Genomic DNA, 57671 nt, shown 5'->3' with positions numbered 1-57671 from the left:
CTCGGCCATGCCATTGAGCCGGCCATCCGTCCGCTGGGATTTGACTGGAAAATCGGCATTGCACTGATCACCTCTTTTGCCGCCCGCGAAGTGTTTGTGGGTACCATGGCCACCCTTTACAGTGTGGGAGAAGATCCGGACAACAATAACGCTACCCTCCGGGAAAAACTGTCGTCGGCTACCTGGCCTGATGGAGCGCCGGTATACACGCTGGCCTCCGGGTTGTCCTTAATGATTTTTTATGCGTTTGCCATGCAGTGTATGAGTACGATGGCCATTGTAAAACGTGAAACCAAATCATGGAAATACCCGCTGATACAGCTTGTTTACATGACTGCGCTGGCCTATGTGTGCAGTTTGATCATCTTTAATATCTTCAAATAATATCTTGTACATTGCAGGTATAGTTAACCATAAATGCAATGTTTATGAAATGGCTTTGTTACAGCTTTTGCCTGCTTTTTGCGCTGCCTGTGATTGCGCAAACTTCCGTTGATTCCATGCAATTGATGAAAGATGTGAAAACGCTTTCCGCGGATAAGATGGAAGGCCGGAAAACGGGTACCCGCGGCAGCCGTATGGCGCAATTCTATATCCTCGACCGCTTCAAAAAAATTGGCTTATCCGCTTATCACGATACCTACGAATATCCTTTCTATTTCCAGGAAGGAGATAAGAAGATTATGGGCACTAACCTGTACGGCTATATCCCCGGTAAGCTGAATACGGTGATTGTTATTTCTGCGCATTATGATCATCTTGGTATTACCTCCAAAACAAATGGTGCGGATACCGTGTATAACGGCGCAGACGACAACGCTTCCGGCATAGGCGGATTATTGGCAATGGCTGCTTATTTTAAAACGCACCCGCCCCGCTATACCCTTATTTTCGCCGCTTTTGATGGAGAAGAGGAAGGACTTCAGGGAGCTAAAGCCTTTGTAGCACAGTCCCCGGTGCCGCTTACACAAATCCGGCAGAATATTAACATGGATATGATTGCCCATAACGACAAAAACGAATTGTATGTATGCGGCACATTCCAGTTTCCGGATCTGAAGAAGTATACCGATGATGTGGCTGCCCGCAGCAGCGTGAAACTAATAGCTGGTCATGATAAACCGGAAAGTGGTACAGACGACTGGACGAAACAGAGCGATCAGTATGAATTCTTTAAACAAAAGATCCCGTTCCTGTACTTCGGCGTGGAAGATCACCCGGATTACCATCATCTCTCTGATGAATATTCCCGCATTAATCATTCTTTTTATTACAGGGCAGTACAGGCGGTGCTGGAAGTGGTGAAGAAGCTTGACAGCGATATGCCGGAGAACAAATACAGTGGCGCTAAAACGATGTAAAAGAGAAGACCGGTAGTTCCGCAAAAAGGAACTACCGGCAGTAAATATTATTGCCGGATGGTTTGTATCATCCCTTTAAATTTAGTGGATTCCAGCCTGTTGGCCGGTGTTACAGCCAGCCTGTTACCGTTTAATTTTGCTGCACGGCCCAGTGAGCCGGCGTCAACTCCCATATCAATGAGTGCCGCGCGTAATAAGGGGTCGCTGAAGGCGCCCCAGTCGAGCGAGAAATCATCCTCTGCTTTTATATCTGCCGGAAGGCCACTGAAATAATCGCCTTCGTTAGCCGAGTTTTTTGTCTGGAAGTTAACCGCATACATATCATATTTACCAAAAGAGATATTAATGAAACCAACAGGTTTGCCATAAGTGTTGCTTCCTACCAGTTTGGTGGTCATCACAGGTTTCAGCACATTGTACAGCAGTTCGCTGGCAGATACGGTATTACGTGTACCCAGGAATGTAACTTTGTTTAAGGCAAGTGCGCCGCTTTTCTGGAACTTCGCTGTTTTATAGGTAGTAGCTTCGCTGTAGAAGATATCCGACCAGTTTACGCTGGGGTAATATGGTACGGCTTTCATGTATTTGAAGTAGGGGCCATAATTGTTAGTATTCACGTTGTTATTGAAATACTGGGAATACATGGTGGTATTGCTTTTGGCTGCAGGCACCAGGATGTTGGCCAGGTATTCTGCCGTTTCAATCAGCCCACCGCCGTTATATCGCAGATCAATAACCACCTGCTTTACTCCTGCCTTTGTATAAGCGTCAAAAATCGAGTCTATCTGCGCTTTTACGTCGGATAATGCTACGAAGTTATTAAAAACAAAGTAGCCGATTTTATTGCCGTTAAAGTCATATAAATGAGAATAAAGAATAGGATTCAACTTATAATCTACACGGCTTAAATTAAACTGCTGGGTAGTGTTGTCTGGTTTACGGAAACCCCAGGAGGCGCTGGCACTGCCGAAGGCGGTATTCAGCATATTATCCGTAGTACCATCATTTACCCGGAAGCGGGTAACCCCATTTACGTCAATTAACTGCCAGCCTCTTTTAATACCAGCTTTACCGGCCGGAGAGCCGGGGTATACATACACCACAAACAAGGTAGAATCCGTTTGATAGCCTACTTCAAAGCCCATGTCGCCCGCAATCCCTTCCTGTAAGGCCCTGGAGGTGCCGCCGTTGTCTACAAAGCTGTACCTGTCGAGATTATTGCCGGAAGCGTCTTTTTTATAGGTTCTCAATGCGTTAAACAGCACGATCGGATTTGCATATTGATTGGGTTTGAACGTTGCCGAGTCGGGCAAAACGTCGTTCCAGAGGTATATATCTTTTGCGATGAAAAAGACGCTGTCGTTGACGGAGCCGGTTACGCCATCACCTCCGCGGTTTCGCGGGGTATTACTATCTTTTTTATTACAGGCAGACATCAAAAAAATGAGCACTAAGCCAGTGAGCAATGAGTGGTAAAAATTATTTGGTTGCATAGATCCTTTTTTATGCTGCATAACCGCTATGAATAAACGTTAAAACGGGTTGTTATTGTATGGGTCTGAAGTTAATGCCTTCAATACCCAGTTCTTCCGGAAGCACGCCGTTATTTTTCAGACCCACATTTACTTTATCCCGCCAGCGGATTTGTTCTGCAGCGTTCAGTCCGTGGTGGGTTTCCTGGTCGAAACGGTACTGGAGGCGGTTCATTTCCCGGAAAGACTGAAGGTACTGATATTGTATGATACTATCATAGTCGTCGCGGTTCAATGCGGTTTGCCGGAGCTTCTGTTTAAACCGTTCCACCACCAGGCGGGTAATATCGAAATGAAGTTGTTCATGTGCCAGGGCATAGCTGTTCCGTGCTTCCGGCCTTACCCACGACGCGCTTTTTATGAAGAACACCTGAAGATTTAGCGTGATCCGGAGGGTATCATTTACCAGGTTGCTGTTGCCCTCATAGGCGAAGCTGGTGTAGGAAACTGCAGCGCTGGGGCCGTTGGGCGAAGGCTTTGCCTGAAAATCCTCCCATTGCAGTTTTCTTTCGAAATCATAATAAATAGTATCGGATCCGGGCGGTGCGGGTGCTTGCTTTTCTTCGAAATTCAGCTGTATGACAGTATAATGCCGGCTCTCCGGGCGTGGATTTTTATGCCCGGTGAACAATAGCAAAAAGCTCAGTATGGTAGCAGCAGACAGCATTATCGGTTAGAAGTTAATAAAATTAAGGGAATGGCCGGCTATCTGTTTCATGACGGAAAAATTTGGCGATTCTATAACATTTGAATCCCGCTGTTTTAACAATCAATTCCTGCTGAAACGGTCTTTTTTCCGTAATTTACTAGCGACCAAAACAATCGCACTATGTACGGCGGTGGATATATTTTCGACGAACCCAACAGAAATCAGTTGCGGGAAGAACAACAGCATGATGAGCCGGAAAAGCTCGCTGCTTTTGAGGAACGTATTGCCAGAGGGGAAAAGATAGAACCCGGCGACTGGATGCCGGTGGAATACCGGAGGCAGTTAATACGCCTTATTGAACAACACGCTCACTCAGAAATTATCGGGGCATTACCGGAAGGCACCTGGATTACCAGGGCGCCGGGCTTCAAGCGCAAACTGGCGCTGATTGCCAAAGTGCAGGATGAAATTGGCCACGGTCAGTTGCTGTACAATGCAGCCGAAACACTCGGTAAATCAAGGGAGGCGATGATTAACGACCTGCTCAGCGGTAAATCCAAGTACTCCAACGTATTTAATTATCCGGCGGAAACCTGGGCAGATGTGGCTGTTATCGGATTTTTGATTGATGCCGCAGCCATTGTAAACCAGGTTGCCAATGCGAAGGGTTCGTATGGTCCCTATTGCAGGGCATTGGAGCGTATTTGTTACGAAGAAAGCTTCCACCTCAAACAGGGCCATGACGCTTTTATTGAACTGGCAACGGGTACGCCGGCGCAGAAGGAAATGCTGCAGGATGCCCTCAACCGCTGGTGGCAGCCTATTATGCATTTCTTTGGTCCTCCGGACAAAAGTTCCAGTCATAGTGAAAAACTGATGCAATGGAAAGTGAAAATGGCGAGTAACGATGCTATGCGCAATCAATTCCTGGAGTCCTATGTGCCTAAGATCTGGGAGCTGGGCCTCACTCTGCCGGATCCTGCGCTGCGCAAAAACGGGGAGACCGGCCGTTGGGAATACACGGACCCCGACTGGGACGAGTTTTTCCGGGTGATTAACGGCGGCGGACCCTGTAATATGGAACGGCTGCAGGTGCGCAAGTGGGCAGAAGAAAAGGGACGTTGGGTACGCAAAGCGCTCATGAAACCAACAGAAAAACGGGTATTGCCGGTGGCCTAGGATGTGCCGGCAGAGAAAGCGGCATCAAACTTTATCATTAAAACTATTCAAATATTCATGTCTAACGATTCTTTAGATCCCCGTGTAAACAGGCTGAAACTGGGCCCGGCCGGGGAAGTAGTGAAAGTGGAGGAGGGAGAGAACTGGAACATATACGAGGTATTTCACCAGGAGAAGAGAGGCGCGCATCATGAGCACGTGGGCTGTGTACATGCGCCGGACCCGCAGCTGGCACTGGTTTTTGCGAAGGAGCAATTTGCCCGCCGGAAAAAATGTGTCAATCTCTGGGTCGTGAAAAGTGCAGACATCCTGGCTTTTGATGTGGAAGATGAAGATATGTTTGCAAACAATATGGAGAAAACCTACCGGGATGCCAGTGGCTTTAAAGTGATGGAGAAGATCAATAAATTCAAACAATCCAAATGAACAACGCAGCACTAACAGACCTGATTATAAAAATGGCAGACGATGAACTGATTCAGGGGCATCGTAATTCTGAGTGGACGGGATTAGGACCTGTGATGGAAGAAGATATTGCCTTTTCTTCCATGGCGCAGGACAAAATAGGCCATGCATGGGCGTTGTATCGCATGCTTCATGAGGAGCTGGGAGGAAAAGATCCGGATACATTTGCATTTCTCCGTCCGGAAAAAGAATTCAAGTCGTCGCACCTGGTAGAGATGCCCAATGGTGAATATGATTTCAGCCTGATGCGGCACTTTTTATTTGACCTGGCCGAGTCTGTCCGTTATGAAAGTTTGCAGGACAGCAGCTATGAGCCCTTCCGGCTATTGAGCAAAAAAGTAAAGGGGGAGCTGAAGTATCATACACTGCATGCAAATGCCTGGATTATGCAACTGAGCCGGGCAGGAGAAGAAAGCTACGACCGTATGCAGCAGGCGCTGGATAAGACGATTGCCCTGGCGGCGGGAATTTTTGAACCCTCGCAGCTATATGAAGAGGCTTTGATTGAAGACAAGGTATATCCTGGTGAAACGGCGTTGTACCATCGCTGGCTGGATCGTATTTACCCGGTGTTGGTAAAGGCTTCCCTGAACCTGCCGGAGATAAGTGCTATTGTTCCTGTGTATGGCGGCCGTCATGGAGTTCATACGCCGCATCTGCAGTCTTTATTGAGAGAAATGAGTGAAGTGTTTAACCTGGATACGGAGGCCAGCTGGTAAATGATGTCTTCCAAAACAATTACGATAGCCGATGTATATGCAGCACTGGAAACGGTGATGGATCCGGAGATCCCGGTATTGAGCGTAGTGGATCTGGGAATGATCACCGGTGTGGATCTGAATGACTCGGCGGTGCATATTAAAATGATTCCCACTTTTGCGGCCTGCCCGGCGGTGAGTTATATCCAACACAACATTAAAACGGTGCTGGAAAAAGAACTCGGTATAGCCGTTAGCGTTGAAGTGGACAAACAGGAGCACTGGCATAGCAACCGGATGACGCCTGCCGCCAAGGAAAAGCTGAAAGCCTTTGGCATAGCACCCCCAAAAGTATTGGCCGGAGAAGTAAGCGCAGAACTTATGATGGAGGTTCCCTGCCCGCATTGTGGCAGCGAGCAAACTTATTTACGTTCTCCTTTCGGCTCTACGTTGTGCCGTGCGATCCATTTTTGCAAGAACTGCGGCCAGGTGTTTGAGCAATTCAAACCACTGGAATAAGCCTTATTTCCATGTTCCCGCTATAAATACCTATTTTTACACGCATTATGAAGTAGCCATTGGCAATTTATACGATGAAAACATGAGAATAGGCTTGTATTTTGGGTCTTTTAATCCTATACACACGGGGCATTTGATCATTGCCAATTACGTAGCGCACAATACTGATCTTGATAAAGTATGGCTGGTGGTTTCGCCGCATAACCCGCTGAAACCACAGTCGGCCCTGCTGAATGAACATGATCGCTTTCACCTGGTGGAGCTGGCCATCAAAGACGAGGTGCGGCTGCGGGCCAGCAACATTGAGTTTTCGTTACCCCGGCCGTCCTATACAGTGGACACGCTCACGTATTTGCAGGAGAAATTTCCAACACAGGAATTTGCCATTATTATGGGAAGCGACAGCTTTCAGAATTTACCGCGCTGGAAAAATTACGAACAGATCGTGAAAAATTATCCGATCTATGTTTACCGCCGGCCGGGGCATGAAATAACAGACACCTTTGGCGCCCGGATTGAAATACTGGATGCGCCTATGCTGGACATCTCCGCTACAGATATCCGAAAATGGCTGAAAGAAGGAAAATCTGTACGTTTTATGGTACCTGATAATGTGATTAACTATATCTCCGAAAATAATTATTACCGCTGATTACCTTGTTCCGGGCGTATCGCGGACATCTGTGTCGGTGGCCGGTTTTTTCTGCGCGATATCCCTTCTTTTTATCACAAACTCATTTCCGTAGATATCCAGCAAAAGGATAAACATAGAGATGAGTAAGGGTCCGAAGATCAGGCCGATGAAGCCAAACAGGCTAACGCCAATGATTACACCGAATATGGTAATGAGGGGATGAACATCTGCAATTCTCTTTGCCAGCAACATCCGCGCGACGTTATCAGAGGTGCCAACCACGCCGAATCCATACACCAGCACCGCTATGCCCTGCCAGGTACTGCCGGAAGCCAGTAAATAAACTCCCAGTGGCACATACACAGCGGCGGCGCCTATCACCGGCAGCATTGCGGTAAAACAGGTGATCACAAACCAGAAAAAAGGCTGGGGGATTCCAAAAATTAAATAGCCGATCAGAGAAATAACACCCTGTACCACTGCAATGAGGGGGATACCTACGGCATTGGCAATTACCAAAGTGTTGAACTCTTTACCCAGTCTTTCCACATTTTTATCTTTCAGGGGAATATACTCATAGAGGTTCTCTTCCATTTTCCGGCCGTTTACCAGCATAAAATACAGCATGAAATACATCAGGGCAATAGTCGTAAGGGTATTGAAGGTAGCGCCGAGGAACCCGGGTAAAAAGGCGGTGATATTTTCCTGTATTTTTTGCAGCCTTTCTGCGGTGAGCAGGCCGAATCCCAGGCTGTTTTCCAGCCGGGCATTGGTTTGTTTGAGGCTGTTGATGAGTTCTGTGGAGTGGTTGGCGGCATAAGCGGCTTTGGCCCCGAGCATGTTTATCAGCATGCCTATGGGCAGCAGGATCACCAGGAACGAGAGGACCATCAGCAGTGCCGCGGCAAGATTTGTTCTCCACTTACGTTGTTCTACCAGTTTGAACATCCATTTCCTGCTGATTACATAGAGGGTAACAGCTCCCAGGAAGCCGGGAAAAAAGGTGAACATCTCCATAAACAGGAGCACAGCAAGAAAAAGGATCAGGAGTAAAAAGCCAATTTGTTTAAGGCGGTCGTTGTCAAGATAGCTCATAGTACATAATATCGTGTAATTATCCCGTATGTCAAAAAACAGACCGGCCGCGCCGTTATACTTTTATAAACCCTAAACAAAATTACGGAGAGCTTGTTCTTATTTGGCGGAGGTTTAACACAGCTTTTTATTCAATTGTCATTTATGGAATAATGTTTGTTGCACCTCTGTTACCAAAAAAGAAAACCTAATTTATAACATCTTAAAAACCTTTAGTTATGAGTAACAGTTCCAAAGCCGTGGTTTCATTTATTGTGGGTGCAGCCGTAGGCGTTGCAGTAGGATATTTCCTCAATTCAGATAAAAAAGATGAACTGGTAGAAAAATTAAGAGATCAGTCTGAAAAGCTGAAAGAAAAATGGAGAAAGAAAAAAGATCAGTTCCAGGATGAGTTAGAGAATGAGTTGGCATAACCCCATTTGAATAAATTGATTTGCATGGAAGATAATTTCAGCAACTATTTTTCCCAAACGGGAAAAGTAGCCAGGGAATACCTGGAAACCAGACTGGACCTGATTAAGCTCCAGGCAGCAGGAAAGCTGTCAAAAGCGTTGGGATTGTTTTTCTCTCTTTTGATGGCTTTCCTGCTGTTCTTTTTTGTGATTGTGTTCCTGGGCATGGTAGTAGGCTTCTGGATCGGGGAAATGACCAATAGTTTTACCATTGGTTTCAGCTGTGCTGCAGGATTATTTATATTGTTATTCCTGGTTATTTTATTGTTCCGTAAGCAGCTGATACAGCGGCCACTGGCTAAATTGCTGATTACGGAACTGGTAGATGAAATTACAGACCAGGATGAGCATTCCAATCATATTCACAACCAGCGGGCAAAGGAACATCCGGAGCAACCTGTAGATCCGGGGTATGTTCCTGATGAAGAGGCCACTGAAAACACCATGAAAGGATAAACAATGATAAATGTTTACACATGAGTAAGAAAATAGACAGCTTCGAATCACTGGAGCTGGAAATTACCCGGCTAAAAATGAAGTCCAGGCTGCTGGAAAATGAAATGGGAAACAGGGTGGATTTTTTCAGGGACAACTATAAAAAGATGGCCCTGAATGCTGTTATCCCCGGTAGCGCAAAACATAGCGGTGCCCTGAACGTAGCCATGAATGTGGCTAAGATGGCCTGGGGAAGTGGTAAATTTAAGAATTTTGCTACCGGGGCATTAATGACAGCACTTGAGTTTATAGGTGTTCAACTAGGTATCAACCTGTTTAACAAGGTGACGAAGGGTCGTCGAAAAAAGAAAGAGACAGTGGCTGAATAAAGGAAATCGGTTTCGGCAAGTATCCCACTACAATTATATCCGCGTTATCTGCGTCGGATCCTTTGATAAATCCACCTGCGCCATTATCCAGCATAAATGATATGCGCAGGGAAACGGTAACAGTTTTCCCGGAAGGATCTGCTGCAAAGGTAGGGAGCTGTTCTAAAACACGTTTTACCTCATCGCCCAGTGCTTTATCCGGTGTTTCCAGCAACTCTATATTATTGATGACACCGTTGGGCTGAATTTTATATTGCAGCCTGACCACACCGGCCGTTTTGCTTTGCTGGCTTGCCCTCGGATAGCGGACATTTTTTGCAAACACCTTGCGGTATGCGTGCTCTCCACCTGGGAAGCGATTCAAAAAGGTGGAGTCGGTCGTAATCCCTTTAGCGGCTCCATTACCTTCTGCCAATGCAAGGTCCTGCAGGTGCCGGGGGCAATTCTTCATTGGAAAAGGACCTATTCCGCCTTCCTTCTCAGCACAATAAAAGAAATACGGTGTAAATGGAACTTCCATTGTTTCCCGCATTGACCAGGTATCCGACACCAGTTTGAAGTCAATTTTTGTGATTTCCCCGTTCTTATTACGTTTCAGGGTCGGTATGTTCAGCGTTATTCCCTTTTTTTCCAATGCATCCTTCATTTCCGCGAAGTCCTTATCAGAAGTTAAGGGCGTAACCACTCCATAGAGCCGGTCGTTTTCTGTGGCCAGGTATTTAGTGCCCGCGTCGTTTTTTGGGGATGGAGAAGTGGCCGCCAGAAGGCCCGCTGCCAGTGCAAATACCGGCAGCAGCAGCAGGTACCGCCAGGTACGTAGCCGGGGTGATTGGGTTTTGTTGATCATGAGTATTCTGTTTTTAATGAATGATTTGCTGAAATGATTCACAATGGTTACGCGGCTGCCGGCCAGGCCTATCTTCAGTAAACTGTACTGGTAAGCATCCGGGGCATCGGTGGTTTGGATGACGGCTTCATCTGCCAGGAACTCCAGGTTCAGCTGCAGCGCTCTTTTACAACGCCATGCAAAGGGATTGATCCAGCAAATGCAGCAGTAGAGGGCTGATAGCAGCATATCGGCAGAGTGGTATTGCTGTACATGCGCTTCTTCATGTTTGAGAACATGCTGCAATTCCGTATGGGCATGTGCGTTAGGATCGAAGAAAATGGTTCTCAGAAAAGAGAAGGGCGCTGTTATTCCCGGAAGCTGTACATAACGTATATTATTGCGCATGTATACATTGCCTGCCCGTACCAGGCGGCGGATCTTTAAGAGCTGCAGTATATGCAGCAACAGCAGGAAAGCCGCTATTGTTATGTATGCTGCTACCAATATGGTACCGCCATGCTGCATCAGCGGGTCCCACCAGTGGTGTTCCTCTGCGACACCGGTTACCTGCGTAGATGCGTGCGCGTTATCACTAAAGTAAACGCTTACCGGTGTTGTGGCTTCTGTTGATTTTTGCGTCCATTGCCATGCAGGGAGGGGAAGCAGTGGCAATATCGCTGAGAATATGAAAGCGCTCAGCAGAACGATCCTGTTATACCGGTAAAATGTTTCTTTTTTAAAACAGCTGATATACAGGAGATAAAAAAGCGTCATTGCACAGGATGCTTGCAGAATATATATAAACAGGGTAGGCATACACGTTATTTTTTATCTTTTTCGATCATCTTTACCAGCGTCTTCATGTCTTCCGCACTTATTTTTTCTTCCTTAGCGAAATAAGCCAGCATATTGAGATAGGAGTTATCAAAGAAAGTGTTGAGTACCTTTTTCATAAAAGTATCTTTATAACTTTCCTTTGCAATGGTGGGGTAATACTCGAAGGAGCCACCATATTCATGATGGGCGAGATAGCCTTTATCTTCCAGTCGCTTCATGAGCGTGGCGATGGTGTTGTAATGCGGTTTCGGGTCGGGGAGCTGCTCGATGGCATCCTTTACAAATGCTTTTTCGAGATCCCACATTACCTGCATTAATTCTTCTTCTTTACGGGATAGCTTTTTCATAACACTAATCTATAACTATTTCTGTAGTTTAAAAACTATTTTTGTAGTATTAAACTATAAATGTAGTTAATGGATTGAATGTCAATGAGAAAAAAGTTCTGCAGCAGGCAATTACCCCCAAACTTTAGTGCCTTCACTGCAGTTGGCGCAGATATCTATGTTTTTGCGGGTTTCGAGGATTTCGCTACGGAAACGGATATACTCTTTATTATGCCACAGTGTTTTGAAGGATTCTTTTTTCAGATCGCCCAGCCGGTGTTGGGCGTCTTTGTCGAAGCAGCAGGGTACCACCAGGCCATCCCAGGTAACCACCGGGGAATGCCACAGACGCCAGCAATGATTGCTTAACTTGTTTTTTATGGCGTAGGTGCCGTCTTCGTTGCGATGGTAGCGGGAGTATTTATCGATGGTAGGAATTAAGCGGTTGCCTTCTTCATAATCATATACCTGCGCAGTTTTAAACCGCACCTGGTCTACACCTATTTCCTTGGCCAGCCGTTTAATATCTTCTATCTGGTGTTCATTGGGTTTTACTACAAGGAACTGGAAAAAGACAAAAGGCTTGGATGAATTCAGCTCTTTTTTCCATTTTACGATGTTTTTTGCACCCTGGATCACTTTATCCAGGTGGCCGCCTACCCGGTACTGCGTATATACGTCCTGGGTAGTACCATCAATAGAGATGATGAGCCTGTCCAGTCCACTTTCCACTGTTTTCTTCGCATTGGCATCTGTGAGGTAGTGGGCGTTGGTGGAGGTAGCGGTGTAAATTCCTTTATCGGCCGCATATCTCACCATGTCCAGGAAACCGGGGTTGAGATAAGGTTCTCCCTGGAAGTAAAAAATCAGGTATAGCAGTTCTTTGGAAATCTCATCGATCGTTTTCCTGAAAAAGTCCTGTTCCAGCATGCCGGTAGGGCGGGTGAAGGCCCTGAGCCCGCTGGGACATTCGGGGCAACGGAGGTTGCAGGACGTAGTAGGCTCAAAAGATATAGAAATAGGATAGCCCCACTGAACCGGTTTGTTGGTCCACTTGCTCATGAAATAGCTTCCAAGTACTTTGCCGGCATTTAAACCGCGGCGCAGTGTGAACTTTGAAAACAAATTAAGGGTATCCTTCAGGTTAAAATCGGGCATAAAAAATCACTTGACCGTTGTAAAAGTAGCTTCTTTAAACAAATTATAACCTATACTTGCTGTAAAAAATAGGACTGCCGGCATTTATTACAGCATCCTTACCCAATTACCCTGCAACTAACAGAAGCAAAAGTGAAAAGTATCCGGATCCGATTATTATTAATATTACTGGTAGTACTAGCCGCAGTGGCCTATTTATGGTGGCGCCAGCGGGAAAAGCAAGTGAAATTTGTACGGTATGAAGAGTTTGGAATTGACATGCCGGTGAATTATAAGATACATGGGATAGATGTTTCTAAATTCCAGAAAGACATCAACTGGGCGGCGGTAAAGCAAATGCAGGTAGATAAAATTCGTATATCCTTTGCCTTTATAAAAGCCACGGAAGGTATTACACGGCAGGACGCCGCCTTCAGGATAAATTGGGACAAGGCGGGTAAGGCCGGTTTAATCCGGGGCGCCTACCACTTCTTTTATGCCACCCGGGACCCGTTGAAACAAGCCATTAACTTCCATAATGTGGCCGACCTGCAATCCGGGGATCTTCCGCCGGTACTGGATATCGAAACCAGCAACAATCAGCCTGCGGCCGTGATCCGCAGCACGGCGAAAATCTGGCTGGAGGAAATGGAAAAGGTATACAAGGTAAAACCCATCATCTACACTAATATTCATTTTTACGAAACATATCTTGGCAGCGAATTTGACCGCTATCCACTGTGGATCGCGCATTACTATCAGAAGGAGCGGCCGCGTTCCGACAGGGCCTGGTTGTTTTGGCAGCACAGCGATATCGGCCGGGTAAACGGCATCCGGACCACCGTGGATTTTAATGTATTTAAGGGCGACAGTACAGACCTTGCCAAACTGTGCATACCTTAGTAGTGCTGATATAAAAGATTATGGAAGAAGAACAGGAAAAACCGGCGCCGGATCCCAATAAGATGGATTATGAGTTGTTTCATTTCCTCATAAAAATAATGCGGACCATCTTTATTGGCTTTTTCTGGTTGATGATCAATGTATTCCTCGGGTTGTACCTGGGATTTGCTGTGCCGGAGGAGTCTACTCCTGGCAGGATGATCTTTTTTTACAGCTGGTTTGGCGTTTCCATGGCGGCCTATCTTTACTTTGTATGGCGTATGTGGCGCAAAAAGATGAGCGCCCCCTGATTAGTTGGCAACGGACCTCCTGCCCAATTCCATTGTCCAGTCGTTGTTATAGCGACCAATACCGATCTCTTTAAAATTAGCATCCATCATATTGTGACAATGTTTCGGACTGTTTAGCCAGCCAAGTATCACTGCTTGTTCGTTCAGGCTGCCGGTAGCTATATTTTCCCCATAAAAGGTCCATTTGTATCCGGCTGCATCCAGGCGGGAACCAGGTGTGGAACCATTGAGCCCGGTATGGTCGAAATATTTATTCAGTACCATGTCTTTGCTGTGGTCATAGGCCGCTCTTTCCAACAGGCCATTCCAGGTAAGGGTGCCTACAGGAGGCATTGATTCTGTACCGCAGTTACAGCCACGGCTGCGTAATCCGTTTACCAGCAGTAAGAGGGCGTTGCGGTCCACTTTGTTTTCGGGCACCACCGACGTATCTGCAGGAGGTGTTTTTTCCGGCGCATCCAGCGCCAGGTCAGTCTTTTTAGTACAACTGCAATAAATAACAACAGCCATCAGAGCGGTGGCAACGCGCATAATTTTCCCGGGCATAACCAGTAATTAGTTATAGTAAATAGATACCGGGTTCTAAACAGGACTTGGATTAAAACTAAAAAATTGGCTTTAGGCAGGAACTTGATTAAAACTACTCGTGGCTGATCAGAGGTTACGGGTTAAAACTTGTTTGAGGCACCGAAGATAGTGTGTAGATATGAGATAATGATCATAGTTTTTGTAAATCTAATGTTAATCAGAACTGCAATATTTCCGCAGGCCGTGTGTTGTTATTCTTTCTCACTGTGCATCAGGGTTTTGTGGAACTGATGCCCCGGACACCCTTCGCCAGCTCGTCAAATGGCCTGTTTTGAGGGTGGAATAGTGTTTGTGATTCCCATGGTGTATCTCCCATATTTTCATCTTCAAAAAAAGAGATTATGAAAAAGAAGGAAACAGATCATACCGGTGAGTATCATGACAGGAAGAAGAAACCGGTAGACATATTAGACCAGGATAAAGGCACTACTAACCGTAATCCCTTACATGGCGATTTGTCTGATAAACCTGAAAAGGAGAACAAAGCGGTAAGGGATAGTGAAGCCAGTAAGAAATCAAAGCATTGAACATTTTACCATATCAGATGAAAACTTTTAAACTTTACTTCTAAAGAAAAAGAAGTCCAGAACTTCTTTAATGTTGTGGTGTATAGCGGCCATCCTATTCCTGGGATGGTTTTTTTTAGCTGCTGTGGTCAGCAATAATTTTCCATTGTCCTTTTATTTTTTGTAAGATGAGACTGAAGTGGCCCTGTAAGTCGCCTATAGTCCTTTCCAGGTGCCATTTCCCGATTAAGAGGTAAGTATCGGAAGCCAGGGGCTTGAATTCCAGCAATTTGAAATCCAGTTTGCCCATTGCCGCTGCGTCCGGATATGTTTTTTTATAGCGGTCAAGCGTAGCCTGCCAGCCATAGGTAACCCCGTTTTTACCGATGAACAGCAGGGAATCGGAATGCCAGTAAGTAGTCATGAAGCCGTCGATATCTCCTTTATTCCAGGCGGCCGTTTGCGTGGCCATGAGTGCAGCAATCTGTTGCTGATCGGCGGGGCGGGCTTTCTGCGCATGAGCGGGCATTCCGGCTAAAACCCCCAACAGGGTAAGGAACAGTATAAAACGCATGGTGAATTTTTAGCAAAAGATAAACAGTTTTTCCGATGTAACGCAATGCCTATTATAGTAACTTTGCAGCACTATTGAAAAAGCACTCATTCAAATTATATTTTAAAATCAACAGTTTATGCCCGGATATGAACTATTTGGAGCCGAGGAAAGGAAAGAAGTAAACGACGTACTGGAAACAGGAATAATGATGCGTTACGGATTCGACGGTCCGCGTAAAGGCATCTGGAAAGCAAAGGAGCTGGAACAGGCTATTTGCGATAAACTGAATGTACAGTATACCCAGCTTGCCTCCAGTGGTACGGCCGCGTTAACCACCGCTATGGCTGCCCTGGGATTGGGCGCCGGCGATGAAATCATTATGCCCACCTTTACTTTTGTGGCCAGCTTTGAATCGGTATTTTCCGTAGGCGCCACACCGGTACTGGTAGATGTGGACGATACCCTGACCCTGGACCCCAAAGCGGTGGAAGCAGCTATTACTCCCCGTACAAAGGCAGTAATGCCGGTGCATATGTGCGGCGCAATGGCCGATCTGGATGCGTTACAGGCCATTTGTAAAAAGCATAACCTGTTCCTGCTGGAAGATGCCTGCCAGAGCTTTGGTGCTTCCTATAAAGGAAAAGCGCTGGGCTCCATTGGCGACGCCGGCACATTTTCTTTTGATTTCGTAAAAACGATCACCTGTGCAGAAGGGGGCGCCATCATTACCAATAATAAAGACATTTATACTAAATGTGACGGGTATACGGACCATGGTCATGATCACCTCGGGGTAGACCGTGGCGCTGATCTTCATCCGTTTATCGGTTACAATTACCGTATTTCTGAACTGCATGCTGCAGTGGGACTGGCGCAGATCCGCAAGCTGGATACCTTCCTGGAAATACAGCGTAAGACCAAGAAAATATTCAAGGATGCACTGGCCACTGTGCCGGGTGTAACCTTCCGCCGGTTGCCGGATGAAGCCGGCGACAGCGCTACCTTCCTGTCGTTTTTCCTGCCGGAAACAGCCCAGGCAGCAAAAGCAGCTGCTGCAATGAAAGCCGCCGGACTGGCCGCTTTCCATTATTATGATAACAACTGGCATTACATCCGCCAGTGGCAGCATTTTAAAGAAGGGCATGTATTAACGCCCTTTGCAAAAGAACTGAAACAGGCAATGGAGGTTTACAAAACCAAAGAATTCCCTGCTTCAGATGATATCATCGGAAGAAACATTTCCACCCCGATTAACCTGGGCTGGAGCGAAGAAGAGATCCGGGAAAGAGCAGAGAAACTGGTGAAGGCAGTTAAAAGCGCATTATAATTGATCTGGTAAAGGCGCAGGGCAGCAATGTATATTTGTTGCCTGCGCCTTTGCAGTTAAAACCATACTACATGAGAAAAATAGCGTTGATACCTGCCCGTTATGGGGCGTCCCGCTTCCCAGGTAAGATGATGGCTAAGCTGGGTGATAAAACAGTGATACTCAGAACCTATGAATCTGCAGTAAACACTGGTGTTTTCGACGATGTAATGGTGGTGACAGACAGTGATCTTATCTATAATGAAATTGTAAGTAACGGCGGCAAGGCCGTTATGAGCAAAAAGGAGCATGAATGCGGTACCGATCGTATAGCCGAAGCCGTTGTAGATATGGAAGTGGATATTGTGGTGAATGTGCAGGGCGACGAGCCATTTACACAGAAAGAGCCGCTGGAAAAGCTGTTGAAGGTATTTGAAGGGGAAGAAGGAAAAAAAGTACAAGTAGCTTCGCTGATGCAGGAACTGAAAGACCCCGCATCCATAGAAGATCCCAATTACGTGAAAGTGGCGGTAGATAAGAACTTCAACGCCTTATTCTTCTCCCGTTCCGTTATTCCCTATCCCCGGAATAAAGAGATCAAAAGCATTTACTACGAGCATATCGGTATTTATGCCTTCCGTAAACAAACCCTGCTGGATTTCACCCAGCTGGCGATGACGCCACTGGAGGCGGCCGAAAAGATTGAATGTTTGCGTTACCTGGAGAATGGCATTCCTATGAAAATGGTAGTGACTTCTTATATGGGCGTGGAAATAGATACGCCGGAAGACCTGGAAAAGGCAGCAAAACTTTTATAATACCTAACTAACACGGATATATGAAATTCAGGAATTTTAAAATGGTGGACTATGTAGTTTACGGCAGCGGATGTTTTGATCAGCTGGGTGAAATACTGGCCCCCAGGCGCATAGGCGATGCTCCCATGATATTCTTTGTGGATGAGTACTTCCAGGATAAGAATGATTTTCTGGCCCGTCTTCCGTTGGAAGGCAAGGACAAAATTGTGGTGATTGATGTGACCGATGAGCCCAAAACAAAAACGGTTGATAAGATCCGTGATGAGCTCAAAGCGGAATTCGGTACGGTATCCGGTATCATTGGTATTGGTGGCGGCTCTGTAATGGACATGGCCAAAGCGGTATCCCTGATGATGACTAACCCGGGTTCTTCTGCGGATTACCAGGGATGGGATCTTGTGAAAGTAGCCGGTGTATATAAAGTGGGCATTCCTACTATTTCCGGTACCGGAGCAGAAGTAAGCCGTACCTGTGTGTTAACAGGACCAACCCGTAAGCTGGGTATGAATTCTGATTTCACGCCGTTTGACCAGATTGTACTGGACCCTGCGCTGACCAGCACCGTGGAGGCAAACCAGCGTTTTTATACTGCGATGGATTGTTTTATTCACTGTGTGGAATCGCTGGAAGGTACTTACCTGAATGCGTTCAGTAAATCATATGGTGAAAAGGCACAGGAGCTGTGTGAAGAAATTTTCCTGCAAAAGGATGAGTGGGATGACGATGCCGACGAGAAACTCATGATGGCCTCTTATGCCGGGGGGATGAGTATTGCTTATTCCCAGGTGGGTGTGGCGCATGCCGTGAGCTATGGTTTGGCCTACCTGTTGGGCACCAAGCACGGTATTGGTAACTGTATTGTGTTTGATAAGCTGGAAGAGTTTTATCCTGAGGGAGTGATAAAGTTCAAGCAGATGGTGAAAAAGCATAAGATTGATATCCCGCAGGGAATCACCAAAGGCTTGACAGATGAGCAGTTTGAAACCATGATCAATGTATCGCTGGGTATGGCGCCATTGTGGGAAAATGCGCTGGGTAAAGACTGGCAGCAGTTAATGACCCGCGAAAGACTGCGTAAGCTGTACGAACGTTTATAACAGGGTTTATTATATTGAAAGCAGGAACGGGCGGATTATTTCCGGTTGTTCCTGCTTTTTTAATGATGTTTGAAGAAGTTATCTGTTCACCGCAACGCAGATTCAGTGCGTAGTAATAAGTTATTTTGCTTTCAGAGGAAATTATCATGATCATATTAATAGTCATTTCGGGAATTGCGATACTGGTGCTTGGCTATCTTTTATTCGCGGCTAAACAGCAGCAGCGGGTGCAGGAAGCGGCACTGGCGCAGCAGCAGCAGGCCTGGCAAGCCAGCCAGGCGGCCTTGCAGGAAAAGTATAACCTGCTGGAGGCCCGGCAGGAGTACCTGCAGAATATGCTGGATGATAAAGGGATGTTAGTAAAAGAGAAGCAGGAACAACTGGAACGGTTAAACGAAGAGTTTTCGGTGCTGATGTCTGAGCAGGGCCGTATCATGGAGCAGAATAAATACCTCCAGCTGCAGTTGAGCGGGGAAAAGGAACGGCTGCAACAGGTACAGCAGGATTTTAAAATCCAGTTTGAGAATATAGCGCAGCAGTTGTTGCACCGTATTTCCGGTACGTTCATGGAGCAGAACAAAGTGAAAATGGACGACGTACTGAAGCCGCTGGCGGAGAAGATCGACAACTTCCGCAGTAGTGTGCAGCAATCGCTGGTAGCGGAAACGGCGCAGCGCACCGAATTGAAAAACGAGTTGCAGCGGCTGTTACTGCTCAATCAAACATTGTCTAAGGAGGCGAATAACTTAACGAACGCCCTGAAGGCAGACACGAAGAAACAGGGAAACTGGGGGGAAATGATCCTGGAAAGGGTATTGGAGGCTTCCGGATTGGAAAAGGGAGTGCATTACTTTACCCAGGATGCGCAACGTGATGAAACAGGGCAACTGAGAAAACCCGACCTGGTATTGCAGCTGCCGGAAAACAGGCAACTGGTGATCGATTCCAAAGTATCGCTGAAGGCATATGAACAATATTGCAGTGCCACCAACGAAGAAGAAAAAAAGCATGCCCTCAGGATGCACCTGCAATCGGTGAAGAACCATGTAACGGAACTTAGCGCTAAAGCGTATCATACGCTATACAAGAACACCACCGACTTTGTGATGTTGTTTATTCCTATTGAGCCGGCTTATGCCCTGGCCATTATGCAGGTGGAGGAAGACTTGTATGATTTCGCTTTCCGTAAAAGGATCATACTGGTGAGCGTACCGTCTTTACTGGCCACTTTACGCGTGATTGATAATATGTGGCGACTGGATAAACAAAATAAGAATGCGGAAGAAATAGTGAGGCAGGGAAGCGCCTTGTATGATAAGTTTGTAGGCTTTGCAGAAGATATGGGCCTGATCGGGGAACACCTGAAACGTAGCCAGAATGTTTATGAAAGCGCTATGAATAAGCTCTCCAGCGGGAATGGCAACCTGGTGGGCCGCGCCGAAAGAATGCGCAAACTGGGGCTTGATAATAAAAAGGTGCTACCAAAAGATTTGCTGGCAGATCCGGCGGCTGACTTGTCATTGCCTGAGGAAGAAGAGCAGATTACCGTAATCCCTGCAACCGGGATTGCTGATGCAGATGTTAGTGAATAGCGTCTGCGGCCTTCCGGGGCTTATAAATAAAACTGAGATATAAAGTGGCCATTAGTGTAATGCCGGCAAATATATAGAACGTAAGAGGGAAATTAGTCGCGTGATTATTATAGATGAAGGCTGAAAAGTAAGCCCCGAGGCCAATACCGGCTTCCATAGCAATATACATGCTGGCCAGCGCGCGCCCGCGGTGTTCCGGCCGGCCCAGATCTACCGTCCAGGCGGTAACGGCAGGGGAGTTCAGCCCCACGGAAATTCCATATACCACCGCTGAGGAAAGCAGTAATATGCTATTGTGCGCCAGCGCCATCATCAGCATGGAGCCAGCCATCATCAGCGCTGAGATCTTTAAAACAGGTACACGGCCAAACTGATCTGATACCCTGCCCGCCAATAGCCGGATCCCGATAGAGCTCACCGTAAAGAAAGTAAAGAAAAGACCTTTATTGCTTATCCCCAGGAAAGCGCTGAAATCCGGGATGATAGTAAGAATAGCGCCATAACTGAAATAAGTAAGGAAAGTGATGATCACCGGAGACCAAACCAATGGTTCAAAAATCTCACTACCGGAGATCTTTAGCAGGGAAAACCGGAACGGCTGCTTATTGGTAAGGGTTTCTTTCATGCCTATGAGAATAACTACAGACAACAACGCAAACACAGCAGACAACTGGAACATGATGTTAATATTCCATCGTACCGCCACGTATCCGCCAATAGCCGGCCCCATAGCCATACCGATAGTACTGAATAATCCTACCATACCCATTGCCTCACCACGCCGCGTAACCGGTACCATATCGGATACGTAGGCAGAAGTGCCCGTAGGCTTAAACCCCGTAGAAAACCCGTGGAAGAACCGCAGTAACAGGAATGCGCCTACAGTACTGATTAAAGGATAAATCAGGCTGCACACTACACATACCAGCGACCCGAAAATCATAACAGGCACACGTCCTATTGTATCCGTAAGCTTACCGCTGAATGGCCTCGACAGCCCCGCCATTAAGGTGAACAGGCCAATAATATATCCTTTATAATCCGCGCCGCCCATCCGGGTAAGATAGGCCGGCAGCTCAGGGATCATCATATTGAAGCTGGCAGAAAAGAGCGCATTGCTAAGACAAAGTAGTATAAAATGCAGCGTGTAGATGCTTTCCTTCGACTGATACATGTACACAAAATTAGGAACTATGGTACAATTTTAGCAAAGTAATTGCCACCCCGGCGATCTCATGAACAAAAATCAGCAGTAGCCTGTTTATATTAACCGGTTGTTAAATTATGATAATCATCATAGCCCGGTAACCAGGGAAATATTAAATTTATAGTAACCAAAAAAACGCAATGATATGAAAGCAAACATTGGTGTTTCAGCAGAAAACACAAAACAAATAGCATTAGAATTGAATAAAGTACTGGCCGATGAATTACTGATTTATGCTAAAACACGCAATTCTCACTGGAATATCGAAGGAAGTAATTTCATGGAAATGCATAAGTTCTATGAAGCACAATATGAAGAGCTGCAGGACTTTGGCGATGAAGTAGCAGAATACATCCGTTCATTGGGACATTATGCAGAAGGCCGCTATGCCGATGTATTGAAACTGACCAACCTGCTCGAGTCTGAGTATTCCAACGATCAGAAAAAACAACTAAAGGAATTACTGGATGATCATGAAACCATTATCCGTAACCTGCGCAGGCTTATCGATGAATTCGATGAGAAATATAAAGATAAAGGAGCTGCAGATTTTGCCACACAAATGCTGCAAAAGCACATGAAGCTGGCCTGGATGATCCGCGCATACCTCAGCTAAACAGATCACTTAAAGTAACTGACGTGCTGGTGGCAGTAAATAACTGCAGCCGGCACGTTTTTAGTTTTCAGTAATTGGCTACATTTGTTGGTGTTCCCCTTCAACCCAAAAATTAAAACAATGGATAATACCACGAAAGACCTCCGCCTGGCAGTGCTGATAGACGCTGACAACATCCCGTATCATAATATTAAAGGGATGCTGGAAGAGATAGCCAAGTATGGTAATCCTACCTTTAAAAGAATTTACGGCGACTGGACAAAACCCACGGTGGTAGGATGGAAAGGGGTGCTCCTGGACTATGCGATCACTCCCATTCAGCAATACAGTTATACCTCCGGTAAAAATGCGACCGATTCCGCTATGATCATTGATGCGATGGATATACTGTATACCGGCAGGGTGGATGGCTTTTGCCTCGTATCGAGCGACAGCGACTTTACCCGGTTGGCTACCCGCTTGCGGGAGGCCGGAATGATTGTATACGGCATGGGGGAACAAAAAACACCCAGCGCCTTCAGGGCCGCGTGCGACAAATTTATTTACCTGGAAATTTTACAGGTAAGAGAAAAGAAAACAGATACCGAGAAAACCACAAAAACCACTAAAGATAAACGGAACAGCATCAGTAAGGCAGATAAGCAGCTGGTATCTTTAATATCCACCAGTATCAATGATATTGCAGACGAAGACGGATGGGCCTACCTGGGCGAACTCGGGAACCTGTTGCTGAAGAAACAACCGGATTTTGACTCCCGTAACTTTGGATTCAATAAGCTGGTGCAATTGCTAAAAAGTTTTCCGGACTTTGAAATAGACATCAGGGAAAGTGGAAAGAAAACCGGGAAACTGGTATATGTAAGAACTGTATAATCCTATGGCACATAGAAAGATCAGCATCATTCAAGGTGATATCACGAAAGTAAAGGCAGATGCCATCGTTAACGCGGCCAACTCTTCGCTTTTAGGCGGCGGAGGTGTAGATGGCGCTATTCATCGCGCAGGCGGACCGGAAATACTCAATGATTGCAGGGCTATTGTTGCCCGGCAGGGAGGATGCAAAACCGGGGAAGCAGTAATCACTACCGCCGGCCGTTTACCGGCAAAGCATGTTATACATACCGTAGGACCTGTTTGGAACAACGGTACCCGGGAAGAAGATATCCTGTTAGCCAATTGCTACCGGCACTCACTGGAGCTAGCGGCCCGGCATCATTTAAAAAGTATCGCGTTCCCCAATATCAGTACCGGCATTTATCATTTTCCTAAAGATCTTGCTGCGAAAATAGCCATGGATACTATCGTGAAGTACCTGGAGAAAAACACGGAAATAGAAGAAGTGATCCTCGTGTGTTTTGATGAAGAGAATTTACGTTACACAAAGCACTATTATAATCAATACATCCCTCCCGAAGAATAATACACTAAACATAGAAGGGGCCATCTCATTGAGATGGCCCCTTTTTATAATGCGATGTGAAAAACTATTGCAATTAGATTTTTGCGTACTTAACCCATGCGTAGATAAACATGGCAGCAAAAACGATAATGGCCACAGGAGCCAGGAAACCTCCGATACTATCGCCAACTTTATAGAAGTTGGTGGTGTGTACTACTGTTAAAAGATTCATCAACATTGTATAATGATTTTATATTATTCCGGATGCAAATTAAAACTTTCAATGCATATTCCCAATCATACGGTCGGTTACCAGCTGGTTAATTGCTGAATGTACTTGTCCAGCCTTGCTTTGGCGAGAAAATTTTTTTCCAGCGGGCCGGCAAAAGGCACAGGGGTATCCAGGCTGGCGCACCGCATCACCGGGGCATCCAGGAGGGGAAAGCAATGTTCGGCGATCCAGGCGCTGATTTCCGCGCCAAAGCCACCCGTCAGCGTGTCTTCATGCAGGATCAGCACTTTACCCGTTGCGGCCACTATTTCCCGGATAGCGGCATAATCCAGTGGGAGCAGGGTACGCAGGTCCAATATAGCGATCGAAAGCGCCGGGTGCTGTTGGGCATACTCCAATGCCCAGTGCACGCCACTGCCCCAGGTAATGATGCTGATATCTTCTCCGGGCTGTACCAGCGCGGCTTTTCCTATTTCAATGGTGTAATAATTATCAGGTACTGGCCCACTGATGCTGCGATACAGTGCCTTATGCTCAAAGTACAGAACCGGGTTGGGATCGGCGAAAGCTGCGGTCAGCAAGCCTTTTGCATCTGCCGGGTTGGAAGGGTATACCACTTTCAGGCCGGGTACATGGGTAAACCACGCTTCATTGGTTTGCGAATGGAAGGGACCGGCGCCAACACCGCCACCGGAGGGCATCCTGATCACTACATCGGCTGCCTGGCCCCAGCGGTAATGTATTTTGGCCAGGTTGTTCACAATCTGGTTGAAGCCACAGGTCACAAAATCGGCAAACTGCATTTCCACCATGCTCTTGAATCCCCCGATAGACAGGCCCAGCGCAGCGCCGATTATCGCACTTTCGCAGAGGGGAGTATTCCGCACCCTGTTTGCGCCGAACTGCTCCAGGAAACCTTCGGTGATTTTAAAAGCGCCGCCGTAAACTGCAATGTCCTGCCCCATCAGGATCAGCTCGGGGTGTTGTTCCATCGCCTGTTTAAGACCATCAGATAAGGCGTTGATAAAGCGTTTTTCTGAAGACGGCCCCAAAGCGGCTACCGGAGCGGGCGCCGGGGCATAAAGGTCATTCAGTTCTGTTTGCGTATCGGAGGTAAAAGGGACATCGGTAAAGCCCGTGGCCACCTGTACATCTATTTCATGCTTCAGTTCTTCCCGGATAGCGGCAATACTTTCTGCAGAAAGGATGTTGGCCTGCACCAGGAAGGATTCATATTGCGCGATGGGATCTTTTTTACCCCAGGCTTCAAACAGCTCCGGAGGCACATATTTTATGCCGCTGGCTTCTTCATGTCCGCGCATGCGGAAGGTCATGGCCTCTATCAGTACGGGTTTCTGTTCCTTGATGGCATAGGCCCTTGCGGTGCGTATGGTTTGATATACTTCCAGCAGGTTATTGCCATCTATCTGTACGCCTTCCATGCCGTAGCCAATGGCTTTATCCACCAGGTTGGCGCAATGATATTGTTCGCTGACGGGGGTACTTAATCCGTAGCCATTATTTTCTATCAGGAAGATGACCGGCAGGCCCCATACCGCTGCCACATTGAGCGCTTCATGGAATTCTCCTTCGCTGGTACCGCCTTCTCCGGTAAAAGTGAGGGATACCTTTTCTTCTTTTTTCAGCTGGTGCGCCAGTGCAATGCCATCGGCAACAGACAGCTGGGGACCGAGATGCGAGATCATGCCGCAAATATGATGTGCTTTGCTGCCAAAGTGAAAGGAGCGTTCGCGACCTTTACTGTAGCCGTTTTCACTTCCCTGCCATTGCTGCAGTAGTTTGTGGAGGGGCATTTCACGGGTTGTAAACACACCGAGGTTACGATGCAGGGGGAGTATCCACTCGTCTGGTTCCAGCGCCAGGGTGGCGCCTACCGCAATAGCCTCCTGGCCGATGCCTGAAAACCATTTACTTATTTTACCCTGCCGAAGTAACAGCAGCATTTTTTCCTCTATAAGCCGCGGGTATACCAATGCTTTATAGAAAGACTGTAATTGCGCGTCGTTCAAGTCTGACCGGTCAAAGTGCATGAATTGGCTTTTTAACAGGCAGTAAAGGTAATGGCTAATCGTTGTTACCGCCGGCAAGGCTGATCATAACGCTGTTGATGATGGTCATAACTATACTGAAAAGCAGGGCCCACCAAAAACCGTCCACTTTAAAACCGGGTACCAGTTTAGCGGCCAGCAGGATGATCAGGGCATTGATAACAAAGAGGAAAAGCCCGAGGGTAACAATAGTTACCGGGAACGTGAGTAAAATGAGCAGGGGTTTAACCAGGGCATTTAACAGTGCTAACACCAGCGCCAATATCAGCGCGGTGATGAAGCTATCTACTTTTACTGCCGGTTTCAGCAGGTAAGCGGTTAACATGGCAGCCAAAGCACTAACTAGTATACGAAGCAGGAAACCCATTGTAGATCATTTTACTAGTTAAGTTAGCGAAAAAAAAAGTGAATGGCAAAGTTTAGCTGTTGGCGGCCGGCATGTAATCTGCTGCCAACAGCTAAATATCAGTGGTTATATAAAGCTGTCTGCTTCGCGGTATGCTTTTATCAGTGCGTCTTCGCCTTCTTTTCCTTTTCCGGCCATCCCATGTTCCATGCCTAATACACCTTTATATCCTTTGTTATGGAGATGTTTAAAGATGTTTTTATAATTGATTTCACCGGTGCCTGGTTCCTTACGACCGGGGTTATCGCCGATCTGGATGTAGGCAATTTCGTCCCAGCACCAGTCCATTACAGGAATAAGGTTGCCGGTATTGCGCTGCATATGGTAGATGTCGTATAATATTTTGCAGGAAGGGCTTTTAACGGCCTTGCATATTTCAAAGCTTTGTTCAGCAGTACGGAGAAACAGGTCGGGGTTATCGCTCAGTGGTTCCAGCACCATGATGAGGCCATGCGGTTCGAAAATTTCCGCGCCGCTGCGTAGTGCGTCGATTACATGTGCGGTTTGAACACCGATAGGAAGTGTGCGTTCAAAGTAGCCGGGTACTACGGTAGCCCATTTGGCATTGCAGCGTTTGGCTGTTTCTACGCTGGCTTTGCAGGTTTTAATAAAGGCATCTTTAAATTCCTGTTTGCCTGTGGCCAGGGAAGGTTTCCAGTTATTGCCGGTATCTACTACGAACACGCCCATGGTCATCCCTAATTTATTCAGGAGGTCGCCTATTTTGGATTGTTCCTCAGGAGAGCGTCCCAGCATGCCATTGTCTTCGATAGACCGGAATCCCTGATCGTACATATATTTTATCTGGTCCAGGAAGTTACCACCATTAGCGCTGTTTTTAAACATGCCGTCATGCGGGCCATAGTTCATGTTAAACGGCTTTCCGGCCAGGCTGGCATTGTTATCGCCGGCGGCTTGTGCAGTGTTGCTGATGCCTCCCATTGCCAGCGCTGAAATACCGGCCAGGGCGCCGTTTTGCAGGAATTTTCTTCTTTCCATAACGTTTGATTGATTATATAATTGACAGGGAGCTAAATTTAATCGCTTTTCTAAGGAAATACTAATATTGATGAAAATTTTTCAATTCATCAGCTCATTTTCGCATTCATAAAAAAATATTGCTTTCCCCGTTAGTTTTTTTTAGATTCACCCACTTATATTTTCAAACACGTTAGATGATTAAACCGTATGTGACCTTAATGCTGGGCGGATTGCTCAGCCAGGTTGTTGTTTTAGCACAATCAAAGCAGGCGTTCGAAGCTTATAGCCAGCAGATCCCCGGAACCGATGTTAGTTTTAAAATGGTACCTATACAAGGGGGAAGCTTTCAACTGGGAAGCCCCGACAGTGAAAAAGGAAGGAATAAAGATGAAGGCCCGGCAAAGAAGGTAAGCGTGTCTGATTTCTGGATGGGCGCCACTGAAGTTACTTTTGACGAATACGATATATATGCTGATGCGGAAAAGGATAAAACACCCACACCAGACGGGATGACCCGTCCCAGCCCGCCATATATTGATCTTACGCTGGGCATGGGTAAATCCGGTGGATTCCCCGCCAACAGTATGAGCCAGTATGCGGCCCTGATGTATTGCCAGTGGTTGTATATAAAAACCGGTGTCTTTTACCGCCTGCCCACCGCGGCAGAGTGGGAATACGCTTGCCGGGCAGGTTCCACCACCGCGTATCCTTTTGGCGCCGATGCCGGTCAGCTGAAAGAGTATGCCTGGTTCCAGGGCAACAGTGATAATAAATACCATAAGGTGGGACAGCTGAAACCCAATGCCTGGGGATTATATGATATGCTGGGCAATGTGGAAGAATGGACATTGGATCAATACGACGAAAATGGCGTAGCCAACGCGGCTGCTACTGATCCCTGGACACAGCCAACTGCTAAAACCCCGCGGCTGCTGAAAGGTGGCAGTTTCCAGGATGAAGCCCCGCTGCTTCGCAGCGCCGCCCGCCTGAAGTCGGACCCCATCTGGAACCGCCGCGATCCACAGATTCCTAAAAGCTCCTGGTGGAATGCAGACGCCCCCTTTGTTGGCTTCAGAATAGTAAGACCCGTGAAACAACCAACGGCAGCAGAAGCCACAGCATTTTTTGAAGAGATGATCGCAAAATATAAAGGTGCACGCTAGAAAGATTCAACATCCAAAAATCTAAAAATCTTATTCATTTATGGACAACGAAAAGAAATTCCACGGTGAAGGCCGCCGCGAATTCGTAAAGCAAACTACTTTGCTTGCTGGCGGTTTGCTGGCTATGCCTATTTTATCAAAAGCTAATTATTTCTCAGGATCTACCGGTGTTATCAAAATAGCCCTCATTGGCTGCGGAGGCCGTGGTACCGGCGCTGCTACACAGGCACTCAGCACAAAAGAAAATGTGCAGCTGGTAGCGATGGCAGATGCCTTCCCCGACAGGTTGAATAACAGCTTCAATGATATTAAAGAAGCACTGGGCGACAAAGCCAGCCGGGTAAACGTTCCGGAAGGCAATAAATTTATCGGCTTCGATGCCTACAAACAAGCCATTGCGCTGGCAGATGTAGTGATCCTCGCCACCCCTCCCGGTTTCAGACCCATTCATTTTGAAGAAGCGGTTAAACAGGGGAAACACATCTTCATGGAAAAACCGGTAGCAACAGATCCCGCCGGTATTAAAAAAGTACTGGAAGCTGCTGCGGTAGCTAAAACCAAGAAACTGAACGTAGTAGTAGGTTTACAACGCCGCTACCAGAATTCTTACCGCGAATTATACAAACGCTTCCAGGACGGCATGATCGGTGATATGCTGTCGGCACAGGTGTGGTGGAACCAGGGCGCGCTTTGGGTAAAACCGCGCAAACCTGAATATACTGAAATGGAATACCAGATGCGTAACTGGTATTATTTCAACTGGCTGTGCGGCGATCATATCGTAGAACAGCATATCCACAATATTGACGTAGGCAACTGGTTTATGGGCGCTACTCCTGTTACCGCAGGAGGTATGGGCGGCCGTGCCGTGCGTACCGGCAAGGAGTTCGGTGAAATATTTGACCACCACTTTGTGGAGTATCGTTATGCCAACGGCGTAGTAATGAACAGCCAGTGCCGCCACTGGAAAGACGCTCCCAGCAAAGTAGACGAGGAAATTATAGGAACAAAGGGCCGCATCTTCTGTGATAAAGCCCAGATAGTGGACCATAAAGGCAAAGTGTTGTACCAGTTTGATAAGAAGAAGGAAAACAATCCTTACCAGACGGAACACGATGAACTGTTTGCCGCCATTGCCAAAGGCGAATACAAATTTGCAGATGCGGAAAGAGGCGCACAAGCCACCCTTTCTGCTATTATAGGCCGTTTGGCTACTTATTCCGGTCAGGTGATCGACTGGAATGTAGCGCTGAACTCAGGTCTGGACCTGCATCCTAAATCATACTCATTTGATGCGCAGCCACCGGTTATGCCGGATGCATCTGGTAATTATGCTTACGCAAAACCAGGTATTACCAAATATTTTACCTGATAAACATTACCAGGTAAAGAACGGATCAGGGATTTGGGGGAAGATCAAAATGGTCTTCTCACAAATCCCTGTTTCGTAATGCACAATTCGTAATTTCCATCTATGAAAAAATTACTGGTAGTAATTATATCCATTATAACCGGGGGAAGTGTAACAGCCCAGGTGGCGGCGATAAAGAAATGGGCGGAAGCAGAATTGCTTCATAAAATACCAATGGAGCAGGCGCATGTGGGCATCTGTATTTATGAACCGGCTACCGGAAAATACTGGTATCAATACCAGGACAATAAGTTTTTCACCCCCGCATCCAATACCAAGATCTTCTCGTTGTATGCAGGATTAAAGCTGCTGGGAGATTCCCTTCCCGCGGCGCGGTATTATGAAAATGATACGGCCCTTTTTGTAAAGGGAATGGGAGATCCGTCTTTTCTGCACCCCGACTATCACTATCAACCCCTGCTGCAGCTGTTGCTGCAAACCACTAAAAAGATTTACCTGGTACCCGGCGTGAATGCCAACCAACGTTTCGGCCCGGGATGGGGCTGGGGTGATTATGCCGACGACTATCAGCCGGAGCTGAACGAATGGCCCATGTACGGGAATGTGGTACGTATCCGTCACCAGGGGAATAACAACAGTATTGTGCCTGCTTTCTATGACCTGGATATTGCGGAAGATGATACCCTGAGCGAAACGATCACCTCGAGAGACGAACGGAATAATTTATTCTACCTGAAATACAACCCGAAGGATAAGGCATTGGAGAACGCGGAAGTTCCTTTTATTACCGGGTCTGTACAGGAGTTGCGGCAGCGGCTGGAAGACACGCTGCATAAACGTATAGGGCTGGCCGTTATACCGCCGGCCGGCAACTTCAAAATACTGAAAAGTATCCCGGCAGATTCGTTGTTTATACCGATGATGGAGCGAAGTGATAACTTTTTTGCAGAGCAAACGCTGATGATGGCAGCTTCCGCTTTATGGGACACTATCAGCAGCACCCGCACAATTAAGTACCTGCTTACCGGCAACCTCAAAAACCTGCCGCATCCGCCGCAGTGGGAGGATGGCTCGGGGCTTTCCCGGTATAACCTGTTTACGCCCCGCGATTTTGTAACCCTGCTCACCCTGATGCGCGAACAGTTCCCGAAGGAACGCCTCTGGCAGATTTTCCCCACTGGTGGGAGGGGAACATTAAAGAACTATTACCAGCAACAGAAAGTACATGCCAAAACGGGTACGCTGAATGGCGTAGTAGCTTTGAGTGGTTACCTGGAAACGAAGAAAAAGAGAACGCTGGTATTCAGTGTATTGGTGAATAATCATCATGAATCCGCTACCAGTGTGAGAAGGGCGGTGGAGCGGCTGCTCACGATGGTGAGCACAGCCTATTAAGGCTTTATGGTATAGGAAACGATGGTGGTGGTGTCGTGCAGCTGATCAGCTTCTATCAGTCCTACTCCTTTGCCGTAATAGCTGGTGGAGATGGTGCCTACAGAAACCGGGTTGCCAAAAACAATGGCATAGGCATCCATTTTTACGGCAATCACGGAGGCGTAGTTTTTGCCACCCACCGTTTTGGTGATATCCTTTTCTGTAATGGTAAACTCCAGGATGCCGGATGTGGTCACTCCGCCGTTGTTCACGGTAATGGTATCTTTCCAGCTGGTGCCCACGGGCACGTTGTCTTTCAGATAAGTAAGCTCCAGGCTGTCGGCGCTGTAACCCTGGAAAGTAAGGATGCTGGCCACCTGTGTATAGATGCCATCTTTACAGTTGGAGCAGGTAAATACGCTGTCGTTACCCACTTTTTTATACACAACACCGTTGATGGTAGTATCTTCTGAAACCGTGAGGGTGTAGCTGGTCGTGTCTTCGGAGCTATTTACGTTTATGTAGGAAAAGGAGGAGCCGTTCGTATAGGGGGCATATTCGCAATTGCTGTTGGAAGGTAGTGTACCTTCTCCTTCATCGCTCATTTCCTTACTGCAGGAGAACAATAAGGTAACCATTGAAAGGATAGCTATGAGAAAGTAACGTTTTTTCATAAAACCACATGGTTGATGTTACTATAACGTTTAAATAACGCTTCAGGGTATAAAATTATGCAAAAAAAACCGCTGGGCTGTTTGCCAGTGGTTTTTTAATAATATAATAACCAGGTACTCCGGTTAGCCGCTCGCATACTCATACGAGTAAAAATTACATTTATTCTTTTTTTAAGGAAGAAAATTTAAAATAATTGTATTTGAGACATTTATTTTTAGAAAATAATTAAACTTTTCATGTTTATCTTACATAGACATGAATACCCGTTTCGTCGTTATGAAAAGCTAGTTAACAGACAAATTTTCATCATCTTCCAAAATCACTTGTAGCATGAACCCACGTTATGCAAAGGCTATGCTATTGCTATGCCTGTTTGCGACCACCAGCAGCGCCATCACTGCGCGCGCGCCATTACCCAGTGTATGGCAACAAGGAAATCTAACAGTTAAGGGAAAGGTAAAAGACATCAACGGTAACCCGCTGCCCGGGGTTACAGTGTTGGTGAAAGACACCAGGAAAGGCGCCACCTCCGATGAAAAAGGCAACTATGTATTAACCGATGTTAAAAAAGATGCGGTACTCGTATTCCAGTACATTGGCTTTGATGCACAGGAGGTGAAAATAGACGGAAAGACAACCCAGAATGTTGTATTGAAAGAGAACCAGAAAACCCTGGACGAGTACGTAGTAGTAGGTTATGGTACACAGAAAAAAGTTACAAAAACCGGCGCAGTATCCTCTGTAAAAGGCGCCGAGTTACAGCAGTCACCCAACGTTAATATCTCTAACTCGCTTGTTGGCCGTATTCCCGGCATTATTGCCGTTAACAACAGTGGAGAGCCCGGTTACGACGGCTCCCGTATTTTTATCCGTGGCCGCAGTACTTTAGGTAACAGTAATCCGCTCGTTGTAATTGATGGTTTCCCGCGCGATGGTTTTGAGCGCATGAACCCCAACGACATCGAAAGTGTGTCCATTCTGAAAGATGCTGCCGCGGCCATTTATGGTTCCCGCGCGGCCAATGGCGTTATCCTCGTTACCACCAAACGCGGTAAAGGAGGTAAACCGACCCTGAGCTACGGCTTCAACCAGTCGTTTGTAACGCCTACCAGGCTGCCGGAAATGGCAGATGCGCCTACATACGCCAAAGTGGTGAACGAAATTTTAAAGTATGGAGGAGACGCTCCGAAGTATACAGATGAACAGATCAAGAAATTTGGAGACGGCTCCGATCCGTGGCTATATCCCAATACCAACTGGTACGATGCGGCGATTAAAAAATACTCTTTGCAAAACAGGCATGATCTGTCGCTCAGTGGCGGTACAGAAAAAATGTCTTACTACGTTTCCCTCGGATCCTTATTCCAGGATGGTATTTATAAAAGCAGTGCCACCAATTACAAACAACAAAATGTAAGGGCCAACCTCGATGCAGTAGTGAGTGATTACATCCGCCTGCGTTTCGACCTGGCAGGACGCCTGGAAAACAGGAACTTCCCTCCACGCAGCGCCGGCTCTATTTTCAGATCCCTGATGCGCGGCCGCCCTACAGAAAACGCTATCTGGCCAAACGGACTGCCCGGACCTGATATTGAATACGGCGATAACCCCGTTGTTACAGGAACAAATGCAATCGGTTACACCAACGATAAGAACTATGTGATCAACACCAACATGTCGGCCGTTGTAAATATTCCGGGTGTAGAAGGATTGTTTGTAGATGGTAGCTTTGCCTACGATCAGAACTTCGACTTCTACAAATCGTACATTAAACCGTGGACGTTATACACGCTGGCGGATGCCAATGATCCTACGCATAAGCTGAATGCGGGTTCCAGGGGTGTAAGCGCACCTGAACTAACGGAACAGTTTAGTACGCTGCGCCAAACCACTGTCAACTTCAAAGTGAATTATGTACGTTCTTTCGGGAAGCATAATCTCAGCAGCTTCATCGCCTTTGAACAGGCCACACTGAAAAATGACGGCTTCTCTGCAAACCGCAGGTACTTTATCAGTGATAAGCTGGACCAGTTGAATTTGGGCGGCGACAAAGAAAAGAATAATGCCGGCAGCGGCTTTGAATATGCGCGCCGCAATTACTTCGGGCGTATATCCTATAACTACAAGGAAACTTACCTGTTTGATTACAACATGCGTTACGATGGCTCCCAGAATTTCCCGGAAGGCCGCCGTATGGGGCTGTTCCCCGGCGCTTCGGCAGGTTGGGTATTGTCTAATGAAGCCTTCTGGAAAAAAAGCATCCGCACACTGGACTACTTTAAAGTGCGCGCATCCTGGGGCCAAATGGGTAATGACCAAATCGATCCGTTCCAATACCTGAGCACCTATGGCTTCAGTGCCGGCGGCGTAATGCTGGGCGGCGACCTGAATAAGGGCCTTTACCAGCTGCGGTCACCGAACGAGTCTATTACCTGGGAAGTAGCCAACAACTATGATTTCGGTATCGAAGCAAAAATACTGGGAGATAAACTGGCCTTTGAAGGAGATTACTTCCTGACCAAAAGATCCAATATCCTCGCCAGCCGCAGCCAGTCGATGCCCGGTTATACCGGTATGACCCTGCCACAGGAAAATATCGCCAAAGTGGAAAACAAAGGGTTTGAACTGGTGCTGAGCCACAAGAACGACATCAAAAAATTCCATTATGAAATTATAGGAACCGTTACCCACGCAGAAAATAAAGTACTGTTCTTCGACGAAACACCGAACCTGCCCGCATATCAGCAGGCTACCGGCAAACAGATAGGCGCGCCACTATATTACCAGGCTATTGGCATCTACAAAACACAGGATGAAGTGGACAAAAGCCCGCACGTTGGCGGCGCAAGAGCCGGCGATGTTATCTTCCTGGACAAAAACGGCGATGGCGCTATTGATGACCTGGATCGTATCCGCATGGATCGCACAGAAAATCCTACCTGGATTTTCGGGTTGACCATGACCGCCAAGTTCAAAAACTTCGACTTCACCATGCTGTGGCAGGGCGCTACCGGCGCAAGCCAGTACCTGCGTACAGAATCCGGTTTGATCGGTAACTTCCCCATGGCATATGTAAAAGACCGTTGGACAGAAGACAATATCAACGGATCATGGCCAAGAGCGTACGACCGTGACCGTGAGTACTGGGTAAACCGCCAGAATACTTTCTGGTATTGGAATACCAACTATGTCCGTTTAAAAACCCTGGATCTTGGTTACAACATACCTACTGCCCTTTGCAAACGGATTGGATTGCAAAACCTCCGGGTATATGTAAGTGGCCAGAACCTGGTTACCATCGACAAAGTGAAGATTTTTGACCCCGAAGCGCCAAGTGGAAGCGGACAGTTCTATCCACAAACCAAGATTTATAATGTGGGATTAAACGTAACCTTTTAATTAATGTGCCATGAAGAAAACAACTATAATCAGATATATAGCGGGAGCGTTTCTACTATGTGCGGTTTCCGCCGGTTGTAATAAAGACTTTCTCGAAAAGAAGCCTTTAACCGAGTATGAAGAAAATGACGTGTGGAAAGATGTGGGCCTGGTACAGGCATTTGTAAACGACCTGTATGTACAGATGCGCCCCGGTTTCCTCGAAGTAATGCTTTCCTCCATGACAGACGAAAGCCGGTTTATCCACGACTACAATACCTCCAGGGTAGTGCAGGGTAACGCCTCCGCCGATGACGTAGGCGCCATCAATGATTTTGCCAGATGGGATTTGCACTACAAAGCGATCCGTAACTGTAATATGTTCCTGGAGAAGATTGCAGACGTGCCTTTGACCGATGAAGCCGTGCGGACACGCATGACAGGCGAAGTGCATTTTATGCGGGCCTGGTATTATCACATGCTGGTGAGATACTATGGCGGTGTTCCGTTGATCACCAAAACTTTTAATATTAAGGGAGATGAACAGGAGATCCTGAGTGTGAAGCGAGCCACTTTTGACGAATGCATTAAATTCATTGCAGCGGAATGTGACCTGGCCACACAACAACTACCAGCCACCTATGATGCCGTGGCAAGCAAAGGAAGAGTGACGAGGGGCGCCGCTATGGCCCTGAAATCCAGGATCCTGCTTTACGCCGCCAGCAACCTGTTCAATGATGCGAAAGTGCCCAACGACTTAATGGGGTATAAATCCGGCTTACAAAAAGACCGCTACAAACTGGCGATGGATGCAGCAAAAGCCGTAATGGATCTTAACACTTACAGCCTTTACCAGCCTACCGCCAACCCGGTAGAGAATTATACCCGGGTGTTCCTCGATAAAGATAACCCGGAGATGATCTTTGTTAAGCAATATGACAAAGCATTACTGGGTACTTCTCACGACCTGTACAATGGTCCAAACGGGTATCACAACTGGGGCGGAAATGTGCCTATTGAAAATTTCGTGACCGGCTACCAGATGAAAGATGGTACTGCTTTTTCCTGGAGCAATGTTGCCCAGGCAAAGGCGCCGTATGAAAACCGGGATCCCCGCTTTTACGCCACAATTTTATACGATGGGGCTAAGTGGAAACCACGTCCTTCCGATGCCGCCAAAACGGACCCGGTGGGAGTGATACAAACCGGAAAATATGAAGCTGCCAATGGAAGGGACAGTGTATGGGGACTTGATACCCGCAACAGTACTATCGAAAACTGGAATGGTACTTACTCCGGTTATTACCTGCGTAAGTTTATGGACAAAAACCTGGATGCCCAGTTCTTCCGCGGCGACCAGTCCTGGATTTTCTTCCGGTATGCAGAAATTCTGCTGAACTATGCAGAAGCAGCCATTGGATATGGTGATGAGGCGGGCGGCCGTATTATCTTGAACAAGGTGCGTGAACGTGCCGGGATGCCTGCTACTACTGCCTCCGGAGCCGCTCTATGGGCCGTGTTGAAATATGAAAGACGGTATGAACTGGCTTATGAAGAACATCGTTTCTTTGATGCACGCAGGTGGAGAGATGCCGAAACGGCTTTCAATGAAAATGCTTTTGGCATTGAGGTATTGGGATCAATGATTGCCGGACATCCTTTTGTATACCATGTATACAGCATCCAGTCCCGTAAATTTAATAAGGCGAAGAATTACTTATTGCCTATTCCTGCCAATGAAATCAGGAAGAACAGTAACCTGAAACAACAAGACGATTATCAATAGCGGGATTCATGTACCAGCTTTTCATAAAAGAAAAATGCCGCGGATTATCGCGGCATTTTCTTTTTATATAGATATCATTTATACGCCCAGTGACCAGCCATCGCGGTAAGTGCGTTTCACAAACTGGTTGGCTTCGTCGAAGTTGGTAATCTTCATATTGTTACCATCCCAGAGCAGTTTGATATAACGGCCCGGGTAATCAAAGCCTTTACCATTTGCTTTTTCCTTACGGATATCGAAGCTGCGGATAGCCAGGTTAGCCATCAGGATAGTTTCTGTAAGCGGACCGGCAATATCGAACGGAGAGCTGAGCGCTTTCTGTTGTTTGCTGCCGTAACCGGCAATAGCGGCGTTTACCCACTGTACGTAGTGACCTTCCGGTACGCGTGCAATAGTTTGCGGCACATTTGCTTCTGTAGTGCGGGAAGTAGGCAGCAACTTAGGGTACATACCATAGGTACCGCACATCATTTTGCCTTTATCACCAATGAACAAGGCGCCATTACCACCGTCGCCCATTGTTTCGTTGGGTCCCAGTTCTTCCGGACGCTCTGGTTGAATACCACCGTCCATCCAGTGCAGGGTTACTTCTTTGCCATTCTTTCCAGGGAATTTCATAATTACGTGGGAAGAAGGAGGACAGCTCTCAGGGAAATATCCGCGGGTGAATTCTCCCACGTATACGCTACCAACGCTGCATTCAACAGAAGTAGGATAGCCCAGGCCCAATACACGGAAAGGAGGTTCAATGATATGACAGCCCATGTCGCCGATAGCGCCGGTACCGTAATCCCACCAGCCGCGCCAGTTGAAAGGCACGAGGTTACCCACGTAGTCTTTTTTAGGAGCGGTACCTAACCACAGGTCCCAGTTCAGTTCTGCAGGAACTTCCTCGCGGGTGGTAGGCCAGGGAACGCCCTGTGGCCATACCGGACGATCTGTCCAGCAGTAGATGGTGTGTACATCTCCAACAAGTCCTGCATTGTACCATTCCATCAGTTGACGAACGCCATCGCCGGAAGAGCCCTGGTTACCCATCTGGCTTACTACCTTGTATTTGTTGGCGCCCTGCGTAAGCATACGTGCTTCGTAGATGTCGTGGGTTAATGGTTTTTGCACATATACATCCTTCTTCAGCTGCATAGCTGCCATTGTTGCTACGGCGTGTGTGTGATCCGGTGTGGATACAGACACGGCATCGAAGTTTTTGTGTTCCTTGTCAAACATTTCCCGGAAGTCGGTATAGAACTTTGCCTTAGGGAATTTCTTCACGGCTTCGGCTGCGCGACGTTTGTCTACATCGCACAGGAAAGTAATATCAGCCGGACCTTTAGCAAATTCAGATATATCGCTGAAGCCTTTACCGCCTACGCCGATACCTGCTACCCGCAGGCGATCGCTTGGCGCTACAAAGCCACGGCCTAATACATGACGTGGAACTATCATGAAACCGGCGGCGGCGAGCGCACCGTTTCTCAGGAATGATCTGCGGGAAACACCGTTTTCTCCCTCATTCTTTTTTTCTGGAATCATTGATGTGAAGTTTTCTGGATTTAAATTATGAAATAGCAAGTTTGATCATTATTCCCAGGTCATCAGCTTGCCCCTGTCTTCAATTTTCAGACAGGTAGCCAGTGTTTTTTCATCATAGGCATAACCGTACTGCTTTAATACATCGTCAGGTACGCCATCCCATTCGTTGGGCGTATTACCGATGTAGTTAAGGTCCTTGATGCCCATTTTACTGGTGAAAAAGCCTGTGGCAGTGAGATTACGCATGCGGTTGAAAAAGGCAACGCCCTGGCTGTTTTCCGGGGATGCTTTTCCCGGCCAGGCAATCAGGTCTACCACGGCGATACGTTGTTCTGCACTGCTTTCTGCAAATGACTTATTATACCGTTTGGCACATTGCATATCCAGCCAGCGTAGTCCGCCGCGCATAGGCAATTGGTGCTCCGGTATATCTTTTACAATGAACTCTATAAACTCCGGCACTTTTGCATCGGAGGCGCTGCCGGAATGTTCATCTGCCGGGATAATGATATCCGCCAGGATGGTGATGGTTTTCATTTCGGCGTCGGTAAAGAACTTTTGTTCTGTTAACGATTTATCCCGCAGTACTTCTTCCGGAGTACGGCCATAGCCGGCGGTTTTCACATTGGGATGATCATTTTTATCAGCCGTTGTTTTTTTATCTTCACAACTGGTGGCAGATAAAATGGTACCAACTGATAACGTTCCCAGTGCAAGCGCTTTGAGTGATTCTCTTCTATCCATGAAAAAAACTTAAAAGATTAGAGATTCTGTTTTTTCAATTGATCCACGATATATTCAGATGCCCGCATAGACAGCGCCAGTATGGTCCAGGTAGGGTTTTTATCTGCCTGTGACACAAACGCGCCACCATCTACAACGAAGAGATTCTTTACTTCGTGTGCCTGGTTAAATTTATTCAGCACGGATTTGTTTGGGTCGTCACCCATGCGGGTGGTACCTACTTCATGAATAATGCGGCCCGGATTTTCCAGTCCGTATTTGGTATCGGCTCCTGGCTTGGTGCCAAAGGCGATGCCGCCCATTTCATGAATGATCTGTTCAAACGTATCCTGCATGTGTTTGGCCTGTTTGATTTCATGATCGCTCCAGGTGTAGTTAAAACGCAGTACCGGAATACCGAATTTATCCACCACGTTCGGATCTATTTCGCAGTAGTTATCTTCCCGCGCAATACATTCGCCCCTGCCGGCAAAGCCGATCTGGGAGCCATAAAAGCGGCGGTAATCATCTTTCAGTGAAGCGCCGTAGCCACCGGCTGCTTTGGTTTGGCCATCACGACCAGGCGCCCGGCTGTTCATATTTTCCATGCCGAAGCCGAAGCCATATCCCGGCATGTGCATGCCGCCACCAAATTCGATGTGATAGCCCCGGGCAAAATCCAGTTTCTTGTTATCGCCCCACCAGGGAACATACATATGCATGCCGCCTACACCATCTTCATTATATCGTTTGCGGTCCATCAGCTGGGGCAGGAAGCCTCCGCGGGAAGAACCGGTTGAGTCGTGCAGGTATTTACCTACTACACCGCTGGAGTTGGCGAGTCCGTTAGGATGTTTGGCTGATTTTGAGTTCAGCAGCAAACGGGCCGATTCGCAGGCGCTGGCGGCCAGTACAACCACCCGTGCGTTTACGGAATATTCCTGCAGGTCGGTTTTATCTACGTAGGCTACGCCGGTGGCTTTGCCATTGCCGTCTGTTAATACTTCGCGCACCATGGCGTTGGTATACAGGTCTACATGCCCGCTTTTCATGGCTGGCTTCACCAGTACTGAAGAAGCGGAGAAGTCGCCGTACACGGTACAGCCGCGGTTACACTGGCTGCAAAAGAAGCACGGGCTGCGGTCTTTATTGACGGAGCGGGTTAATATCGATAAGCGCGCCGGGATAACGGGGATGCCTAAACGATCGCCTGCTTTTTTCACCATCAGCTCATGGAGCCGGGGTTTGGGAGGAGGGAGAAAGAAGCCATCCGGTTCGTTGGGCAGGTTTTCTTTGCTGCCGAATACCCCGATCATCTTATCTACCCGGTCGTAAAAGGGCGCTACCTCATCGTAGGTAATGGGCCAGTCGTCGCCGAGGCCATCATAACTTTTGTGTTTGAAGTCGCGGGGGCCAAACCGCAGTGAGATGCGGCCCCAGTGGTTGGTTCTGCCTCCCAGCATGCGGGAGCGGAACCAGTCGAATTCAGTTCCGTTTTTTTTCGTGTAAGGTTCACCGTTGAGTTCCCATCCGCCATAGGATGCGTCGAAGTCGCCGAAAGGACGGGTGGTACTGGCTCCTCTTCTGGGCGATTCATATGACCATTTCAGCTGTGTTGCCTGCTCCGGGTCGGCCGGATCGTATTTAGGGCCCGCTTCCAGAAGCGCTACTTTCAGGCCGGCATCCGACAGGATTTTTGCGGCCATGCCTCCTCCGGCGCCGGAACCAACAATACAAACGTCATAAACCTTCCCCTGTTTTTTGATTTCGAAAGCCATTTGCGTGGATATTTTAGACTTTTTAGAAGAACACCGGTTTTAAATCTATAAATTAAATGCGGAAAAAGAACGGTTTTTTTTATGAGTGATCATACAGCGTATATTATTGGTGTAGATATAGGCACCAGCAGTACAAAATCGATTGTGCAAGGAATGGACGGAAAAATTCTGGCGGTGTTTCAGCAGGCATATGGTACCAGTCACCCGCAACCGGGATACAGTGAGCAAAAGCCGGAGGTGATCCTGGAAGCGGTAATAGCCGGCATCCGGGAAGTGGTGGCCCAGACAGGGGGCGCGCCGGCGGCCATTTCCTTCAGCAGCGCCATGCACAGCATAATGGCGGTGAGCCGGGAGGGGGTGGCGCTTACACCGTTAATCATCTGGGCCGATAATCGGAGCGAGCCCAACGCGCTGGGATTACGCGATACGCCGGAAGGAAGGTTGATTTACTGGCAAACCGGCACGCCGGTACATGCCATGTCGCCCCTGTGCAAAATCATGTGGCTGCGGGAGCAGCAGCCTGCCTTATTTGCAGCTACGGCTATGTTCCCGGGTATTAAGGAATACATCTTTCATCATTTTTTCGGACGCTGGTTAACGGATCACTCCATTGCGTCGGCGACGGGCCTGTTTGATATTCACACGCTTCAATGGAATGAAACGGCTTTAGGCGTGGCGGGTATTACGGCTGCGCAGCTGCCGCAGCCGGTGCCGGCTAATCATGTGGTGAGCGGACTGTTGCCGGATATGGCAGCCATGCTGGGTATCCCGGCCAGTACGCCTTTTGTGATTGGTGGCAGCGATGGCTGCCTGGCCCAGCTGGGCAGCGGTGCGCTGGATGCAGGACACGCCACGCTGACCATAGGCACCAGCGGAGCAGTAAGGATGGCGGGCGCCCAACCACTCACTGATGCCCGCGGCCGGCTATTCACCTATCTCCTGACAGATGATATTTATATTACCGGTGGCGCCTCCAACAATGGGGGTGTGGTGCTGCAATGGCTGGTGAGGGATTTCCTGCGGCAGCCACTGGATGCGCTGAACGACCTGGTGGGGGAGGCATTGGTAACTGACCCCGGTAAACTCCTTTGTTTGCCTTACCTGCTGGGGGAAAGGGCGCCGGTGTGGAACAGTCATGCTACCGCCGCCTTCATCGGTATTCAGCCCCAGCATACGCCGGCGCACTTCACCCGCGCCGTGCTGGAAGGTATTTGTTTTGCGTTGCTGAGTATTAAAGAGGCCCTGGAGGAAACTGCCGGGCCGGTGAAAAGGATCTCTGTGAGCGGTGGTTTTACCAATGCGCCGGGGTGGATACAGCTGCTGGCGGATATCTTTGGCCAGGAGATGCACCTGCAGCAGGAAAGTGACGCCTCTGCGCTTGGTGCTATCCTGTTGGCTGCTAACGTGCTGGGATGGCCGGAGCGGCCCTCACAACAGGCGCAAACGGTATTTACGCCGGATGCCACCCGGTTTGATGCTTATCGTAAAAAGTATAAGATGTTCCTGAAGTTATACGGGCAGATAGAAGAATGCCTTACGGCAGAATGATGGCATAGCACTGACCTTGCGGTAGGCGCAAACCTACGTTGCACATGGATAGGAGCTGCATTACACATGGACTAAACACGGAGTGATGCTGGAGGTGAGGTGGACTTGATCTGGAAATCCTTTGCTGTAAAGGGTTGGGAGGCTATCAGGAGAGTGGGTTTATGCGGACAGAGCCGTTGTTTAAAGATCCGGGGAGTAAAGGTAGGCAATGCCTGCCTTGTCTCCCCGGATTTTTAGTATCCTGACATCAGTTCCCGCGTTCAAACATACGCGCGAGGTCTGTGAGTTTAAACGATATAAACGTGAACTTGCCGCCGGGTGCCACATTGGGCATGCTGCAGGCGAAGAGTTCATCGATGATATTCTGCATTTCGCGGGCGGCCAGTATTTTGCCGGCCGGGATAGCGTTATTACGTGCCATTGAGCGGATCAGTTGCTCGCGGTTATTTACTTTCAGTTCGTGGCTGAAGTTTTTGAATTGTTCCAGCAGGCTCTGGATGGTGGCGTGATCGTTACCATTCTGTATATCGGCGGGGGTACCGCGAACGATGAAGGTATTGTTGCCAAACGGTTCCAGGTCGTAGCCCAGTGTTTGCAGATCGCCCAGCATTTCGCTGACCAGGGCTGCATCTGCCGGGGGCAGCTGCAGGGTTTGCGGGAAAAGGCTTTGCTGGGTGGCCATGGGAGCTTCCTGTAAGGCACGCTGGTAGCGTTCATAGAGGATCCTTTCATGGGCGGCCTGCTGGTCTATCAATATAAAGCCCGACTTTATCTGCGACAGGATATATTGCTGGTGCACCTGTACCGGTACTTTTTGATCGGTGGCGGTATCCTGCCAGCGTTCATCGATCACGGAGGCGGTGGCATGCGGCTGACTTTCGTAGGTTACAGCCGGCCGTGTTTCCGGTTCCGGAGCGATGGTATAAGTAGTTTCGTTATTGCTGTTTGTTTCGTACAGATCTTTCCAGTGCTTCAGGTTGCTGCTGTTGCTGCTTTTATCGATCATGTGCGCCTGGTTGGCCTGTGTAAATGATTTATACAGGGGGCTCTGGATGGATTCATGCTGCTGCTGGGCGGTGAAGGGTTTGCTTACCGCATCCAGGGCCTGAATGCTCGGGTCCAGGTCGAAATCCAGTGTGGCAGTGATGCTGAACTGGGCCAGGGAGTGTTTTACCGCCGATTGCACGAAGGCATACATGAGTTTTTCATCATCGAACTTGATCTCCTGTTTGGTAGGATGTACGTTGATGTCGACATGTTCGGGGTTTACGTCAATAAACAATACATAGAGCGGGAAGCTGTCGGCCGGGATGATGTCTGCAAATGCGTTCATCACGGCGTGGTTCAGGTAAGAGCTCTTGATAAAGCGGTTATTGACAAAAAAGAACTGGTCGCCCCTGGTTTTTTTAGCGGTTTCAGGTTTTCCTACAAATCCGTACACATTCATGTAGTCGGTAGTTTCCTTAACGCTTACGAGGCGTGCATTATAATGTTGTCCCAGGATGGCCACGATGCGCTGTTTGAGCGATCCTTTGTCCAGGTGGAACAGCTGTTGGTTATTGCTTGTCAGGGAGAACTGCAGTTGCGGGAACGACATGGCCACACGGATGAACTCGTCTACGATGTGTCTCATTTCCGCGGCATTACTTTTCAGGAAGTTTCTGCGTGCGGGCACATTGAAGAACAGGTTTTTCATGGCAATGCTGGTACCTTCAGCGGTTTGACAGGGTTCCTGTTTATTAACGAAGCTATTGTCAATTTCCACGTAGGTGCCTACTTCCGCGCCTCTTTTGCGGGTTTTAAGTTCTACCTGGGAAACTGCGGCAATGGAAGCCAACGCTTCTCCTCTGAATCCCATGGTGGTGATCTGGAAGAGATCTTCTATGGATTGTATTTTAGAGGTGGCATGTCGTTCAAAGCACATCCGGGCATCTGTTTCGCTCATACCGCCGCCGTTATCAATTACCTGCACTAACTCTTTGCCTGCATCTTTAATGATCAGTTGAATATCGGTAGCACCTGCATCCACTGCATTTTCCAGTAATTCTTTTACCGCTGATGCCGGTCTTTGTATCACTTCCCCTGCAGCTATCTGGTTCGCTATATTGTCTGGTAATAAATTGATGATATCCGCCACTTACTAGCCTTTTGCTGTAAAGTTAACAATTTATATGCAGTTGCTCATCGGTGATTATCAGACAGTTTTAAACAAAAAATTAACTGTTTTGTTAAATAGCCCCTTGATTTGCAGGAAATAACAATCCATTATGCTTGTTCATACGTAATTTATGTAGAGATAAAAAAGGAACCGGCCAACGACCCAGTAATCACAATGATAGTGTTAATGAGAAGTTAACGAATCAAAACTTTACATATGTACCTATGGAAACTGATATTTTTGACTATCTCTATCAGGGTATACCAACTATACTTACCCCAAAAATGGGGAAAAAAAGAAATCAATGGAAGATGGAAAAAAGAAGGGAGAGATTTACTCCCATACGGATGCCACTAAAGTAAATCTGACAGACGAAGAATGGAAAAAAGTACTGCCAACAGACGTGTATCATATTGCCAGGGAGAAAGGAACAGAGTGGGCCTTTACAGGAAAATACTGGAATAGCAGGGAGAACGGAACCTATTACTGTGCTGCTTGTGGTAACCCTTTATTTGTTTCAGATACCAAGTTTGACAGCAGCTGTGGCTGGCCCAGTTTTTTTCAGCCACTTACCAAAACCAGTGTTATTTATTCTCCGGACAACAGTCATGGGATGCATAGGACGGAGGTATTATGTGGCCGCTGTAAATCCCACCTGGGGCATGTATTCGATGACGGACCACCGCCAACCGGGCTCCGTTACTGTATTAATTCCGTGATCCTGGACTTTGAAAAAGCGCAGGAAGCGGATGAACAGTACCAGCAAGATAAAAAAACCGGTGACAAAGAACTGGAGTAGTCAAACATTCTTCTGCCCTGATTGTCAGTATCATCTGTCGGTTGAACAATAAAAAGATGTATTTTTATTATCATCAACCCCCGACAGACATGAAAGTACTTAAAACGCTCGCCTGGATCATAGGAATCATCCTGTTCATTGCAATTGCGCTGATCTTTTTTGCGCCCACTACTATGCATGTGGAGCGTTCGGTGGAAATCAATGCCCCCGCGACAATTGTATGGAATGATATTGTGAAATTCGAGAAGTTTAATGAGTGGAGCACCTGGAAACAGATGGACCCCGGCGCCAGGTATACTATTACCGGTGAAGACGGCTCTATTGGCGCTGTAGACTCGTGGAAAGGCAGCAAGATCGGGGAGGGAAAGCTGCAACACCTGTCGATGGACCCTTATAAGTCGGTTACCCAGAAGCTTACCTTTATCACACCGTTTGCATCCGAGTCAGATGTGTTTTTCCGGTTGTCGGAAGCAGCAGGGAAAACAAAGGTTGTCTGGGGATTTGATACCCATTACGACCGGCCTCAGAATGTAATGACCCTTTTTATGAAAGGCGCGCTGGAAAAGGACTTCGAACAGGGACTCAATAACCTGAAGAGTATGGCGGAAGCAGAGGTAAAAGGCCCGAATGCGCCCAATGGCATCGATGTGACGGTAAGAGAGATGAATTTCCCGGCAACAACGTATGCGGCTGTACGAAAAACCATCCCTATCAGCAAGATCAGCGACTATTACCATTCCAACCTCCGGACCATTTTTAATGCAGCTTCCGCTGCCCGGTTGCAACCAGGAGTACCCTGCGGCATCTTTTTCAGCTGGGACCGGAAGCAGGGGCAAACTGACATGGCCGCTGCGATCCCTGTACCGGAAGGAAGTAAACCAGCTCCCGGCTATGAAATTATTACCCTGCCGGCAGCGCAGGCTGCATATGCCGATTACGTGGGACCTCACGGCAAGGTAGCCAATGCGCATGTGGCGATCAGAAACTTTATTACCGATAAAGGGAGGACCATTGTACCACCCACTATAGAGATGTATGTGATTGGTCCGGGCAAAGAAAAGGACAGTAGCAAATGGCTCACGAAGGTCATTTACTTTATGAAGTAATTATCCCGGAAGTAAAGAAGCAAAAACGATTGGCACGGCATTACAGGGGGAAATATTATTTTCCCAGTGTGTTGGCATACTTGGTTGGTTCAAACTCTATGATCTCGTAAAGGGCCAGTTGGAACCTTTCCAGCGGATCTTCGCTCATAATCTCTTCTACCTCCCTGCGGGTAGCCGCATTACACAAGATAACAGACCCCGACTTCGGCTTTCGCCTGCCTGATAAGATGAACCGGCCACTGTCGAAGTGCTTTTGCAGGAAGGCGGTATGCGCCTCCATGTAGTGTTCTACAGCCGCAACGGGCCGTATGTATTGTAGCATAATCAGGAACATAATGGTTTTTCTATGGTATTTAGTAATAGTTTCATAGTTAGTAGCAAAGGTATAAACTTAATCAGTATGGAAATATTGTATGTGCCCGGGAAAAATGAGACATATGCGCTACAAAAATATACGTACTTTTGCACGAATGAAATACCACGATAGTGGGAATGTCATGTTCGATATAGTGTTGCTCCGAATAATTTTCTTAATTTTTAACGCTTTTATGAAAAAATCAATTTCCAAAGTTTTGTTAGCCGCTGCGACGACAGCGGTTATGCTGTCTTCCTGCTCTAAAGCCCCTGATGAGAGCCGGTACATCCCGAAAACAGCCGGCGTGGTAGTGGACCTGAATGCCAAACAACTGACCACCAAGCTGGTGACGAATGGTATTACCATGGATAAACTGTTTGAAGCTACCCAAAGTAAAGACACCTCCAATGAAGTGATGAAGGCCTGGAAAGATGCCGAAAACTCCGGTATCGACATGCAAAGCCACTTCTTTGCCTCTTTTGTGTTCCAGGGCCAGCCGGCAGAGCATAAATCTTACATCAGCCTTACCGCCAGCCTGAAAGATGCCGACAAATTTGAGGCCTATCTCAAAAAGAACATCGCAAATTTCTCCCTGAAAACACAAAATGATTTTAAATATATCTGGGAAGAAAAGCAACATGCCGTAATCGGCTGGAACAAATCTGCCGTTATTTATATCAGTGCAGTAGATCCAAGCAACCTGGAAAAGTATAACCCGGGCGGTTCTTCATCTCCCGATTATGGAGATCCCATAATAGACTCTGCAACAGCAATAATAGACACCGCAGTAGCCATTCCTGCTGCCCTGGTGACAACAGAAGACGATGCGCAGATAAAAACCTGGGTAGCAGAAGTGGATCATCTCTTTCACCTGAAAAAAGATGAAACAGCCGGTTCCATTGAGCCTTTCGCTAAGTTACTGAAAGAAGATGCCGACGCCGGTATCTTTGTAAACCCGGAAGCTATTTACAACAGCGGTCAGTTTACCATGATCCCTGCCAACGTAAAGAAACTGATGGAAGGTTCTTTCTATACCGGTACGGTTAACTTTGAAAACGGTAAAATCGTTTTCAACGGTCACTCTTACATGGGTAAAGAAATGGCGGCTATCTATAAAAAATATGGTAAGAAAGAGATCGATATGGATATGCTGAAGAAGTATCCTTCCCAGAACATCACCGGTTTCATTTCTTATGCCTTTGATTTCCGCATGATCGGAGATATCGTGAAAGCAACCGGTATGGACGGTATGGTGAACCTGATGATGGGTAAATCCGGCTTGTCTATGGACGACGTGCTGAACGCATTTGAAGGCCAGTTGACCTATGTGGCTTCTGACTTCGCTATCACCAAAAAAGAATCTCCTTATTTCCCCGGCGAATTCACTGAGAAACCAGACGCTAAATGGATCTTCAGCCTGAAAGTTGGTAACAAGGATGCCTTCAATAAAATTATGACTTCCCCGATGCTGAAAGAAGTATTCACCAAGGAAGGAGATCATTATACAGTGGTAAATCCAATGGCAGCGGCTACCATGCCAGCCATGTCCATCAACGAGAAATTTGTGACACTGGGCTCCGACAGCGTGCTGCTGCAGGAATACCTGGGTGGTAAAGGCCACATCAAATTCCCTGATGGTATCGAAGGAAAAGTAAAAGGCAGCATGCTGGGTGGTTATGTAGACATTGAAAAAATAGCCAGCGTAATTCCTGAAGATAAAATGGAAGATGACGAGAAACCAGTAGCCAAGAAAGCAAAGGAACTGCTGAAAGACGTAACCTTTGTAAGCAAGGCTGATGGCGGCGATGTACAGCATGGAGAAGCGGTGCTGACCTTTAAAAATAAGGATCAGAACAGCCTGGTACAGCTGATCAACCTGGGCACTGAAGCTGCAAAAGTGATGCAGGCGAGAAAAGCCAAGGATAAAGCGTATGAAGACAGCATATTTGCTGCACCGGTTGATACTGCCGTTGTACAGTAATTTATAACCTGACCAGGAAAAGGGCGCCGGATATCCGTTGCGCCCTTTTCTTTTGCGTAAAATATATCATTTATATTCGCTACTGTTAACAGTAAATGCCACTATGCAGATTCAGCTCAATCAGCTCATGCCCATACCATTGCAGGATAAGCTCCGGCAACGGTCGTCGGACATCTGGAACCAGGACGTAACTTTCCAGCCAGGCAGTTTTGTGAAAATCAAGGCGCCTTCCGGCACCGGCAAAACTACCCTGATCCATTACCTCTATCATATCCGGTACGACTATACGGGAAAAGTGCAGGTGAATGGTCGGCCATGGCAGGCATATAATAAGAACGAAATAGCCGTTATGCGGCAAAAGGATATCAGTATTGTATTCCAGGATCTTCGCCTTTTTGAGCAGCTCAGTGCCAGGGAAAACATTTCGCTGAAGCGGGTAATGGAGCTCAAGCCTTATTATCCTGCGGAAAAGATTGATGAAATGGCCGCCCGGCTCAATGTGTCGCACGTGCTGGAGCAAAGCGGTAAAACCCTTTCGTATGGCGAAAGGCAGCGTATTGCCATTATCAGGGCGCTGGTACAGCCTTTCCAATGGCTCCTGATGGATGAACCCTTCAGCCACCTGGATGAAGACAACACACAGCGCGCCGCCGCACTGATTGCCGATGAATGTAAAGCCCGCAATGCCGGGTTCATTTTAACAGACCTGGATAATGACCAGCACTTCCCTTATGATGTGCATTATCATCTTTAATGTTATTTCATGCGTCCATTTTTTGAATTACTGAAGAAAATTATTCAAACCGGTGTGGGGAAAACCCGGTTCCTGATGGCGGCAGTTGGTTTGGGCATTGCGATGCTGCTGATCCTCATCGCTATCCAGGCGCATTCCAACTTCAGCCAGCTGCTGTACAGCAGCAAGAACCAGAATGAAACCGCCGACTTCCTCGTGATCAATAAAACCATCACCAACGCCATGATGGGGCAGTCGTCTAAAAGTATTTTTACCCGGGAAGAAATTGCCAATATAAGAAAGCAACCATTCGTGCAGTCGTTTGGGTTAGTAACTTCCAGCCAGTATAAGGTAGTGGTTCAGGCGCCGGGCGACCTGCACTTTGCTACTGATATGTTTTTTGAAGCGGTACCGGATAGCTTCCTGGATGTGAAAGGGCAGGACTGGAAATGGAGTGAGGGCGACCGAACCATTCCTATTATTTTGCCTAACGACTTCCTGAACCTTTACAACTTTGGTTTTTCCCTGAGCCAGGACCTGCCGCAGATTTCACAGGAAACCGTAAAAGCGTTGCCGTTGCAGGTAAATATTTCCAACAACCAGGTATCCGATCAGTATATGGGGCATATCGTTGGCTTCTCCGACCGGATCTCTTCTTTCCTTGTACCGGCGTCTTTTATGTCCTGGGCCAATGAAAAGTATGGAATAACCACCGCTGCGGGCACTTCCCGCGTGATCATTAAAACGCCGGACCCGTCTAACCCGGAGCTGGTAAAGTTTTTACAGGACAATGGCTATACTACCAACCAGGATAAACTGAAGTTCAGCAAAACAAGGTTGATTGTACAAACGATCGTATCTGTGGTTGGCTTTTTTGGACTGATCTTATTGTTTTTTGCCTTGCTGGTTTTCAGCATGTTTATACAACTGGTGATTGCATCCTGCAAGCGGGAAATTCAATTGCTGGTGATACTGGGTACTGCTCCCAAACAATTACAGCGGTACCTGCTGCGGCAGTTTGTGCCCCTGTATATTGTAATCGGAATTTTGTCGCTGCTGCTGGTAACGGGGCTGCAATACTGGGCGGCAGGTGAACTGGCGCAGCATGAGATGCAGGTGAGCACCTGGCCGGGAGTACCTGTATTTGCAGGTATTGCGCTGGTATTAGGACTGGTATATATTGTAAACCTCCTCACGGTGAGGAAGTATGTAAATAATATTTAGCCCTGTGGTGGCCGGTATGGTACAGTAAAAGTGTTTTTAGCCCTTTGTGAAATGAGCAGGTAAGGTACCCATACTGCCATGCGCACCAATGGCCAGAGGATGGAATTAACGCTGAAGATATCCTGCGGTTTTTCTGTTTTGAAGAAATAGTGATTCAGGGAATTATCTGCATAAATAGAAATAGTAGCAATGAAATAGAAAGTTGCCAGCGCAAAAGGAAAGGTATCACGACGGTGAAAAAACAACACGGCCAGCAGGATACTGTATGCCAGCATAAATACATTGATCATTATTTCCATGATGAGGAAAAGCTGTACCAGGGTGATATTTCCCAGGTCCTGCCGGTCGGAAATACTGATCCAGTAGGAGTAATCAAATACATCCATTTTGCAGATCCCGGTGATTTCACCCATTGGCGTAAACAATAACCCGATGGCCAGTAGTACCAGTCCGCCGCCGATTGGCTGCGATTCCGGTGCTTCCCCGGCGGGTGTAACAGAATGCTTATAAAAAACAAATGCGAGGGCGGCAAATGCAGCGGCAGACAAAACTGCCAGTACGATAGCCAGCCAGTTTCCTTTCCCTTCCGGATGACGCGCAGCAGCAGTGCCGGGGTTCCAGGTGAGATCCATAGAAGTTATTTCATTCATCTTCTTCAGGTCTTCTACATATTGCGGTATAAACTTTACGGGGATATGATCGCTGAAGGTTTTGAAATGATAGGATAACAGGACCTGCTGCCCTTTGATGCTGGCCGTATAATCGAACGAGTAGTAATCATTCTTCAGGTGCAGCGGTGTTTGATCCAGCGACCACTTCACCGGTGTGTGCAGGATGATTTGATAATCGAAGTCGTATGGATAGCGGATGCTCACCGGTACTTTACGTTTATCGTCGGAGATATAGGAAAGCACGTCATAAAAGGATTGCGCGTTGGCCGTGAATTTCAGTTTATTGGTGCTGCTGTCTCTTTCCCAGATGTTGTGTACCAGGTAGCTTTCATTCACATATATCGTATTACCGGCTAGGCTGTCGCGGGTGGTAATGGAGTCCCTGATCTCCACTTCTCCATATAACTTCTTATAAAAAGAGAGATAGGATTTTTCTTTGTCCTTCATACTGGTGCCAGCCAGTTCAGCGCGTTGTGCGTCTGCATCATCGCGTTGGTAGGTAGTTACTACGTCCAGTTTACCATCTTTATTTTCATCGTCCGGCAGTGTAAAAACTTCGCGGACGGCAATTTTGCCACGGGTAGCGGGTACGATGGGCGTGAGTTGCGTGGTGGTATCGGTTACTACCAGTGCCTTCCCGTAGTCTGGTTCGCATAAATCAACGAGGCCTCCGCGTTGGTACGACATGGTGCCATCCAGCCAGTATGTTTTACCGTTCAGTACTGCATGTACAATAACATGGTTGAAGGCGTTGGGAGAAGGGAGCGATTCGCTGACGGTTCCTCTCAGGTCCGTATTAACATAGGCCATGTCGGCTGCAATATTATTGGCGCGCAGCATGGTACAAAGCAGCAGGGCTTTGTCTTTACAATCCCCGAAGCGTTGTGCCAGCACCCTGTCGGGGTTATTGGGGCGATGGGAGTATTCTCCCATTTCGATGCCCATATACCGGATATCGTCCTGAACAAAGCGTAGTGCCTGCAGGAGATAGGCAGCGGAGTCGCCATTGGCCGACTTTTTAAAAGCGGCGATTTTGGCGGTCAGCAACGGACCTGGTGCCGGCTTTTGATTGACCTTCATGCCCCATTGCGCTACTTCTTTCCAGGAGGGGTATTCACTTACCTGTACATAGGTAAAAGGATTATACCAGGAAGGAACAAAGTTGGTGTTATCCGTTTCCCTGATATCTACTTTATTCCATTCGTATACGGTGAGGCCGTTCCATGATTTTTGAAGGGGTGCGGCTGCATTGTTATACCGTTTAAAGTGGATCTGCCTTTGAGGGCTAACGATCAGGTTTTTATAGTAATTGACAATGGGTTCGTAGGCAACGAAATAGATGCGGCTATCCAATTTCCCGTTGAAGATGGGGTTATCGCCGTTAATGGAATAGGCGTATTCGATCTGGTCACCTTTCCGCACGTCTTCGAGGATCAGGTAAGCGGTATAGGTACCGCTGTAGATGAACCGCGACAGGTCTTTTTCTTTCTGAAGCAATTTGAATGCTGCGCCGGGCAGGCGGTTGATTTCTTTTCCATCGCGATGGATCACTATTTTATGGAATGTAAGCTTTTCATATTGTGGGTCATATTCCACTGAAATTTCCGAGCCATTCTGGATGCCTGCTTCCGAGATAATTTGCCGGATGAAGTGTTGGTAATTGCTTTTCAGTTCTGTATGTCTTTGCTCTTCCAGCAGCAGGAGGTAATAGCCATCGCTGATATTTTTGGCGTTGGGTTTTTTGGAGAGATCGGGCGTAAAGGGGACGAGCCATGCCGGAGCGGGGCTGGTATTTACTTTTTGGGCGGGTGCAATGGTGGGGGTTAGTATCAGCAGCAGGGATAATACTAACTTCCAGGCACGGGAATTTATGACGTGCATAGTATAGTGATATTGATTGATACCCCTTTATGGGCGGCCGGGTATAGGGGAATAAAAATTTTTGTTGATGAATTTACGGTTGTTTTCCGATAGTTAACATATAAACTGCAAAAGATGCGAGCCAGTGTTCGCCGGCGTAGCTGCCGCTGAATACTTGTTTCAGTCCTGCTTCCATGTGTGCATGGGCCAGTTGCTGAATGGCCTGCTGGTTTTTGCCCCCGTGTTCCGCGATGGCTTCCAGGCACCAGGTGCGGCTCAGGTTTAATCCATCGAGGTGAACGAGTTTCCCGTCTGTTCTGTCTTTTACCTGTGCCACCTGCAGGATACTTATCTTGTTTTCAAAAAGACCAGGTAAAAATGCGTATAGCCATTTGCGGTAGTCTGCCTGCGGCATCACCCTGCGCATCAGGTCGGCCTCTTCGAGAGAGGGGGAGAGGAAGTCGTAGCCACCGGGTTCCCATTGTATGGGGGCGTTTTTATCGGCGGCGTAGAAGCGCATAGCTGCATTGTGTATGGCTTTTTGCAGGGGTTCGTCTTTCGCGGTAACGGCATAGTCCCAGGCCAGGCATAATCCGAAGGCGAGGTTGGTATGTTCTCCTACGCGGATCGGGTACATGATTTTATCGAGGAACTGGATATAGGCGGTGGAGAACTGGGAGGCCAGTGGCTGCAGGTGCTGGCTCATGGTTTTTCCCAATGGGTCGTTCCAGGTGAGCAGTTCGTTTTGCAGTTGCAGGAGCCAGCTCCAGCCATAGATGCGTTCAAAGCTTTTATTTTCTGCGCTGCTGAACAGTTGCTGTTCAATTTTTATATTTTCTGAAGATAGATGCGCTGCCAGTTTACTTCTGATGACGGGGGCTTTGGCCAGGTCGGGGTAGGACTTGAGCAGGCGCACCAGCATCCAGTGTCCGTGTACGCTGCTATGCCAGTCGAAGCAGCCATAGAAAGCGGGGTGATAATTTTTGGGCGCTGTCAGCAGTGAGCTGTCGGTGAATACGATCCCTGTTTTGTAAGGGAATTCCAGGTCCAGGCATTTCAGGGGCAGTTCCACCAGTTTATTGGCGATGTCCTTTGTTAGCAGGGTGGCTGCTGGCGTATGTTCCGGATTGGAAGGTACCTGTGCGCTCATGTTGAATGAGAAAAGGAGGATGACGGATAATTGGCCTAAAAATTTCACGACGGAGTGGTGCTTTTATCTGTTAAATAACAATTTTACGTAGAACATGGGCTGGCCCAGTTTCTTTCGAAGGTCTACCTCATGGAACATGCAGGACATCAGGTCTTTCAGCTGTTTATTGCGGGAGCCCATTTTCATCAGCATATTAAACAGCCATGGGTATTTGATGAGTTTCTGCAATTTGGTGCTCACCTGGAATTCCGGTCCGAGGATGCGGTATACCGCTTCGTCGTATGCGTTGAAGAAGGTATCGGAATAGTCGTTGGCGGCGATGGCTGCAGCGGCTTGCTGGGCGGCTATCCTGCCGGAGTACAGGGCGTTGCCGATGCCTTCCCCGGTGAACGGGTCGATCAGGAATCCTGCGTCGCCCACCAGCATGTAACGTTCGCCATGCAGTTTTCTTTTTTTGCTGCCGAGGGGCAGGCCGTATCCGTCGATGCTGCCGGTGAGTTCCGCGTTTTTGAAGCGTTCCTTCATTACCGGGTCGGTAGCGATGGTATCCAGCATTAGCTGTTTCAGGTTTACTTTCTTGTTGCGGGCGGAGTTGCTGAGCATTCCCACGCCTACGTTGGCTTCGCCATTAGGGAGGGGGAATATCCAGATGTAGCCCGGGAGCATATTTTTCAGGAAGTGCAGTTCAATGAAGTTGTCTTTATGCAGCCCGGTGATGCCTTTATAATAGGCGCGGATACCGGCTACATAATGTTTGGGTTCCATTTTAATACCTGCCACATCGCGGGTGAAGCCGGAGTGGGCGCCGTTGGCTACTATTACCACGTCGGCTTTTACTTTGAAGGAGCCGTCTTTACTGGAGAGGTGGTAACCGTCTGGTTTGAGCTCATATTTATCGATGCTTTTGCCTTCGAATAATTGGATTTCCGGGCGGCGTTTTATTTCATCAACGAGGAAGTTATCGAAGTCGATACGTTTGCAAACGAAACCCCTTGGGTTGCTCTTATCTTCCTGGTATCCGAGGCGGTAGGGAATATCCATCCCGATGCGGTTGGGTGCTACGAAGGTAACGCCCCAGCTGTCTGCTTTAAACATTGCTTCCTGGAGGCGTTGTCCGATGCCTTTGTCGATACGTTCCAGGAGGGTGAGCACTTTTCCGCTTAGTCCGTCTCCACATACTTTATCCCGTGGAAAAACGGCTTTATCTACTACGATACATTCAATGCCAAGCTGGGCGAGTTGCAGTGCTGCGGTGGCTCCACCGGGCCCTGCGCCTATGATACAAACTTTTGTTTCCATTATTAATGATACGATTACGTGCTGGTAAGATACGGAATAGTGCGGATTTAGCAGAGGGGATTGCCACCGTTAAAAATCTGCTATATTTGCTCTTCTTAAAAACACAAGAAACATGTTTGGTGATTTATTTGGAAAGCTGACGCAGATCAAGCAGAAAATGCAGGAAGGCAAAGAGCGTCTGGCTACCGTAACTTTATCCGGCGAGGCCGGCGATGGCGCTGTAAAAGTAACCGTGGATGGTAACCGCCAGGTGAAAAGTATTGATATTGCGGAGCGTCTTTTCGCACCGGAGCATAAGGAGGAAATGGAAGACCTGTTGCTGGCTGCTTTGAACCGTGCACTGAAAGATGCAGAGAATTCCTGGGAAGCAGAAATGAAAAACGCTGCCGGCGGAATGCTGGGAGGGTTGATGTAATATATTTTCAATACAGGGAATTGCCGTATGTGTATAACACATATGGCAATTTTATTTTATAGAAATACTGAAGAAATTCTGTATTGCGTAAATAATATTCCGGTTCCGATACCATAATACCCCGCACGTGGATTTTCTTTGCAGGTACGATCGACTCTGACATGAAAGTATTCTTCCGGCGCATTCACTTATACCTGGGCCTTACTGCCGGCCTGGTGATCACTATCAGCTGTTTAACAGGTGCCTTATTGGTATTTGAGAAGGAGCTGACGGAAGCGTTTAACCGCGACCGTTATTTTGTGGAGCCGGGAGGAGCACGTTTACCGCTGGACGAGGTAGCGGCGTTGGTAAAACAGGCCGTTCCGGGTGCAGGTATTGCAAGGATACAGGTGTTTGCGGACCCCACGCGGACGTTGCAGGTGCAGCTGGAGGAAAGTAAAAAGGGCGGACCAAAAGAGGCCGGGGAGCGGACAGGTAAGGTAGGAAAGAAAGAAGGGGCCGCTAAGGCCGGTGAAAAAGAAGGCGCCGGCCCCAAGAAAGAAAAAGGACGTACTGCGTTTGTAAATCCCTATACCGGCAACGTCATTGAACTATACAGCTATCAGCAAACATTTTACTACCAGGTATTTTCCCTGCACCGCTGGCTGCTGGCGGGCGCTGTAGGTAAACTGATTACCGGTATCAGCACTCTTATATTTTTGTTTATCCTGGTTACGGGCATCATTCTCTGGTGGCCAAAAACGCGCAATATTTTCAAGCAGCGGATCAAAATCAAGTGGGATGGTAACTGGAAAAGGGTGAACAATGATTTACACATTGTGCTGGGTTTTTACACTTCCATCTTCCTTTTTGTATCCGTTTTCACGGGCTTAACCTGGTCGTTTGAATGGTTTAACAAGGCATTGTATGCTTCACTGGGAACCTCGCCCAAGCCTTCGGCAGCACCGTTGTCGGCCCCGGCAGTGGAGGCGAATGGTAAAAGTATATCTTATGAAACTGCATTGGCAGTAGCCAAACATGCCGTTCCCGATGCGCTGTTTTATTCGTTTACTGCGCCGAAAGACAGCTCCGCGGCCTTTATGGTAAGCCTGCTTCCGGCGGATGCGCTGCACGAAGCTGCCACTACCACTTACTACCTGGATCAGTTTAATGGAACAATATTGTCGTCGCAAACATTTGCGCAAAGGAACCTCGGGCAGCAGATCCGGGGAACAATAAAACCGTTGCACACCGGCGCCATCTTTGGCACGCCTTCTAAAATATTTGCTTTAATCCTCGCACTCCTGGGCGCTATCTTCCCTACCACCGGCACCCTTATGTGGCTGAACAGAACCCGCAAGAAGAAAAAGAAAGCAGTGGCTCCGGCCGTATCCAAAACGGTTCCTGCGCAGGTAGCATAAAAAGGATCATCCTTTCGGTTTTCCATTTTTGAAAACACCCTTCAGAAACGGAAGGTTTTTTACGCCGTTTTTATCTCCCGCTTTTAA

General features: G+C 47.6%; 55 protein-coding genes (1 of these 55 only partly in view). 33 read left to right on the top strand and 22 right to left on the bottom strand.

Translation table 11 applies throughout. The annotated features are described in order from the left end of the window. Positions 1-384, top strand: the end of a protein-coding gene (gene feoB / locus AB6805_RS07655) for a ferrous iron transport protein B (RefSeq protein WP_370908847.1). Its footprint begins 1749 nt before the window's first position; 384 of the gene's 2133 nt are visible here — the last part of the coding sequence; the start codon falls outside the window, past its left edge; the stop codon is at positions 382-384. Between the two features lie 44 nt (positions 385-428). Further along, positions 429-1361, top strand: a complete 933-nt coding sequence (locus AB6805_RS07650; RefSeq protein WP_370908846.1) for a M28 family peptidase — start codon at positions 429-431, stop codon at positions 1359-1361. Between the two features lie 47 nt (positions 1362-1408). Here AB6805_RS07650 and AB6805_RS07645 read toward each other — a convergent pair whose 3' ends face one another. Together AB6805_RS07645 and AB6805_RS07640 are read right to left on the bottom strand one after the other, a co-directional pair. After that, positions 1409-2854, bottom strand: coding sequence for a S41 family peptidase (locus AB6805_RS07645; RefSeq protein WP_370908845.1), 1446 nt, complete (start codon positions 2852-2854; stop codon positions 1409-1411). A gap of 52 nt (positions 2855-2906) precedes the next feature. Next, the gene (locus tag AB6805_RS07640) at positions 2907-3560 is read right to left on the bottom strand and encodes a hypothetical protein (protein ID WP_370908844.1); all 654 of its coding nucleotides are present in this window, start codon (positions 3558-3560) and stop codon (positions 2907-2909) included. A 162-nt stretch (positions 3561-3722) separates the two neighbouring features. Between AB6805_RS07640 and paaA the strand changes: the two genes are divergently transcribed. From paaA to nadD, 5 genes are read left to right on the top strand one after another with little or no spacing between them, the layout of a single operon-like run. After that, positions 3723-4721: a 1,2-phenylacetyl-CoA epoxidase subunit PaaA gene (gene paaA, locus AB6805_RS07635; RefSeq protein ID WP_370908843.1), complete on the top strand. Its 999-nt coding sequence runs from the start codon at positions 3723-3725 to the stop codon at positions 4719-4721. A 57-nt stretch (positions 4722-4778) separates the two neighbouring features. Then, positions 4779-5147, top strand: a complete 369-nt coding sequence (locus AB6805_RS07630; RefSeq protein WP_079471456.1) for a 1,2-phenylacetyl-CoA epoxidase subunit B — start codon at positions 4779-4781, stop codon at positions 5145-5147. Continuing rightward, positions 5144-5905 carry a 1,2-phenylacetyl-CoA epoxidase subunit PaaC gene (gene paaC / locus AB6805_RS07625; RefSeq protein WP_370908842.1) on the top strand — a complete coding sequence of 254 codons (762 nt, stop codon included), beginning with the start codon at positions 5144-5146 and terminating at the stop codon, positions 5903-5905. Before AB6805_RS07630 ends, paaC begins: the two co-directional genes overlap by 4 nt. A gap of 3 nt (positions 5906-5908) precedes the next feature. Beyond that, positions 5909-6403 (top strand): 1,2-phenylacetyl-CoA epoxidase subunit PaaD, encoded by a 495-nt coding sequence (gene paaD, locus AB6805_RS07620; protein WP_370908841.1) that lies wholly within the window; start codon positions 5909-5911, stop codon positions 6401-6403. Further along, positions 6378-7055: a nicotinate (nicotinamide) nucleotide adenylyltransferase gene (gene nadD, locus AB6805_RS07615; protein WP_370908840.1), complete on the top strand. Its 678-nt coding sequence runs from the start codon at positions 6378-6380 to the stop codon at positions 7053-7055. Before paaD ends, nadD begins: the two co-directional genes overlap by 26 nt. On the opposite strand, the gene AB6805_RS07610 is transcribed toward nadD, so the two are convergent. Next, the gene (locus AB6805_RS07610; protein ID WP_370908839.1) at positions 7056-8132 is read right to left on the bottom strand and encodes an AI-2E family transporter; all 1077 of its coding nucleotides are present in this window, start codon (positions 8130-8132) and stop codon (positions 7056-7058) included. A 218-nt stretch (positions 8133-8350) separates the two neighbouring features. On the opposite strand from AB6805_RS07610, the gene AB6805_RS07605 reads away from it, so the two are divergent. From AB6805_RS07605 to AB6805_RS07595, 3 genes are read left to right on the top strand one after another with little or no spacing between them, the layout of a single operon-like run. Continuing rightward, positions 8351-8545 (top strand): YtxH domain-containing protein, encoded by a 195-nt coding sequence (locus tag AB6805_RS07605; RefSeq protein ID WP_291916028.1) that lies wholly within the window; start codon positions 8351-8353, stop codon positions 8543-8545. Positions 8546-8569: 24 nt separating this feature from the next. Continuing rightward, on the top strand, positions 8570-9040 hold the full coding sequence (locus tag AB6805_RS07600) for a hypothetical protein (RefSeq protein ID WP_370908838.1): 471 nt from the start codon (positions 8570-8572) through the stop codon (positions 9038-9040). A gap of 20 nt (positions 9041-9060) precedes the next feature. Then, entirely contained in the window at positions 9061-9408 is a 348-nt protein-coding gene (locus AB6805_RS07595) for a hypothetical protein (RefSeq protein WP_370908837.1), read from the top strand. On the opposite strand, the gene AB6805_RS07590 is transcribed toward AB6805_RS07595, so the two are convergent. The 3 genes from AB6805_RS07590 to AB6805_RS07580 all read right to left on the bottom strand — a co-directional run bounded on the left by AB6805_RS07590 (position 9356) and on the right by AB6805_RS07580 (position 12558). Then, the gene (locus AB6805_RS07590; protein WP_370908836.1) at positions 9356-11053 is read right to left on the bottom strand and encodes a TonB family protein; all 1698 of its coding nucleotides are present in this window, start codon (positions 11051-11053) and stop codon (positions 9356-9358) included. The two genes, AB6805_RS07595 and AB6805_RS07590, sit on opposite strands and share 53 nt — an antisense overlap. Before the next feature lie 5 nt (positions 11054-11058). Further along, entirely contained in the window at positions 11059-11421 is a 363-nt protein-coding gene (locus AB6805_RS07585) for a BlaI/MecI/CopY family transcriptional regulator (RefSeq protein ID WP_370908835.1), read from the bottom strand. A 111-nt stretch (positions 11422-11532) separates the two neighbouring features. Then, positions 11533-12558, bottom strand: a complete 1026-nt coding sequence (locus tag AB6805_RS07580; RefSeq protein ID WP_370908834.1) for an SPASM domain-containing protein — start codon at positions 12556-12558, stop codon at positions 11533-11535. A gap of 132 nt (positions 12559-12690) precedes the next feature. Between AB6805_RS07580 and AB6805_RS07575 the strand changes: the two genes are divergently transcribed. Continuing rightward, positions 12691-13440, top strand: coding sequence for a glycoside hydrolase family 25 protein (locus AB6805_RS07575; RefSeq protein WP_370908833.1), 750 nt, complete (start codon positions 12691-12693; stop codon positions 13438-13440). A 20-nt stretch (positions 13441-13460) separates the two neighbouring features. Further along, positions 13461-13730 carry a hypothetical protein gene (locus AB6805_RS07570; protein ID WP_370908832.1) on the top strand — a complete coding sequence of 90 codons (270 nt, stop codon included), beginning with the start codon at positions 13461-13463 and terminating at the stop codon, positions 13728-13730. Here the strand turns inward: AB6805_RS07570 and AB6805_RS07565 are convergent, their stop codons facing one another. Then, positions 13731-14276, bottom strand: a complete 546-nt coding sequence (locus AB6805_RS07565; protein ID WP_370908831.1) for a CAP domain-containing protein — start codon at positions 14274-14276, stop codon at positions 13731-13733. 383 nt (positions 14277-14659) lie between these two features. Here AB6805_RS07565 and AB6805_RS07560 point away from each other — a divergent pair, with 383 nt between their 5' ends. After that, positions 14660-14845: a hypothetical protein gene (locus tag AB6805_RS07560; RefSeq protein ID WP_370908830.1), complete on the top strand. Its 186-nt coding sequence runs from the start codon at positions 14660-14662 to the stop codon at positions 14843-14845. 115 nt (positions 14846-14960) lie between these two features. On the opposite strand, the gene AB6805_RS07555 is transcribed toward AB6805_RS07560, so the two are convergent. Further along, positions 14961-15398, bottom strand: coding sequence for a DUF4440 domain-containing protein (locus tag AB6805_RS07555; protein ID WP_370908829.1), 438 nt, complete (start codon positions 15396-15398; stop codon positions 14961-14963). Between the two features lie 118 nt (positions 15399-15516). Here AB6805_RS07555 and AB6805_RS07550 point away from each other — a divergent pair, with 118 nt between their 5' ends. From AB6805_RS07550 to AB6805_RS07535, 4 genes are all read left to right on the top strand, one after another. Then, the gene (locus AB6805_RS07550; protein WP_370908828.1) at positions 15517-16707 is read left to right on the top strand and encodes a DegT/DnrJ/EryC1/StrS family aminotransferase; all 1191 of its coding nucleotides are present in this window, start codon (positions 15517-15519) and stop codon (positions 16705-16707) included. A 71-nt stretch (positions 16708-16778) separates the two neighbouring features. Continuing rightward, a complete protein-coding gene (gene kdsB, locus AB6805_RS07545; RefSeq protein WP_370908827.1) occupies positions 16779-17504 on the top strand; it encodes a 3-deoxy-manno-octulosonate cytidylyltransferase in 726 nt (241 codons plus the stop codon). Positions 17505-17524: 20 nt separating this feature from the next. Then, on the top strand, positions 17525-18601 hold the full coding sequence (locus tag AB6805_RS07540; RefSeq protein WP_370908826.1) for an iron-containing alcohol dehydrogenase family protein: 1077 nt from the start codon (positions 17525-17527) through the stop codon (positions 18599-18601). 146 nt (positions 18602-18747) lie between these two features. Next, on the top strand, positions 18748-20193 hold the full coding sequence (locus AB6805_RS07535) for a DNA recombination protein RmuC (RefSeq protein WP_370908825.1): 1446 nt from the start codon (positions 18748-18750) through the stop codon (positions 20191-20193). Here AB6805_RS07535 and AB6805_RS07530 read toward each other — a convergent pair. Beyond that, a complete protein-coding gene (locus tag AB6805_RS07530) occupies positions 20183-21367 on the bottom strand; it encodes an MFS transporter (protein WP_370908824.1) in 1185 nt (394 codons plus the stop codon). The genes AB6805_RS07535 and AB6805_RS07530 overlap by 11 nt on opposite strands. Before the next feature lie 178 nt (positions 21368-21545). Here AB6805_RS07530 and AB6805_RS07525 point away from each other — a divergent pair, with 178 nt between their 5' ends. From AB6805_RS07525 to AB6805_RS07515, 3 genes are all read left to right on the top strand, one after another. Continuing rightward, positions 21546-22016, top strand: coding sequence for a Dps family protein (locus tag AB6805_RS07525; RefSeq protein ID WP_370908823.1), 471 nt, complete (start codon positions 21546-21548; stop codon positions 22014-22016). A gap of 120 nt (positions 22017-22136) precedes the next feature. Next, positions 22137-22889 (top strand): NYN domain-containing protein, encoded by a 753-nt coding sequence (locus tag AB6805_RS07520; protein ID WP_079471435.1) that lies wholly within the window; start codon positions 22137-22139, stop codon positions 22887-22889. A 4-nt stretch (positions 22890-22893) separates the two neighbouring features. After that, a complete protein-coding gene (locus AB6805_RS07515; protein ID WP_370908822.1) occupies positions 22894-23436 on the top strand; it encodes an O-acetyl-ADP-ribose deacetylase in 543 nt (180 codons plus the stop codon). 73 nt (positions 23437-23509) lie between these two features. On the opposite strand, the gene AB6805_RS07510 is transcribed toward AB6805_RS07515, so the two are convergent. From AB6805_RS07510 to AB6805_RS07495, 4 genes are all read right to left on the bottom strand, one after another. Further along, entirely contained in the window at positions 23510-23653 is a 144-nt protein-coding gene (locus AB6805_RS07510; protein ID WP_370908821.1) for a hypothetical protein, read from the bottom strand. 71 nt (positions 23654-23724) lie between these two features. Beyond that, on the bottom strand, positions 23725-25698 hold the full coding sequence (locus AB6805_RS07505) for a thiamine pyrophosphate-dependent enzyme (protein WP_370908820.1): 1974 nt from the start codon (positions 25696-25698) through the stop codon (positions 23725-23727). Positions 25699-25732: 34 nt separating this feature from the next. After that, positions 25733-26083: a phage holin family protein gene (locus tag AB6805_RS07500; RefSeq protein WP_370908819.1), complete on the bottom strand. Its 351-nt coding sequence runs from the start codon at positions 26081-26083 to the stop codon at positions 25733-25735. A 105-nt stretch (positions 26084-26188) separates the two neighbouring features. After that, positions 26189-27121: a hydroxypyruvate isomerase family protein gene (locus AB6805_RS07495; protein WP_370908818.1), complete on the bottom strand. Its 933-nt coding sequence runs from the start codon at positions 27119-27121 to the stop codon at positions 26189-26191. A gap of 176 nt (positions 27122-27297) precedes the next feature. Between AB6805_RS07495 and AB6805_RS07490 the strand changes: the two genes are divergently transcribed. The 3 genes from AB6805_RS07490 to AB6805_RS07480 all read left to right on the top strand — a co-directional run bounded on the left by AB6805_RS07490 (position 27298) and on the right by AB6805_RS07480 (position 31033). Beyond that, positions 27298-28266 carry a formylglycine-generating enzyme family protein gene (locus AB6805_RS07490; RefSeq protein WP_370908817.1) on the top strand — a complete coding sequence of 323 codons (969 nt, stop codon included), beginning with the start codon at positions 27298-27300 and terminating at the stop codon, positions 28264-28266. A 40-nt stretch (positions 28267-28306) separates the two neighbouring features. Continuing rightward, positions 28307-29638 carry a Gfo/Idh/MocA family protein gene (locus AB6805_RS07485; protein WP_370908816.1) on the top strand — a complete coding sequence of 444 codons (1332 nt, stop codon included), beginning with the start codon at positions 28307-28309 and terminating at the stop codon, positions 29636-29638. Positions 29639-29740: 102 nt separating this feature from the next. Then, positions 29741-31033 (top strand): D-alanyl-D-alanine carboxypeptidase/D-alanyl-D-alanine-endopeptidase, encoded by a 1293-nt coding sequence (locus tag AB6805_RS07480; protein WP_370908815.1) that lies wholly within the window; start codon positions 29741-29743, stop codon positions 31031-31033. On the opposite strand, the gene AB6805_RS07475 is transcribed toward AB6805_RS07480, so the two are convergent. Continuing rightward, positions 31030-31686, bottom strand: coding sequence for a hypothetical protein (locus AB6805_RS07475; RefSeq protein WP_370908814.1), 657 nt, complete (start codon positions 31684-31686; stop codon positions 31030-31032). The two genes, AB6805_RS07480 and AB6805_RS07475, sit on opposite strands and share 4 nt — an antisense overlap. A gap of 331 nt (positions 31687-32017) precedes the next feature. On the opposite strand from AB6805_RS07475, the gene AB6805_RS07470 reads away from it, so the two are divergent. Next, complete coding sequence (locus tag AB6805_RS07470; RefSeq protein ID WP_370908813.1) at positions 32018-35086, top strand: SusC/RagA family TonB-linked outer membrane protein; 3069 nt, start codon at positions 32018-32020, stop codon at positions 35084-35086. A gap of 10 nt (positions 35087-35096) precedes the next feature. Then, on the top strand, positions 35097-36851 hold the full coding sequence (locus AB6805_RS07465) for a RagB/SusD family nutrient uptake outer membrane protein (RefSeq protein ID WP_370908812.1): 1755 nt from the start codon (positions 35097-35099) through the stop codon (positions 36849-36851). A gap of 78 nt (positions 36852-36929) precedes the next feature. On the opposite strand, the gene AB6805_RS07460 is transcribed toward AB6805_RS07465, so the two are convergent. Genes AB6805_RS07460 through AB6805_RS07450 form a run of 3 tightly spaced genes read right to left on the bottom strand, consistent with a single transcriptional unit; the run spans position 36930 to position 40885 of the window. Beyond that, positions 36930-38384 (bottom strand): Gfo/Idh/MocA family protein, encoded by a 1455-nt coding sequence (locus AB6805_RS07460; protein WP_370908811.1) that lies wholly within the window; start codon positions 38382-38384, stop codon positions 36930-36932. A gap of 48 nt (positions 38385-38432) precedes the next feature. After that, positions 38433-39128 (bottom strand): gluconate 2-dehydrogenase subunit 3 family protein, encoded by a 696-nt coding sequence (locus tag AB6805_RS07455; RefSeq protein WP_370908810.1) that lies wholly within the window; start codon positions 39126-39128, stop codon positions 38433-38435. A 17-nt stretch (positions 39129-39145) separates the two neighbouring features. Beyond that, positions 39146-40885, bottom strand: coding sequence for a GMC family oxidoreductase (locus tag AB6805_RS07450; protein WP_370908809.1), 1740 nt, complete (start codon positions 40883-40885; stop codon positions 39146-39148). A gap of 81 nt (positions 40886-40966) precedes the next feature. On the opposite strand from AB6805_RS07450, the gene AB6805_RS07445 reads away from it, so the two are divergent. After that, positions 40967-42433 carry a gluconokinase gene (locus AB6805_RS07445; RefSeq protein WP_370908808.1) on the top strand — a complete coding sequence of 489 codons (1467 nt, stop codon included), beginning with the start codon at positions 40967-40969 and terminating at the stop codon, positions 42431-42433. Positions 42434-42680: 247 nt separating this feature from the next. Here the strand turns inward: AB6805_RS07445 and mutL are convergent, their stop codons facing one another. Next, complete coding sequence (gene mutL, locus AB6805_RS07440) at positions 42681-44570, bottom strand: DNA mismatch repair endonuclease MutL (RefSeq protein ID WP_370908807.1); 1890 nt, start codon at positions 44568-44570, stop codon at positions 42681-42683. Between the two features lie 325 nt (positions 44571-44895). Between mutL and msrB the strand changes: the two genes are divergently transcribed. Further along, positions 44896-45390, top strand: coding sequence for a peptide-methionine (R)-S-oxide reductase MsrB (gene msrB / locus AB6805_RS07435; protein WP_370908806.1), 495 nt, complete (start codon positions 44896-44898; stop codon positions 45388-45390). Positions 45391-45479: 89 nt separating this feature from the next. Next, positions 45480-46496 carry a GyrI-like domain-containing protein gene (locus AB6805_RS07430; protein WP_370908805.1) on the top strand — a complete coding sequence of 339 codons (1017 nt, stop codon included), beginning with the start codon at positions 45480-45482 and terminating at the stop codon, positions 46494-46496. A gap of 55 nt (positions 46497-46551) precedes the next feature. Here AB6805_RS07430 and AB6805_RS07425 read toward each other — a convergent pair whose 3' ends face one another. Beyond that, on the bottom strand, positions 46552-46818 hold the full coding sequence (locus tag AB6805_RS07425) for a YciI family protein (RefSeq protein WP_370908804.1): 267 nt from the start codon (positions 46816-46818) through the stop codon (positions 46552-46554). A 226-nt stretch (positions 46819-47044) separates the two neighbouring features. Between AB6805_RS07425 and AB6805_RS07420 the strand changes: the two genes are divergently transcribed. The 3 genes from AB6805_RS07420 (at position 47045) to AB6805_RS07410 (ending at position 50789) form a co-directional block, all read left to right on the top strand. Next, positions 47045-48832, top strand: coding sequence for a DUF4836 family protein (locus tag AB6805_RS07420; RefSeq protein WP_370908803.1), 1788 nt, complete (start codon positions 47045-47047; stop codon positions 48830-48832). A gap of 103 nt (positions 48833-48935) precedes the next feature. Beyond that, the gene (locus AB6805_RS07415; protein WP_370908802.1) at positions 48936-49586 is read left to right on the top strand and encodes an ATP-binding cassette domain-containing protein; all 651 of its coding nucleotides are present in this window, start codon (positions 48936-48938) and stop codon (positions 49584-49586) included. 9 nt (positions 49587-49595) lie between these two features. Then, positions 49596-50789, top strand: coding sequence for an FtsX-like permease family protein (locus AB6805_RS07410; protein ID WP_370908801.1), 1194 nt, complete (start codon positions 49596-49598; stop codon positions 50787-50789). Here the strand turns inward: AB6805_RS07410 and AB6805_RS07405 are convergent. The 3 genes from AB6805_RS07405 to AB6805_RS07395 all read right to left on the bottom strand — a co-directional run bounded on the left by AB6805_RS07405 (position 50786) and on the right by AB6805_RS07395 (position 55769). Further along, the gene (locus AB6805_RS07405) at positions 50786-53341 is read right to left on the bottom strand and encodes a DUF3857 domain-containing protein (protein WP_370908800.1); all 2556 of its coding nucleotides are present in this window, start codon (positions 53339-53341) and stop codon (positions 50786-50788) included. The genes AB6805_RS07410 and AB6805_RS07405 overlap by 4 nt on opposite strands. Before the next feature lie 73 nt (positions 53342-53414). Further along, positions 53415-54470, bottom strand: coding sequence for a DUF2891 domain-containing protein (locus AB6805_RS07400; protein WP_370908799.1), 1056 nt, complete (start codon positions 54468-54470; stop codon positions 53415-53417). Between the two features lie 63 nt (positions 54471-54533). Beyond that, a complete protein-coding gene (locus AB6805_RS07395) occupies positions 54534-55769 on the bottom strand; it encodes an NAD(P)/FAD-dependent oxidoreductase (RefSeq protein WP_370908798.1) in 1236 nt (411 codons plus the stop codon). Between the two features lie 112 nt (positions 55770-55881). On the opposite strand from AB6805_RS07395, the gene AB6805_RS07390 reads away from it, so the two are divergent. Together AB6805_RS07390 and AB6805_RS07385 are read left to right on the top strand one after the other, a co-directional pair. Further along, a complete protein-coding gene (locus tag AB6805_RS07390; RefSeq protein WP_370908797.1) occupies positions 55882-56184 on the top strand; it encodes a YbaB/EbfC family nucleoid-associated protein in 303 nt (100 codons plus the stop codon). Positions 56185-56345: 161 nt separating this feature from the next. Continuing rightward, positions 56346-57584 carry a PepSY-associated TM helix domain-containing protein gene (locus AB6805_RS07385; protein ID WP_370908796.1) on the top strand — a complete coding sequence of 413 codons (1239 nt, stop codon included), beginning with the start codon at positions 56346-56348 and terminating at the stop codon, positions 57582-57584. Positions 57585-57671 lie beyond the last annotated feature (87 nt).

Origin of the sequence: Chitinophaga sp. RCC_12, from assembly GCF_041360695.1 — a bacterium.
Lineage (GTDB): Bacteria > Bacteroidota > Bacteroidia > Chitinophagales > Chitinophagaceae > Chitinophaga.
Note: the sequence above shows the minus strand (reverse complement) of the source record. Positions and strands in the feature narration are given on the sequence as shown.

Coding starts and splice junctions, on each gene's coding strand:
- AB6805_RS07495 (WP_370908818.1), bottom strand. CDS start 27,121: ATGGAAAGAAGAAAATTCCTGCAAAACGGCGCCCTGGCCGGTATTTCA.
- AB6805_RS07485 (WP_370908816.1), top strand. CDS start 28,307: ATGGACAACGAAAAGAAATTCCACGGTGAAGGCCGCCGCGAATTCGTA.
- AB6805_RS07400 (WP_370908799.1), bottom strand. CDS start 54,470: ATGAGCGCACAGGTACCTTCCAATCCGGAACATACGCCAGCAGCCACC.
- AB6805_RS07580 (WP_370908834.1), bottom strand. CDS start 12,558: ATGCCCGATTTTAACCTGAAGGATACCCTTAATTTGTTTTCAAAGTTC.
- AB6805_RS07445 (WP_370908808.1), top strand. CDS start 40,967: ATGAGTGATCATACAGCGTATATTATTGGTGTAGATATAGGCACCAGC.
- AB6805_RS07430 (WP_370908805.1), top strand. CDS start 45,480: ATGAAAGTACTTAAAACGCTCGCCTGGATCATAGGAATCATCCTGTTC.
- AB6805_RS07560 (WP_370908830.1), top strand. CDS start 14,660: ATGAAAAAGAAGGAAACAGATCATACCGGTGAGTATCATGACAGGAAG.
- AB6805_RS07540 (WP_370908826.1), top strand. CDS start 17,525: ATGAAATTCAGGAATTTTAAAATGGTGGACTATGTAGTTTACGGCAGC.
- msrB (WP_370908806.1), top strand. CDS start 44,896: ATGGAAGATGGAAAAAAGAAGGGAGAGATTTACTCCCATACGGATGCC.
- AB6805_RS07490 (WP_370908817.1), top strand. CDS start 27,298: ATGATTAAACCGTATGTGACCTTAATGCTGGGCGGATTGCTCAGCCAG.
- AB6805_RS07450 (WP_370908809.1), bottom strand. CDS start 40,885: ATGGCTTTCGAAATCAAAAAACAGGGGAAGGTTTATGACGTTTGTATT.
- AB6805_RS07595 (WP_370908837.1), top strand. CDS start 9,061: ATGAGTAAGAAAATAGACAGCTTCGAATCACTGGAGCTGGAAATTACC.
- AB6805_RS07610 (WP_370908839.1), bottom strand. CDS start 8,132: ATGAGCTATCTTGACAACGACCGCCTTAAACAAATTGGCTTTTTACTC.
- AB6805_RS07570 (WP_370908832.1), top strand. CDS start 13,461: ATGGAAGAAGAACAGGAAAAACCGGCGCCGGATCCCAATAAGATGGAT.
- AB6805_RS07565 (WP_370908831.1), bottom strand. CDS start 14,276: ATGCCCGGGAAAATTATGCGCGTTGCCACCGCTCTGATGGCTGTTGTT.
- AB6805_RS07460 (WP_370908811.1), bottom strand. CDS start 38,384: ATGATTCCAGAAAAAAAGAATGAGGGAGAAAACGGTGTTTCCCGCAGA.
- AB6805_RS07535 (WP_370908825.1), top strand. CDS start 18,748: ATGATCATATTAATAGTCATTTCGGGAATTGCGATACTGGTGCTTGGC.
- AB6805_RS07455 (WP_370908810.1), bottom strand. CDS start 39,128: ATGGATAGAAGAGAATCACTCAAAGCGCTTGCACTGGGAACGTTATCA.
- AB6805_RS07630 (WP_079471456.1), top strand. CDS start 4,779: ATGTCTAACGATTCTTTAGATCCCCGTGTAAACAGGCTGAAACTGGGC.
- AB6805_RS07650 (WP_370908846.1), top strand. CDS start 429: ATGAAATGGCTTTGTTACAGCTTTTGCCTGCTTTTTGCGCTGCCTGTG.
- AB6805_RS07515 (WP_370908822.1), top strand. CDS start 22,894: ATGGCACATAGAAAGATCAGCATCATTCAAGGTGATATCACGAAAGTA.
- AB6805_RS07520 (WP_079471435.1), top strand. CDS start 22,137: ATGGATAATACCACGAAAGACCTCCGCCTGGCAGTGCTGATAGACGCT.
- AB6805_RS07425 (WP_370908804.1), bottom strand. CDS start 46,818: ATGCTACAATACATACGGCCCGTTGCGGCTGTAGAACACTACATGGAG.
- AB6805_RS07530 (WP_370908824.1), bottom strand. CDS start 21,367: ATGTATCAGTCGAAGGAAAGCATCTACACGCTGCATTTTATACTACTT.
- AB6805_RS07550 (WP_370908828.1), top strand. CDS start 15,517: ATGCCCGGATATGAACTATTTGGAGCCGAGGAAAGGAAAGAAGTAAAC.
- AB6805_RS07525 (WP_370908823.1), top strand. CDS start 21,546: ATGAAAGCAAACATTGGTGTTTCAGCAGAAAACACAAAACAAATAGCA.
- AB6805_RS07415 (WP_370908802.1), top strand. CDS start 48,936: ATGCAGATTCAGCTCAATCAGCTCATGCCCATACCATTGCAGGATAAG.
- AB6805_RS07410 (WP_370908801.1), top strand. CDS start 49,596: ATGCGTCCATTTTTTGAATTACTGAAGAAAATTATTCAAACCGGTGTG.
- AB6805_RS07465 (WP_370908812.1), top strand. CDS start 35,097: ATGAAGAAAACAACTATAATCAGATATATAGCGGGAGCGTTTCTACTA.
- AB6805_RS07590 (WP_370908836.1), bottom strand. CDS start 11,053: ATGCCTACCCTGTTTATATATATTCTGCAAGCATCCTGTGCAATGACG.
- AB6805_RS07475 (WP_370908814.1), bottom strand. CDS start 31,686: ATGAAAAAACGTTACTTTCTCATAGCTATCCTTTCAATGGTTACCTTA.
- AB6805_RS07395 (WP_370908798.1), bottom strand. CDS start 55,769: ATGGAAACAAAAGTTTGTATCATAGGCGCAGGGCCCGGTGGAGCCACC.
- AB6805_RS07585 (WP_370908835.1), bottom strand. CDS start 11,421: ATGAAAAAGCTATCCCGTAAAGAAGAAGAATTAATGCAGGTAATGTGG.
- AB6805_RS07405 (WP_370908800.1), bottom strand. CDS start 53,341: ATGCACGTCATAAATTCCCGTGCCTGGAAGTTAGTATTATCCCTGCTG.
- AB6805_RS07420 (WP_370908803.1), top strand. CDS start 47,045: ATGAAAAAATCAATTTCCAAAGTTTTGTTAGCCGCTGCGACGACAGCG.
- paaD (WP_370908841.1), top strand. CDS start 5,909: ATGTCTTCCAAAACAATTACGATAGCCGATGTATATGCAGCACTGGAA.
- AB6805_RS07390 (WP_370908797.1), top strand. CDS start 55,882: ATGTTTGGTGATTTATTTGGAAAGCTGACGCAGATCAAGCAGAAAATG.
- AB6805_RS07505 (WP_370908820.1), bottom strand. CDS start 25,698: ATGCACTTTGACCGGTCAGACTTGAACGACGCGCAATTACAGTCTTTC.
- AB6805_RS07600 (WP_370908838.1), top strand. CDS start 8,570: ATGGAAGATAATTTCAGCAACTATTTTTCCCAAACGGGAAAAGTAGCC.
- AB6805_RS07510 (WP_370908821.1), bottom strand. CDS start 23,653: ATGTTGATGAATCTTTTAACAGTAGTACACACCACCAACTTCTATAAA.
- AB6805_RS07645 (WP_370908845.1), bottom strand. CDS start 2,854: ATGCAACCAAATAATTTTTACCACTCATTGCTCACTGGCTTAGTGCTC.
- AB6805_RS07470 (WP_370908813.1), top strand. CDS start 32,018: ATGAACCCACGTTATGCAAAGGCTATGCTATTGCTATGCCTGTTTGCG.
- AB6805_RS07385 (WP_370908796.1), top strand. CDS start 56,346: ATGAAAGTATTCTTCCGGCGCATTCACTTATACCTGGGCCTTACTGCC.
- AB6805_RS07480 (WP_370908815.1), top strand. CDS start 29,741: ATGAAAAAATTACTGGTAGTAATTATATCCATTATAACCGGGGGAAGT.
- kdsB (WP_370908827.1), top strand. CDS start 16,779: ATGAGAAAAATAGCGTTGATACCTGCCCGTTATGGGGCGTCCCGCTTC.
- AB6805_RS07605 (WP_291916028.1), top strand. CDS start 8,351: ATGAGTAACAGTTCCAAAGCCGTGGTTTCATTTATTGTGGGTGCAGCC.
- AB6805_RS07500 (WP_370908819.1), bottom strand. CDS start 26,083: ATGGGTTTCCTGCTTCGTATACTAGTTAGTGCTTTGGCTGCCATGTTA.
- AB6805_RS07555 (WP_370908829.1), bottom strand. CDS start 15,398: ATGCGTTTTATACTGTTCCTTACCCTGTTGGGGGTTTTAGCCGGAATG.
- paaC (WP_370908842.1), top strand. CDS start 5,144: ATGAACAACGCAGCACTAACAGACCTGATTATAAAAATGGCAGACGAT.
- paaA (WP_370908843.1), top strand. CDS start 3,723: ATGTACGGCGGTGGATATATTTTCGACGAACCCAACAGAAATCAGTTG.
- AB6805_RS07640 (WP_370908844.1), bottom strand. CDS start 3,560: ATGCTGTCTGCTGCTACCATACTGAGCTTTTTGCTATTGTTCACCGGG.